Annotated in this window: 52 protein-coding genes and 1 riboswitch (2 of these 53 cut by a window edge); of the genes, 12 read left to right on the forward strand and 40 right to left on the reverse strand. The window is 53.0% G+C overall.

What is annotated here, in order from left to right; translation table 11 throughout:
- A protein-coding gene (locus AC0LWF_RS16780) for a guanylate kinase (RefSeq protein WP_474652690.1) crosses the window boundary here: on the reverse strand, window positions 1-445 show its 5' portion. The gene continues 143 nt to the left of window position 1, outside the view; only the first 445 of its 588 coding nucleotides appear in the window; its start codon is at window positions 443-445; its stop codon lies beyond the left edge, outside the window.
- Between the two features lie 295 nt (window positions 446-740).
- On the opposite strand from AC0LWF_RS16780, the gene AC0LWF_RS16785 reads away from it, so the two are divergent.
- The 4 genes from AC0LWF_RS16785 to AC0LWF_RS16800 all read left to right on the forward strand — a co-directional run bounded on the left by AC0LWF_RS16785 (window position 741) and on the right by AC0LWF_RS16800 (window position 4,792).
- Window positions 741-1,583 (forward strand): hypothetical protein, encoded by an 843-nt coding sequence (locus AC0LWF_RS16785; protein ID WP_474652691.1) that lies wholly within the window; start codon window positions 741-743, stop codon window positions 1,581-1,583.
- A gap of 125 nt (window positions 1,584-1,708) precedes the next feature.
- Window positions 1,709-3,001, forward strand: coding sequence for a LysM peptidoglycan-binding domain-containing protein (locus AC0LWF_RS16790; protein WP_474652692.1), 1,293 nt, complete (start codon window positions 1,709-1,711; stop codon window positions 2,999-3,001).
- 575 nt (window positions 3,002-3,576) lie between these two features.
- The gene (locus tag AC0LWF_RS16795; protein WP_474652693.1) at window positions 3,577-3,810 is read left to right on the forward strand and encodes a PspC domain-containing protein; all 234 of its coding nucleotides are present in this window, start codon (window positions 3,577-3,579) and stop codon (window positions 3,808-3,810) included.
- A gap of 277 nt (window positions 3,811-4,087) precedes the next feature.
- On the forward strand, window positions 4,088-4,792 hold the full coding sequence (locus tag AC0LWF_RS16800) for a PspA/IM30 family protein (RefSeq protein WP_474652694.1): 705 nt from the start codon (window positions 4,088-4,090) through the stop codon (window positions 4,790-4,792).
- Window positions 4,793-4,953: 161 nt separating this feature from the next.
- On the opposite strand, the gene AC0LWF_RS16805 is transcribed toward AC0LWF_RS16800, so the two are convergent.
- The 3 genes from AC0LWF_RS16805 to AC0LWF_RS16815 all read right to left on the reverse strand — a co-directional run bounded on the left by AC0LWF_RS16805 (window position 4,954) and on the right by AC0LWF_RS16815 (window position 6,603).
- Complete coding sequence (locus AC0LWF_RS16805) at window positions 4,954-5,268, reverse strand: RNA polymerase sigma factor (protein ID WP_474652695.1); 315 nt, start codon at window positions 5,266-5,268, stop codon at window positions 4,954-4,956.
- A gap of 91 nt (window positions 5,269-5,359) precedes the next feature.
- Window positions 5,360-6,022: an HAD family hydrolase gene (locus AC0LWF_RS16810; protein WP_474652696.1), complete on the reverse strand. Its 663-nt coding sequence runs from the start codon at window positions 6,020-6,022 to the stop codon at window positions 5,360-5,362.
- 77 nt (window positions 6,023-6,099) lie between these two features.
- A complete protein-coding gene (locus AC0LWF_RS16815; protein ID WP_474652697.1) occupies window positions 6,100-6,603 on the reverse strand; it encodes a hypothetical protein in 504 nt (167 codons plus the stop codon).
- Window positions 6,604-6,853: 250 nt separating this feature from the next.
- On the opposite strand from AC0LWF_RS16815, the gene AC0LWF_RS16820 reads away from it, so the two are divergent.
- Complete coding sequence (locus AC0LWF_RS16820; protein ID WP_474652698.1) at window positions 6,854-7,075, forward strand: hypothetical protein; 222 nt, start codon at window positions 6,854-6,856, stop codon at window positions 7,073-7,075.
- Window positions 7,076-7,160: 85 nt separating this feature from the next.
- Here the strand turns inward: AC0LWF_RS16820 and infC are convergent, their stop codons facing one another.
- The 11 genes from infC to AC0LWF_RS16875 form a co-directional block, all read right to left on the reverse strand.
- A complete protein-coding gene (gene infC / locus AC0LWF_RS16825) occupies window positions 7,161-7,646 on the reverse strand; it encodes a translation initiation factor IF-3 (protein ID WP_474652699.1) in 486 nt (161 codons plus the stop codon).
- Between the two features lie 920 nt (window positions 7,647-8,566).
- Window positions 8,567-9,877 (reverse strand): TolB family protein, encoded by a 1,311-nt coding sequence (locus tag AC0LWF_RS16830; protein WP_474652700.1) that lies wholly within the window; start codon window positions 9,875-9,877, stop codon window positions 8,567-8,569.
- 192 nt (window positions 9,878-10,069) lie between these two features.
- Window positions 10,070-10,945, reverse strand: coding sequence for an NAD-dependent epimerase/dehydratase family protein (locus tag AC0LWF_RS16835; protein WP_474652893.1), 876 nt, complete (start codon window positions 10,943-10,945; stop codon window positions 10,070-10,072).
- A 104-nt stretch (window positions 10,946-11,049) separates the two neighbouring features.
- Window positions 11,050-11,340, reverse strand: coding sequence for a late competence development ComFB family protein (locus AC0LWF_RS16840; protein ID WP_474652701.1), 291 nt, complete (start codon window positions 11,338-11,340; stop codon window positions 11,050-11,052).
- Between the two features lie 106 nt (window positions 11,341-11,446).
- A complete protein-coding gene (locus AC0LWF_RS16845; protein WP_474652702.1) occupies window positions 11,447-12,517 on the reverse strand; it encodes a glycoside hydrolase family 76 protein in 1,071 nt (356 codons plus the stop codon).
- 17 nt (window positions 12,518-12,534) lie between these two features.
- Complete coding sequence (locus AC0LWF_RS16850) at window positions 12,535-13,731, reverse strand: glycoside hydrolase family 76 protein (RefSeq protein ID WP_474652703.1); 1,197 nt, start codon at window positions 13,729-13,731, stop codon at window positions 12,535-12,537.
- Window positions 13,732-13,821: 90 nt separating this feature from the next.
- Complete coding sequence (locus AC0LWF_RS16855) at window positions 13,822-15,351, reverse strand: glycoside hydrolase family 76 protein (RefSeq protein ID WP_474652704.1); 1,530 nt, start codon at window positions 15,349-15,351, stop codon at window positions 13,822-13,824.
- Between the two features lie 430 nt (window positions 15,352-15,781).
- Window positions 15,782-16,954 carry a GntR family transcriptional regulator gene (locus AC0LWF_RS16860; RefSeq protein WP_474652705.1) on the reverse strand — a complete coding sequence of 391 codons (1,173 nt, stop codon included), beginning with the start codon at window positions 16,952-16,954 and terminating at the stop codon, window positions 15,782-15,784.
- A gap of 202 nt (window positions 16,955-17,156) precedes the next feature.
- Window positions 17,157-17,330, reverse strand: a complete 174-nt coding sequence (locus AC0LWF_RS16865; RefSeq protein ID WP_474652706.1) for a hypothetical protein — start codon at window positions 17,328-17,330, stop codon at window positions 17,157-17,159.
- 209 nt (window positions 17,331-17,539) lie between these two features.
- Entirely contained in the window at window positions 17,540-18,286 is a 747-nt protein-coding gene (locus tag AC0LWF_RS16870) for a hypothetical protein (RefSeq protein WP_474652707.1), read from the reverse strand.
- A 192-nt stretch (window positions 18,287-18,478) separates the two neighbouring features.
- Window positions 18,479-19,024, reverse strand: a complete 546-nt coding sequence (locus AC0LWF_RS16875; RefSeq protein WP_474652708.1) for a hypothetical protein — start codon at window positions 19,022-19,024, stop codon at window positions 18,479-18,481.
- A 520-nt stretch (window positions 19,025-19,544) separates the two neighbouring features.
- On the opposite strand from AC0LWF_RS16875, the gene AC0LWF_RS16880 reads away from it, so the two are divergent.
- Window positions 19,545-20,558, forward strand: coding sequence for an LLM class flavin-dependent oxidoreductase (locus AC0LWF_RS16880; protein ID WP_474652709.1), 1,014 nt, complete (start codon window positions 19,545-19,547; stop codon window positions 20,556-20,558).
- A 435-nt stretch (window positions 20,559-20,993) separates the two neighbouring features.
- On the opposite strand, the gene AC0LWF_RS16885 is transcribed toward AC0LWF_RS16880, so the two are convergent.
- The 8 genes from AC0LWF_RS16885 to AC0LWF_RS16920 all read right to left on the reverse strand — a co-directional run bounded on the left by AC0LWF_RS16885 (window position 20,994) and on the right by AC0LWF_RS16920 (window position 29,837).
- Window positions 20,994-21,407, reverse strand: a complete 414-nt coding sequence (locus AC0LWF_RS16885; protein ID WP_474652710.1) for an NUDIX hydrolase — start codon at window positions 21,405-21,407, stop codon at window positions 20,994-20,996.
- A gap of 23 nt (window positions 21,408-21,430) precedes the next feature.
- On the reverse strand, window positions 21,431-22,471 hold the full coding sequence (locus AC0LWF_RS16890; RefSeq protein ID WP_474652711.1) for a S66 family peptidase: 1,041 nt from the start codon (window positions 22,469-22,471) through the stop codon (window positions 21,431-21,433).
- Between the two features lie 19 nt (window positions 22,472-22,490).
- Window positions 22,491-23,360 (reverse strand): SDR family oxidoreductase, encoded by an 870-nt coding sequence (locus AC0LWF_RS16895; RefSeq protein WP_474652712.1) that lies wholly within the window; start codon window positions 23,358-23,360, stop codon window positions 22,491-22,493.
- A 1-nt stretch (window position 23,361) separates the two neighbouring features.
- Complete coding sequence (locus AC0LWF_RS16900) at window positions 23,362-24,345, reverse strand: phosphotransferase family protein (RefSeq protein ID WP_474652713.1); 984 nt, start codon at window positions 24,343-24,345, stop codon at window positions 23,362-23,364.
- A gap of 566 nt (window positions 24,346-24,911) precedes the next feature.
- Window positions 24,912-26,705 carry an ABC transporter ATP-binding protein gene (locus AC0LWF_RS16905; RefSeq protein ID WP_474652714.1) on the reverse strand — a complete coding sequence of 598 codons (1,794 nt, stop codon included), beginning with the start codon at window positions 26,703-26,705 and terminating at the stop codon, window positions 24,912-24,914.
- A gap of 61 nt (window positions 26,706-26,766) precedes the next feature.
- Window positions 26,767-28,509, reverse strand: a complete 1,743-nt coding sequence (locus AC0LWF_RS16910; RefSeq protein WP_474652715.1) for an ABC transporter ATP-binding protein — start codon at window positions 28,507-28,509, stop codon at window positions 26,767-26,769.
- Between the two features lie 53 nt (window positions 28,510-28,562).
- Entirely contained in the window at window positions 28,563-29,477 is a 915-nt protein-coding gene (locus AC0LWF_RS16915) for a DMT family transporter (RefSeq protein WP_474652716.1), read from the reverse strand.
- 48 nt (window positions 29,478-29,525) lie between these two features.
- Window positions 29,526-29,837: an MGMT family protein gene (locus tag AC0LWF_RS16920; RefSeq protein WP_474652717.1), complete on the reverse strand. Its 312-nt coding sequence runs from the start codon at window positions 29,835-29,837 to the stop codon at window positions 29,526-29,528.
- 123 nt (window positions 29,838-29,960) lie between these two features.
- Between AC0LWF_RS16920 and AC0LWF_RS16925 the strand changes: the two genes are divergently transcribed.
- The gene (locus AC0LWF_RS16925) at window positions 29,961-31,193 is read left to right on the forward strand and encodes an aminopeptidase (protein ID WP_474652718.1); all 1,233 of its coding nucleotides are present in this window, start codon (window positions 29,961-29,963) and stop codon (window positions 31,191-31,193) included.
- 310 nt (window positions 31,194-31,503) lie between these two features.
- On the opposite strand, the gene AC0LWF_RS16930 is transcribed toward AC0LWF_RS16925, so the two are convergent.
- Window positions 31,504-32,448 (reverse strand): DMT family transporter, encoded by a 945-nt coding sequence (locus tag AC0LWF_RS16930; protein WP_474652719.1) that lies wholly within the window; start codon window positions 32,446-32,448, stop codon window positions 31,504-31,506.
- 112 nt (window positions 32,449-32,560) lie between these two features.
- Between AC0LWF_RS16930 and AC0LWF_RS16935 the strand changes: the two genes are divergently transcribed.
- Entirely contained in the window at window positions 32,561-34,024 is a 1,464-nt protein-coding gene (locus AC0LWF_RS16935; protein ID WP_474652720.1) for an aminotransferase-like domain-containing protein, read from the forward strand.
- A 343-nt stretch (window positions 34,025-34,367) separates the two neighbouring features.
- On the opposite strand, the gene AC0LWF_RS16940 is transcribed toward AC0LWF_RS16935, so the two are convergent.
- From AC0LWF_RS16940 to AC0LWF_RS16990, 11 genes are all read right to left on the reverse strand, one after another.
- On the reverse strand, window positions 34,368-35,099 hold the full coding sequence (locus AC0LWF_RS16940) for an amino acid ABC transporter ATP-binding protein (protein ID WP_474652721.1): 732 nt from the start codon (window positions 35,097-35,099) through the stop codon (window positions 34,368-34,370).
- The gene (locus tag AC0LWF_RS16945) at window positions 35,096-35,752 is read right to left on the reverse strand and encodes an amino acid ABC transporter permease (protein ID WP_474652722.1); all 657 of its coding nucleotides are present in this window, start codon (window positions 35,750-35,752) and stop codon (window positions 35,096-35,098) included. Before AC0LWF_RS16945 ends, AC0LWF_RS16940 begins: the two co-directional genes overlap by 4 nt.
- Window positions 35,753-35,829: 77 nt before the next feature.
- Window positions 35,830-36,663: a basic amino acid ABC transporter substrate-binding protein gene (locus AC0LWF_RS16950; protein WP_474652723.1), complete on the reverse strand. Its 834-nt coding sequence runs from the start codon at window positions 36,661-36,663 to the stop codon at window positions 35,830-35,832.
- A gap of 166 nt (window positions 36,664-36,829) precedes the next feature.
- Window positions 36,830-39,169, reverse strand: a complete 2,340-nt coding sequence (locus tag AC0LWF_RS16955; RefSeq protein WP_474652724.1) for a histidine kinase — start codon at window positions 39,167-39,169, stop codon at window positions 36,830-36,832.
- 187 nt (window positions 39,170-39,356) lie between these two features.
- A riboswitch (cyclic di-AMP (ydaO/yuaA leader) is annotated at window positions 39,357-39,562 on the reverse strand.
- Between the two features lie 190 nt (window positions 39,563-39,752).
- Window positions 39,753-41,012 (reverse strand): DUF445 domain-containing protein, encoded by a 1,260-nt coding sequence (locus AC0LWF_RS16960; protein WP_474652725.1) that lies wholly within the window; start codon window positions 41,010-41,012, stop codon window positions 39,753-39,755.
- A 134-nt stretch (window positions 41,013-41,146) separates the two neighbouring features.
- The gene (locus AC0LWF_RS16965; protein WP_474652726.1) at window positions 41,147-41,410 is read right to left on the reverse strand and encodes a zinc ribbon domain-containing protein; all 264 of its coding nucleotides are present in this window, start codon (window positions 41,408-41,410) and stop codon (window positions 41,147-41,149) included.
- A 1,076-nt stretch (window positions 41,411-42,486) separates the two neighbouring features.
- Window positions 42,487-43,425, reverse strand: coding sequence for a homocysteine S-methyltransferase (gene mmuM / locus AC0LWF_RS16970; protein WP_474652727.1), 939 nt, complete (start codon window positions 43,423-43,425; stop codon window positions 42,487-42,489).
- Between the two features lie 30 nt (window positions 43,426-43,455).
- Window positions 43,456-44,568, reverse strand: coding sequence for a Nif3-like dinuclear metal center hexameric protein (locus AC0LWF_RS16975; protein WP_474652728.1), 1,113 nt, complete (start codon window positions 44,566-44,568; stop codon window positions 43,456-43,458).
- Between the two features lie 25 nt (window positions 44,569-44,593).
- Window positions 44,594-45,331: an amino acid ABC transporter ATP-binding protein gene (locus AC0LWF_RS16980; RefSeq protein ID WP_474652729.1), complete on the reverse strand. Its 738-nt coding sequence runs from the start codon at window positions 45,329-45,331 to the stop codon at window positions 44,594-44,596.
- Window positions 45,328-46,050 carry an amino acid ABC transporter permease gene (locus AC0LWF_RS16985; protein WP_474652730.1) on the reverse strand — a complete coding sequence of 241 codons (723 nt, stop codon included), beginning with the start codon at window positions 46,048-46,050 and terminating at the stop codon, window positions 45,328-45,330. Before AC0LWF_RS16985 ends, AC0LWF_RS16980 begins: the two co-directional genes overlap by 4 nt.
- Window positions 46,051-46,071: 21 nt before the next feature.
- Window positions 46,072-46,899, reverse strand: coding sequence for a transporter substrate-binding domain-containing protein (locus tag AC0LWF_RS16990; protein ID WP_474652731.1), 828 nt, complete (start codon window positions 46,897-46,899; stop codon window positions 46,072-46,074).
- A 354-nt stretch (window positions 46,900-47,253) separates the two neighbouring features.
- On the opposite strand from AC0LWF_RS16990, the gene AC0LWF_RS16995 reads away from it, so the two are divergent.
- Genes AC0LWF_RS16995 through AC0LWF_RS17005 form a run of 3 tightly spaced genes read left to right on the forward strand, consistent with a single transcriptional unit; the run spans window position 47,254 to window position 50,597 of the window.
- Window positions 47,254-48,279, forward strand: coding sequence for a LacI family DNA-binding transcriptional regulator (locus AC0LWF_RS16995; protein WP_474652732.1), 1,026 nt, complete (start codon window positions 47,254-47,256; stop codon window positions 48,277-48,279).
- A 7-nt stretch (window positions 48,280-48,286) separates the two neighbouring features.
- The gene (locus AC0LWF_RS17000; protein ID WP_474652733.1) at window positions 48,287-49,270 is read left to right on the forward strand and encodes an N-acetylglucosamine kinase; all 984 of its coding nucleotides are present in this window, start codon (window positions 48,287-48,289) and stop codon (window positions 49,268-49,270) included.
- 19 nt (window positions 49,271-49,289) lie between these two features.
- Window positions 49,290-50,597, forward strand: a complete 1,308-nt coding sequence (locus AC0LWF_RS17005; protein WP_474652734.1) for a 6-phospho-beta-glucosidase — start codon at window positions 49,290-49,292, stop codon at window positions 50,595-50,597.
- A gap of 349 nt (window positions 50,598-50,946) precedes the next feature.
- Here AC0LWF_RS17005 and AC0LWF_RS17010 read toward each other — a convergent pair whose 3' ends face one another.
- From AC0LWF_RS17010 to AC0LWF_RS17020, 3 genes are all read right to left on the reverse strand, one after another.
- On the reverse strand, window positions 50,947-51,960 hold the full coding sequence (locus AC0LWF_RS17010; RefSeq protein WP_474652894.1) for a FecCD family ABC transporter permease: 1,014 nt from the start codon (window positions 51,958-51,960) through the stop codon (window positions 50,947-50,949).
- Window positions 51,960-53,003, reverse strand: coding sequence for a FecCD family ABC transporter permease (locus tag AC0LWF_RS17015; RefSeq protein WP_474652735.1), 1,044 nt, complete (start codon window positions 53,001-53,003; stop codon window positions 51,960-51,962). The genes AC0LWF_RS17010 and AC0LWF_RS17015 overlap by 1 nt, the downstream gene beginning before the upstream one ends.
- Window positions 53,004-53,164: 161 nt before the next feature.
- Window positions 53,165-54,181 carry an iron-hydroxamate ABC transporter substrate-binding protein gene (locus tag AC0LWF_RS17020; RefSeq protein WP_474652736.1) on the reverse strand — a complete coding sequence of 339 codons (1,017 nt, stop codon included), beginning with the start codon at window positions 54,179-54,181 and terminating at the stop codon, window positions 53,165-53,167.
- A gap of 186 nt (window positions 54,182-54,367) precedes the next feature.
- On the opposite strand from AC0LWF_RS17020, the gene AC0LWF_RS17025 reads away from it, so the two are divergent.
- Window positions 54,368-55,414: an NAD(P)/FAD-dependent oxidoreductase gene (locus AC0LWF_RS17025; protein WP_474652895.1), complete on the forward strand. Its 1,047-nt coding sequence runs from the start codon at window positions 54,368-54,370 to the stop codon at window positions 55,412-55,414.
- Between the two features lie 39 nt (window positions 55,415-55,453).
- On the opposite strand, the gene AC0LWF_RS17030 is transcribed toward AC0LWF_RS17025, so the two are convergent.
- Window positions 55,454-56,629, reverse strand: coding sequence for a response regulator (locus tag AC0LWF_RS17030; protein ID WP_474652896.1), 1,176 nt, complete (start codon window positions 56,627-56,629; stop codon window positions 55,454-55,456).
- A gap of 42 nt (window positions 56,630-56,671) precedes the next feature.
- On the reverse strand, window positions 56,672-57,671 hold the 3' portion of the coding sequence (locus AC0LWF_RS17035) for a sensor histidine kinase (RefSeq protein WP_474652737.1). Its footprint extends 782 nt past the window's final position; the window shows 1,000 of its 1,782 coding nt (coding positions 783-1,782); its start codon lies beyond the right edge, outside the window; it ends in the stop codon at window positions 56,672-56,674.

The raw sequence follows: 57,671 nt of genomic DNA on the forward strand, positions 1-57,671 counted from the left end.
TGGATGCGATGATTGCAGGATCGATCCCCGCCTCGCTTTGGCGCTGCTGCACCGTCCGCCGGTCAGCGTAGATGAAGATGCGAACGACCCTATCGCCATACGTATCCTTCAGCGCATGGGCTCCTTCAGGGTTAAGAATCAGATAAATGCTTCCGTTCCTCTTCAGGTGGTACGCAATATCCTTCGCCCGCAAGCCGTAACGGTTCTCGTTCACGGTTACGCTTTCAATAAAATCGCCGTCCGAGTCAAATTGCTCATAAAGCTCGGGTGTGATGAAATGATAATCTTGGCCGTTAATCTCTCCGAGCCGAGGCCTGCGCGTTGCAAAAGAAATGACCTTCGCAATGCCGAGCGTTGCGCCTACACTGTCAGCGACCGTCTTGCGTCCGGAGCCGTCAGGTCCCGTAAATACAAAAATCAGCTCGCGTTCTTGCTGTTCACCCATTCGCACAACCTCCTGAACTTACCGATTTTAGGTACGTTTCTTGCAACAAAATGTTACAGAGTCAGGCATGGCAAGGTATAACATTTCTATTATAACTTAAACCAAATTAATCCAGCAATCGTTCTATTCGCGCGATGCTTGACTATTTCTATTAAATCGGATATATTTTACAAAAATCATATAAACCGGATTATCTTACGTCGGAAGCACCCGTAAGCAAAGGCTCTTTATGTAGCCTTTCTTGCGGGTTTTTTGCGTTTTCCGGGCATTTAACACACAAGGAGGAATGAGTCCTATGTTACATGTTATGAAGGGAAAAGCGTTTTCAGCCTTGCTAATTATTCTTATTGCAGTGATTGTGGCCATTGGCGGAGTGTCCGGCGTTGCCGTGGCCTCGTCCGTGAAGCTGACGAACGCAGCACAAGCTTCGCTTGGGAAACTGATATCCGCGGCCAGCCCGCAGATGAGAGACAAGCTGCAGGCACAATCACTGGTCCTGTCGGTCCTGCAGCAATCAGAGGATACGCTTGATAAGCAGATTAAGACGCTGCACGACAACAATGGCAATGCGCTTACTGCCGTTCGCGAGCGGATTAAAGGGATTGATGCGGATAAGCTGAACAAGCTCGCTCAGGATGCCGCTTCCACGCGCGAGAAATATAAGCCATTCCTATCGTTATACACGTCTCTCAATGCACAGATCAAGGATGCCAAATCTTTGAAGCTGAAGACACTCGCTTCCTTGCTGCAGGCGCAAGCTGACGGATTGAAGCCGGCTGTGATGCTTGCCCGCGCCGATATTCGCGCGCGAGATGATGCGCTGAGAGTCGCCAGAGCGGCGGTTGCTAGCAAAGTTAAGCATCTGCGCGCGATGCTGGCAGTTATCACTCCGCTGCGCGATCAAATTAGATCGGTGCAGGCAGTCATTTCCGGCACGAAGAAGAACATCTCGCCTGTCATCACGACACTGAACGCGTCAATGAAGAGCGGTACCTTCGAAGGAACGATGCAATCGCTGACGACGCTCTCCTCGCTGTCTCGTACGATAGTCGAGCAGAAGCAGAGAATTAGTAGCTTCGAGAGCCGCATCAGCAGCATTATAACCGCAACGAATGCGCAAATTGCTGCCAAATCATAATTGGCTGCTAGATTGAGCAGTAACCTCTGACACTCTGACATGTATGGCAATTGTCATGAATAGCATGTAGAAGGCGAACTGCGTACGCACGGCTATTCTTGGTTGTACATAAGGAGGAGATCAACTTGCAGATTCATGTTGTTCAAGTGGGGCAGACACTTTATCGGATCGCCCAAACGTACGGCGTACCGGTAGAGTCCATTACGGAGGCGAATGAGATATCCGCCAGCAATGCACTCGTGATTGGACAGGCATTAGTTATCCCAATCGTCGGGCAGTATTATTGGGTTCAGCAAGGCGACACCCTTACTTCGATCGCTCGCAGATTCGGCACGACTGCGTCAGAGATCGCGACCGCGAACCGCATCTCGCTGACTGCGCCATTGAAGTTGGGGCTTCGGCTATATATTCCGCCAGCTCCTAAGCGTAATGCCGCCGTGAACGCGTACATCGAGCCGCGAGGCGGAAGTGTATCGGCTGCGCTCATTCAGGCTGCCCGCGATGCTGCGCCTCACTTGACCTACCTCGCCCCGGCGAACTTCCGCATTAAGCGCGACGGCACGCTTGCACCGCCACCGCTTGACGATCTGTCGTCTATCGCTCGCAGTCAGCGCGTTGCGATGATGATGACCGTTACGAATACGGAGAATGATCAGTTTAGCGCGGAGCTTGGCGAGCTGATCCTGAACGATACGGCGCTGCAGGATAAGCTGATCGCGAATATTTTGGAGATGGCGAAGAGGCTCGGCTACCGCGATATCCATTTTGACATCGAGCACTTGCGGCCGGAGGATCGGGAAGCCTACAACCGCTTCCTGCGCAAAGCGGTCGTTCCGATTCATGCAGCAGGGCTTTCGATGTCCACCGCACTCGCGCCGAAGACGAGCGCGGCCCAGCAAGGCGCGTGGTACACCGCGCATGACTACAAGGCGCATGGTCAAATCGCCGACTTCGTCATCATTATGACTTACGAGTGGGGCTACAGCGGCGGGCCGCCAATGCCGGTCTCGCCGATCGGACCGGTTCGCACCGTGCTTGAATATGCGCTCACCGAGATTCCGGCGAACAAGATCATGATGGGCCAGAATTTGTACGGCTACGACTGGACACTCCCTTACGTGCCAGGCGGTGCTTATGCCAAAGCGATCAGCCCGCAGGCGGCGATTGCTCTCGCCAGGGAGCGCGGTGCGAACATTCAGTACGATTACACCGCGCAGGCTCCGCACTTTACGTACTGGGACGACAACCGCAAGGAGCATCGGGTCTGGTTCGAGGATGCGCGCTCCATCCAGGCAAAGTTCAATCTGCTGAAAGAACTCAATCTGCGCGGCATCAGCTACTGGAAGCTCGGCCTTAGCTTCCCGCAGAACTGGCTGCTGCTGGAGGATAACTTCAAAGTGACGAAGCTGCTTCCTTAATCCGGTGGCAGCGCTGGAAAAGTGGACCGCCACTTGAGCATTGTGTGCTCAGGTGGCGTTTTTTTGCTTAGCTGCCCCCGCCAAACTGCCGTTCCGGCTATCGAGTGCGGCAAAATCCTCTCGCGGCACGGAACTGCACCGCTATTCGCCACGGGTTGGAGGTGAGAGAGGCTAAATCCTCTCTCACCTCATCAAAACTACCGTTCCGGCTTTCGAGTGCGGCAATATCCTCTCTCAGCTTGAGTCTGCCACTCGACTCGCCGCGGTTTCGGGGTCGAGAGAGCAAATACGCTCTCTCAGCTCCAAAATCGCGCTAAAAATCCGCCGAGAGCACATATATGATCTCTCAGCTGCCAACCCACCGCCAAGGTCTCCCTCCTCGTCACAGCCGCCTTAGGTCGGAGTGGTCCCCCGCCTTAAGGCCAGCTTCAGAAACAGCCGCTGGACGGTTACGAGGAACGCTGCAAATCTTTAAACTAAGGATATCGGTTAGCGCAATACACACCGCACTTTATATCAATCAGCACACTCACTATAGAAGAACACAACGACAACGAATAAGGAGATGCATTCACATGAAGAAGCTTTACCGTTCAACCTTGGATCGCAAAATTACTGGTCTTGCCGGCGGGATTGGAGATTGGCTCGGCGTTGATCCGACAATCGTCCGGCTCGTGCTCATCGTTTCCGGCGTATTCAGCTTTGGCACGACGCTGCTGCTGTACATCATCACCAGCTTACTTGTTCCAAAGGCGCCGTTCGAGGTTATTCCTCTGCCTCCAACCGGTTCGTACCGTTACTTTGGATAATCGAGACAAATGAAGAGCGGTAGGTAGCCCACTTGAAAAAAGATCAGCAAAATGAGCTCATGAAGGATGCGCAACACGCCTCCCGGGCAAAAAAACAAACGAATTCGCTCCATGCAGGGTATCTGCTACTCCTCTTGAGCAAAAGAACAACGAATTCGCTCCATGTAGGGTTCTCACTCCCCTTCTTGAGCATAAAACCAACAAATCCGCTCACTGTAGGGTAGACAATCCCTCCTGAGCAGAACCACCACTACTTTATCAATTAGGAGATGTTCATATGAGTTTGTTAAACCGTTTATTCAATATTACGCAGGCCGCTGCCAATGAGCTGCTCGATAAGTTGGAAAGTCCCGCGATGATGCTGAATCAGTACGTTCGCGGCATGAATGATGATATTGCGAAGACTGAACAGGAATTAATCAAGCAAGAGGCGACTGCGAAGAACATGGCGCAGCAAGCTCAGGAAGCGTCCGTGATGGCGGAGCACTGCGAAGCCAAAGCGATGGATGCGATGAGAGCCGGACTTGAAGGACAGGCGCGCGAATCGCTAGCCGCCAAGCTCCATTATGTGGAGAAGGCGAAGGAGTATACGCAGTGGCACGAGAGTGCAAAACAGCGTGTTGCCGAGCTGTCCCGTCAGCTCGAGCTTGCACACGAGGAGCATGAGAAGCTGCTGAAGAAGCGCGAAGAGCTGCAAGCCCGGATTCAGCAGGCAGCAGCCAAAACACGCTCCGCGATGCCGAATTTCAGCTTCGGCCGCAATGACTTTGAAGGCGGCTTCGCATCGCGCGGCTTCCAGCGCATCGAAGAGAAGATTGCGCAATGGGAAGCGCACCTGGAGCTAAACCGCCGCGGCCCATACGGTTCAAGCGCGAGCGCATATGGCACACCGTCCGGCGCAGCACCTCAAGCTGCCAATCAATCGCTGGTTGATGAGCAAATGGAGTTACTTCGCAAGAAGCTGCCAAACGAAAACGAATAACGATAGCCATCTCTGCAAAAAATAACAACCTGACCTCTCGCTGAAGGTCAGGTTGTTTGCATGTTATACCAGTGTTCCTGTGTTCTTCCCGTGTTCTTCCCGTGTTCCTCCCGTGTTCCTCCTGTGTTACGCCAGTGCACCATTGTTACGCCAGTATTCTTTCAATGCTCTTCCCATACTACGCCATCCACTCCGCCAGCTGAGCCCTGCCGCGCCGACCGGCGATTTCGCTGTAGCTTGATTGCTTGAATATCCGCAAATAGAGCGAGCGCAGCGCGAGTAAGCGGCTTGAGGCGCAGCAGCATGAGGCGAACGAAGCATTCGAAATCGCTATCGAGCATCGCTTGCTCCCGCGTTACCCTACTTAGCATCGAATCGCAGAGCGGCTGCCACGTGATTCTTTTCTTGCGGCGCCACTGGTCAATGTACAGCCGATAGCCCGTTCGGCTCAGCCATCTCTTCGGATAGTTAGGCATACCGCGCCTCCCTGCATTACCAGCCGCCGGAAAGCCTCCTGCACCAAATCAGCCGGGTATGATTGGCATGATCTACTAAGTCTATCAGGCTCTACTTGGCTAGTTTACGAAGCAGCTCCTCCAGTTCAATACCTTCAAAACCATCCAGCATCACATCGGCCTGCGACAGATTCATCTGCGCTGTCACCGGGTTCGGCACCGCAATTGCACGCAATCCCGCCAGCTTAGCTGCTGTAAGCCCGTTCAGCGAGTCTTCGACCGCTACCGCTTCGTCCGCACTCACGCCGAGCCGCTCCAATGCGAGCAAATACAAAGCCGGGTCCGGCTTCGCTCGCAGCACATCGTCTCTCGTACAGATGACTTCGAAATATTCGGCGATTCCCTGCTCCTTCAAATGCCGGTCTATCCACAAGCGATCCGAGCTGGATGCAAGAGCGATGCGCAATCCAAGCCGCTTTGCCTCATCTAAAATCTCTTGCACGCCCGGCCGCAGCACCGCGCTATGCAGCTCCTCGTCATGCAGCTGGTCGAAATGCTTTTTCAACTGAGCCCGGTCGAGCGGTCTGCCTGCCAGCTCCTGCAGGTGATCGTACGGGTCGAATGGGCTGTCCACCGTTCCGATACAGATGGCCCACTTCTCGAGCGCGAGCTCTTGCCCATAATGGTTGTACACTTTGCAGATCGCCTCATAGGCGCATGTTTCCGTATCCATCAGCGTACCGTCAAAATCAAAAATAATCGCTTTAATCGTCATCCTTCTCGTCCCCCTTTATAATGTGAACAAACAAAAGAACCGCCAGAATCGCATATCGCCCTGACGGTCCATATTCATTACAGTAAGAAGAAGCCTTCCTCCTGCAAATATTGCTCTGCCTCTTCGTAGGTTTCAAGCACCATCTCCAGGCTCGCGCCTGCATATACATACCAGAGATCGTCCTCATGACGCAAAATCAGCGATTGTCTATCCGGTCCAAACCATGTCGATGACGACACTTCGCTTCTGCTGCGCGGCACGCTCGCCGCTTCTCTAACTGACCGCTCGTTCCATTCCGGCTTCCGGTAGGAGAGTGATCGGATAGACTCCTCTACCAGCTTGCGGAACGCATCCTCGTCATAGCTGCGAATGTTAACGAACCCCTTGTCATCGGTATCATAACCTTCCAGGTTGCCGGCATAGATGAAGCCGTTTCCGTTCGGGTGCAGGTGAAACGCGACATTTTTCTTGTCATACAGGCTCTCTTCGTACTGATAATTGACGCGGCCTAGTGACACGTCCTTCCGCTTGAGCTCAGGATAGGACTCCAAAATCAATACTTTCTGGTCGAAGCTGAGCATAATCGCCTCCGGATAATGGAAATAGTTGCTGTGATTATAACACAGCGATGCAGCAACTCCAAAGCTCACATAAGCTGGAAGAGTTCTGTTACGATATTTTATGATACGGCGGCTGTTTTCTAGTACTTGTACCCAAAAAAAGTTCACAATATTCCCTGGCATTGATGGGCAGAATAGGAAGGAATGGACACAAAAGAATTGCAAGGTATGGCAAGGCAGCACCCATCCCAAGAGAAGGTGGCAATATGTAATGAAAAACCGAGACACCCACGATGAGTATGATGAGTACTACAACGAAACCTCCAACACAGCGGCAGGCATTAATACGCCGCGCGATCACGAAAGCTCCGGTCCGCTAGACATGCTCAGCGACGCGGTAGAGGAGATTGTCGATAACGTGCAGCATTCGTTCGGCAGCCATGACCCGGATGAGGATGTGTACCGGAATTATTCAGACCGGCATTCGTTCTGAACGAGCAGCGATAGCTAAAAGGTACAGTCGCAGCCGCGCACAAGAAAGGAGCATTTCCCAAGCGGAGGATGCTCCTTTCATCGTTTTACAAGGGCAGCAGCCGGACGGCAGCCTGTTTGCCGCTCAGCTGGATGCCTGTCTCCTTCTTGCCGCTGCCGGCAAGATCCTTCACCAGCTGCTCCAGCAGTTCTTTCGCCTTGGCGCCTTCTTTGCCTTGGATGCGAACGACAAGATCGACCGCATTGCCCGAGGCGAGCAGCTTCTCGCACTGGCGCAGCTTCGTGTCGTAATCGTGGTCTTCGATATGCGGCGTCAGCCGAATCTCCTTCGCCTTCAGCAGCTGATCCTTCTTCTTCTCCTCGCGCTTCTGCGCCGATGCGTCCTGCTTCGCCGATCCTTTGCTGATCAGCTTGCATGGCGGCGGACTGCTCATGAGAGACGTGCAGATCAGATCCACCTTGTACTGCTTCGCGAGCGCCAGCGCCTCTTCCCGCGAGACGATGCCAAGATCCTCGCCGTTTATCCCGGTTAGGAGAACCTCGGATGCTTTGATTTGTTCATTGACGATCATGACTGTAATCGTTCCTCTCTATATAGAGCTTATCGAATAAAGTGAAATCCATGTTTTATTTATGTTTGCGTTTAATCCAAGACCAAAAGAAGGGATATACAGGTAAGCAACATAATTCTTTTCATAACAATCTTCCTTCTATTTCACATCTCAATTGGTACAAATAATTAACTATTTCATGTTCATCATGCCTATCAGTGTACCATATGAAGGAACTGAACCATCAGTCTATTCATGACGATCATTAGTCACCGTGCTCAGACTGCCCTTAATAGTGACGAGGACCATGCGCTATTCCAAATTTTCGGCTAGCACTGGCAAGCCACGCCCTGTAGAACGGTTGCCACGAAGGCTATTTCGTCTCAAAAGAGCGATTAGAATCGCTAACGGTTATCAGCGAGCCTATTTGGCGAGATTAGCATCGAAATCACTCGGTTTGGACGAAGTAACCTCTGCGGCAGCCGTTAAATTTTTAGAAGGGCCGTTTTTGTGCAAATAAGCGCTGCAGCAACCGTTAGAAGTTGGACGCAGTTCCTTACCGACGTTTGGTAAAACAAAATTGCCATCGCGCTTGGCGTACAAATGGAATGCATTTCACCATCAAAAAAAGACACCTTCACAGGTGTCCGGAAATAAGAAAGTCACGGGCGCCATCGAAGCCAACGCAACCGAAAGCAACCGAAAGCTAACGGAAGCTAACGAACTCCAGACGCCTTATTGGGCGCAAATAGCTCGTTGTGAACGAATCTCGGAAACGCTATTTCGATGAAATCAGCCTCTTCCGACCGTAAAAGTGGTGAATAACGCTTTTGTAGTTCGTTATATTTTTTTGAACGTTAGATTGGGACCGATAAGGTGTTTAAGATTCGTTAGCTGGCCGAGCGTCGCGAGCGGCAGTCTGCCCCTCCCCACCAGAATCCTCAATAAAACTTCAGCACCGATCCCCAGCTCCACTGCTCATAGAAATTGTCGCCGATATCAATGTCCTTGATCCATACGCTCGCTTTCTTCCCGATCTTGTCCGGCGGTGCGAGCATCACGTCTGCTGTCGTCTTGTTCGACCGCACCCAAGCGAGGCCGTTAACGCCTAGCGCTACAGGCTGATAGTCGCCTGTTTCGTTGCTGGTTCTTGTGATGCGCTTCTGCTGACCGCCGCTGAGCTTCACGTTCACCAAATTTGGATAAGGCCGCTGCTCCGGATTGCAGATATCTCCGCTTTCTTTGGCCCGCTGCACGATGATGTCGCTCCTAGTGAGCCATGTGAAATTCTGATCTGCATAGCCCGCAGGCGTATATGACGGTCCCTGCCGGAACTCAGGCGCCACGGCGACTTTCAGCTGTTTGTTCGAGATGGCCTCACGCCCGATACCGCTTATAAAGCCAAGTGAATCGCTCTGTGCCGACCATTCGAACCAGTTCGCATTGTTCACCATCATATCGACAGGCTTCAGCTGCTTCCCATCAGAGGACAGCACGCATAACGTGTTGCCGTCTGCGGACAACGAGGCTGTTGGCGTCGCCAGGAACGCGATCCACCTGCCGCTCGCCGACCACTTGAACGTGCTCGTGCCCACGACGACCTGATCGTTCAGCTTAGCTGGCAGTACCGTCAAGAGCTTCGCCCGCGTTCCACCTGCGGCAGGTCCGCTCGGCAGCATGACTTCAACGAGCCGTACCGGTGTCCAAGCACCGCCTTGCAGCAGGTGAGCCGCCGTTGCTACGAGGAAACCATCGCCATCTGGCAGCCAAGCATAATCTCCGATGTCGCCTACAGCTCCTGTCACTTCGACCGGCTGCGAGGTGTCCGCCGTACCGACGACATACAGCCGCTGATTCCGCTCGAAGGCAAGCAGCCCACGGTTCGGGGACCACGCATAACGGCTGGCGTCTGCGCCCGCCGCTACGAGTCGGCTTTTGCCTGATGCGACATGCACCATCCACAGGTCCTGCCCGTTCTCCCCTCTGGTATATGCAAGCCAAGCTCCGTCTGCCGACCATTTCGGCCCGCGCACCCGGTTCGCGTCCGTCAAACGCCTCTCGCCGCTGCCATCTACCTTCACCCACAGCGCACCGTCGCGAACGAAGGCTGCCATGAGCGGCTTCTTCGGCATTGGCTCAGCCGACTTCGCCTGCACAGCCCCACTGAAGAAGACAGCAGCAAGCAACAGCAACAGCGCCGGCAGTAGGCCTTTTCTTAACCACATTCGCAAACTAACTCGATCGTTTCTCATCGATACCCTCCACCCTCAACTAAATCCTCACGTAGTATGGGCGGATTTCCCAATGACTATGAATCAAGTGTAGCCGGCTGTCGACATCCTTACGGCAAAAGCTTACGTTTCGCGGAAGCATTATAGAAATATATAAAAAAAGACAGCCAACCTCAGCAGAGCCAAGGTGACCGTCAACTATCGATATCCTATCTATTCCGCGGCCAATTGCTTAATAAGCGGCGGCAGCCAATCATTCAGTTGTTTAAACGTATAGCCCGCAGCTTCTGCCTTCGCTGTGCTCATGTACCACGGCTCCGGCACGCCGAACGGCGACTCATGCTGCTTGTCCGTCTCGAGTGCGATGTATGCTTTCTTCCCGGTTGCTTCTTCGATGAGCGCCACGATGCCGCCTGGCGAAATCTCGCCTTTGGAGCAGGCATTAAACGAACCTACCGCATCCGAATGACCCAGCCAATCAAGGAAAGCCGCCGCCTCGTCAGCATCGATGAACGACATATGCGCATCCGTATTCGGCATGCCAATCGGCAGCTCCTGCTGCACATGCTCGACGTGGAAATGCAGCCGCCGCGTATAATCATCCGCACCTAGCACGATCGGGAAACGTACCGCCGCTGCGGGGAAGGATGCTTGCTGCAGGAAGATCGCTTCGACCAGACGCTTGCCTTCGCCATAATTGATATCAGGTGGGTACGGATTCGGCACCGTATACTCCAGCGCGTTGAAGTACTCCTCCGTCTTGCGCGGCTCCCCGAATGGATACACGCTCAGCGTAGACGTAACGATATATTTGCCCGCCTTGCCCGCGAACAGCTTCACCGCTTCCTCGGCTTCTGCCGGTTTAAAGCAAATGTTGTCGTACACCACATCATAAGAGGTATCGCCAATAGCTTCCTCAAGCGCCTTCGCATTCGTACGGTCCAGCTGCAAATGCTTCACTTGCCCACCGAATGGATGAGACAATCCGCCTCTTGTCACAATCGTTACCTGATCGCCTGCTTGCAGCAGCCGCTCCACCAGCTTCTTCCCAAAAAATCGTGTACCGCCCAGCACCAGCACATTTCGCATCATCGAACACTCCTTTTTCATAAAATCTATGTACCTATCTTGCCATATTGCGTCGCCACGAAGCAAAAAAAATCACCCATTCCTTAAGAATGGATGATTTCATTTCATACCCGATGATGCGGCTTCTGCTCAATCACCTGAACCGAATTCGTAATTTCCCTCAGCACATCCGACTGCTGCTGCGGGTTCATATAATGAGCCTTGATGTAGGCCTCGCCCTCCTGGCTGGAGGTATAATGCGCCTTGAGATGATTCAATGTCAGCAGCAAAATATCAAGCTTGCAATTGTCACAAGTACAATTGAGCACACCCGGCTTAACAAAATGCTCTTCTAATATATCAACCACAATTGGTTCCATCGCATTCATTACTCTCAAGTGACCCGAATAGTTCATGTGCACACTCCAATGCTTGTCTATAATGCCAATTATACTGGATTTCATTGGAATGTGAAGTGCATTTTTAGCAGATCTTTAGACACCCTTACCCACGCATGAAACCTTACACCACTTCGTCCAGTCTATCTGCTGCTCCAATGCCTTGGCGTTCCAGCGCTGCGAGCTGCTCCAGCAGCATGATGCCACTCAGCTGCGCGCTGAGCGTTACGCGCTCCACCGGCTGCGTTCCCCAGTTGGTATGAAATACGCAGCGCTCCGCATCCCTTCCGAGCGACCAAAGCGTTGCCCCGTTCCACGCGAGCAGCGGCGCTGCCGAGCGATGCTCCGGCTCTTCCTTCGCCAATTCGCCGAGGTAGCGGACAAGGATGCCCTTGAATAACCCGCCATCACCGTCTCCTTCATCCGGCAGTAAGCCGCTTATCGGTTCCGTCAGCTCCTGCTCAGCCGCAGCAGCCGTACGTAGCGCATCCTCCAAATATACACGCTCCCGCGTAATTCGGTACAGCTCTACACCCGCCCCAATGTAGACGCCTTGGCAATACGTGAATTTCCAATCCTTATCGATCTGCCCATCCCCGACACGATTCATGCCGTCCCAGACAAAGCCATTATCCGGGTTCACGAGATGATTCTTCAGCCAGTCGTAGATACGTATCGCCCAATCCAGGTCCTCCTGACGACCAAGCTGCTGGTACAGCTTCGCCGCGAGAATAATAGCCGGCCCGTTCGCAGGCGTATTCTTATAATCAAGCTGCGGCTTCTGCCACGAGATGCCTCCGCCCATAGTGTCGTTCCAGCCGGTCTTGATGTCCTCCCATAGCAGGAGAGCCGCCTCTTTATATCTCTCTACGCCAAGCGCCCGATAAGCTCGAAGCCAAGCGATGGCCATCCATTCCATGTCATCGTACAGCTCATTCGGAAACGCGCCGCCATTGCGCACCAGCAGGCCGTCATAGATTTCTTCCAGCTGCTGAGCATACCTCGCATCCCCTGTCCGGTTATACCCGTCGACGAGTGCATCCACCGCGTGCGCCATCCACCAATAATGAAAGATCGTATTGCACGCCCCATCCGGGCACGGAATTTCAATATCATACAGACGAATGGACGGATTCCAAAATAATGCCGACAACGCTTGCTGCGCCTCTTCCGCGCGATTATTCCATACCATCATGATCTAACACGACCTCCCTATTGCTGTTTCTCTGCTTGTGCCGCCTGTTCGAGCAGCATGACCCCACTAAGCTCCGTGCTCAGTTGAACGACCTCGTCTGGTGTTTGATCCCATGAATTGCTGAATAGCGCCTTATCCTCCGCCTTGCCATCTTCCCATAAGGTTTTCGCGTTGGTAAGCAGCATCTCGCGCAGATCCTTCTGAGTCGGATCGACCTTGATCAACTCGCCGATATAGCGAACCAGCACGCCTTTGAATAAGCCCGCGTCATCTCCACCCTCGAACGGCAGCATATTTGTCGTCGACGAGAGGAAATCGTTCTTCAAATTACCGACCGTCTTCCGCGCATCGTCGAGATACTTCTGCTCCTTTGTGATTTGGTACAGCTCCGCACCCGCGCCGATGAACACGCCTTGGCTGTAGGTGAACAACCAATTCTTGTCGACCGCGCCGTCGCCTTGGCGATTAATGCCGTCCCAGACTAGACCGGTATCCGGGTCCACCAGATTGCTCTTCTCCCAATCGTACAGCTTCTTTGCCCATTCCAAATCAGTGGCAGCCTTCGTATGCTCATATACCCGAGCTGCCAGTATAATCGCAGGCGCATTCGCCGGTGTATTCTTATAATCAGTCTGCGACTTGCGCCAAGCGATTCCGCCGCCCATCACATCGTTCCAGCCGGTCTGAATGTCTTGCCACAATGCCATCGACGCCTGCTGGTACCGTTCATCGCCTGTCGCGTCGTATGCCCGCAACCAAGCGAGCGCCATCCATTCCATATCGTCGTAATAATCGTTGATGAAATCGCCGCCGCCCCGTCCCAGCAAACCTTGATACAGCTTATCTAGCTGCTTCACATACTGCATATCGCCTGTCCGCTCGTAACCGTCTGTGAGCACATCGACAGCGTGCGCAAGCCACCAATAATTGAACGGGTTGTCACACTGTTGATCGATGCACGGTGCCGCATTGTTGAATAAGCCTCGATCCTCATTCCAGAACGAGCTCATCAGCTCCTTCTGCGCAAGATCAGCCCGCTCGCTCCATACGGACGGAGCGGCTTTATTAACGGTTCCTTTGGATGTGGCGGCCTCTCCTGTTATAGCTGTTCCTTCTATTGTTGCTGTACCGCCGGATCCCAATTGCCAAGCAGCCAGTCCGGCAATTACCAATGCCGCCGCTGCAGCCGTAATTATTATGCTTCTACGTTTCACCGAGATGCTCACCAACCTTCTTTACGAGAGAATGCCGCAGCTCCGCTCCAACTCCCGATTACGAGCGAAGCCGCGGCATCCGCCACTAGCTTATAGTCCTGAAATTTTATCGACGTTCAAATAATTGCTGTTGCCCTTGCTGCTGTCAAACCCGATGATCACTTTGTTGTAGCCTGCATTCAAGCTCAAATTGATCGTTACCGTGCTCCACGTGCCCCAGCTGCCTGTGCCCGGGAAGCTCAGGTTGTTCGCAACGACGGTTCCATTCACCGAGACATACCTGCTCGAATTACCCGCTCCGCCTGCATAGCGGATCGTCACCGTCTTCGTGCTCGCCGAGTTCTGATTGACGTTGAACGTGATCGTACCGGCTGTATTCCAGCCTGCCAAATAACCGCGTCCCGTAAAGCCCGCCTGTATGCTCTCCGAAATAATCGAGCCGCTCTTCAGCGCGTTCTCAGCCTCATACGTTCCGTTGCCAGCAATGTTGCCCGTGTAATTGTCCGCAGGTGTAAATTGCAGAATCGACGCGCCTGCCGCAGCGGCAATACTTTGCACGAAGCCCGTTCCTGTCGGCCCAGTCCAGTCGCTGCCGATGACGTTATCGCTAGTTCTGCGGTGATTGAACGCTTGCGTCGCATTTTGCTGCAGGAAGTTAAGGTAGGTCGCGTTGCCTGTTGCGATGCGGAGCTTGTTCAGGTTACGGGCAAAAACCATTTTGAACCCGGCTCCGTCATCCTCACCTTCATACAGCAGCGAGTAAGACAATGTCATGTTGTTAATGACATAATTCGCAGCATTGTTGGCATCGGTCAAATAGCTGCTCGTGCCAGTCGCTTGATATAGCGCCAGCGCTGCGCCTAGGAAGGTGCCATAGTTATACGTGAAATCCCAGTTGATGACCGTGCCCGATCCGCTGCCCTCGACGTGGTCGTTCACCTTGCTGCCACTGACCAGCTTGCTCTTAACCCAGCTATAGATCGTCGTTGCTTTGGTCAGATATGTGCTGTCGCCAGTCGCATTCTTCAGCTTGATTGCAGTCATGACCATCGGCGCGTTCGTCGCTACGTTCTTCTGCGCAGACGTGCCGTCGCGCTTCCACCAGATGCCGCCGCCATACGTGCTGTCGTAGAAGGAATAAATTTGGTCGAAGAGGAACGACGCCCGGTTGCGGTATTCCGCCGTACCCGTGATTTCGTAAGCCCGCATGCAGGCAAGCGCCCACCAGCCCAAATCGTCATTGAACGTATTCGTCATCATGTCGGTATACTTGGCGTTGAAGCCCGTGTAAATATCATTAATCATCGTGAGATACGTGCTGCTTCCAGTCCGTTCATACGCATCCATCACGGTTTCCCACAGCTGCGCTTCCCACCAGAAATCGGTATATAAGCCGCCGTTCGGTCCTGAAGCATGAGTATGTATGGCATGATCGCTATTCGTGTAGAAATATTTGGCCGTAGAGTCATAGAACGTGTTCACGAAGCCATTCATCGCCGTATCCGCATTCGCCGTAGTAAAGGCTTCTGCCTTATTGCCTCCGCCGATCGCTGGAATTAACAGCGCAGCCGCCAGCAGGACAGCTGCTGCCTTCTTGCCAAACCTCCATGCCAATTTCACCCGCATGCACTCCTCTTCCTTGTGGTTTGTGATTCCGACAAGCAATGATGTGATACTGGCGCGCCGTATGCGCGTGCCCGATTCGAACACCTCCTTCGCTTCGTTAACCATGAACGCAGCTGAATGCAGATTCATTAAAAGTTAAACAGGCCTTGCAAGCAGAAGTGAGATAAGAATGCCGAGCATAACCAATTAGGCGCCAGAAGAAGAGGACAGGTGTAAAAATCGAGGGATAGGCGGCGAAAGCTGTAAAGCGCTTACATTCATATTATTGGCACTTACCTAGTATGTCAATATAATTTCACATAACAATTAAGTTTATTTTTATACCATTTATAGGAAGTTGGTATATTAATAGAGACAGCCCTCTGGCGCGCTTGCGCCAAAGGGCTGCCCTAGTCAACCTTCATGCATCGTTTCTTGTAACTTGCTATTTACGCTCCCGCAGCTTCATAGGCCCAGTTGACTTGCCGAGCATCAGCGTCGCATCCAGCAGCGTCTTGTTCGGAAGCGTCTCGCCTGCCCGCAGCTTCAACACGTTCTCGAAGGCGATTCGTCCTATCTCTAACTGGTTCTGCTTCATGTGAGTAAGCGGGAATGCGCCGTTAATTTCCGGACTGTCGAAGCAAATGATCGACAAATCCTCCGGCACTTTCAGTCCGAGCTCGTTCGCCGCGCGCTGTGCTAGCTGCGCAATGTTGTACTCGGTCGCGAAAATCGCCGTAATTTGCGGATACTCCCGCAAGTGCCTGGCAATCTTCTCGATATCGCGCACTCGATTCTCCTCGGCATTTCCTTGCGGCAGGGAAGACGTAATGTCTTCGATCCACAGCTCGCGGTCGACCATAATGCCACTCTCCGCATGCGCTTGGATGAAGCCCTCAATTCGCTCTTCAATCGCCGTTGTATCCATCGGCGGAGGCGTCAGAAATGCGATCGACTTGTGCCCGAGCCTGAACAGATAGTTCGTGCCTTCAATCGCCGCTTTCGCATTGTCCGTGCTGATGGAGCCTGCGGATATCCCTTTAAGATGGCGGTCGATAAGCACGAACGGGAATTTCATAATCGCGAGCTTTAAGATCTCCGCATTGAAGTACTCCCCTTGCGCCGGAAAAATAATCAGGCCGTCGACCCCAAGCTCCAGCAGTCCTTGAATGGCTTGCTCCTCATACGCAGGGATGCCGAAGGAACGGCGCAGCACGAGATAGCTGTCATTGGCGCGTGACGCCTCCTCCATGCCGTAAATGAGCGCGGTGCCGTAGCTGTCGGCGAAATCGGTAATGACGAGGCCAATGAGCAGCTTCCCACCTGTATGGCGCAGCCGCCCAGGCTGCTGCCCAGTGCTGTTCGCTGTTTTGGCAGCCAGTTTCTGCTGTGGCTCTGCCACAAACGACCCACGCCCCGGCTGGCGGACGATATAGCCTTCAGTCGACAGCATTTCCAGCGCTTTCTTGCTCGTAATGCGGCTGACGCCGTGCTCGTCGCCAAGCTCCTTCTCGGATGGAACGCGGTCGCCAACAACGTACTTCCGCTCTATAATCTGATCGCGCAGCTCTTCGAATATTTTCTCATACATCGGTTTGGATCCAGACTCGCCTGACATAAGTGGAGACCTCCATAAACTGACAATGGCGCGCCGCCAGGGCAGCTTCGTTTATAACTCTTGTATACCAATATATCATGATATATCCCTCTTTCCAATTGGAAATGATATATCGGCTTTCCACGTGAAAAAGGCTCCCCCCAAGTAGACGCTCTACTTGAAGAAAGCCTTGGTATATGTGAGCGACGATGACGAGAATTGCTCAAGCTTCTGCAGTTGCCAGGAGTTCCTGCTTCAGGAATGAGATGAACCGAAGGGATTCATCAACTGTAAGCTGCTTGCCATGCTGCGTGAACTGAAACTTCTCCGCGATTTCTTGATCCGATAGATGAAGCTGATTAACAAGCGACTGCACTTCTTTCGTAAGCTCTGCCATTCTAATCCACTCCTCTAGTAATCTTCTTTGCACTCATCATAGCAGGTAAGTTTCAGATAATTATGAGGAGAGTATAAGCAAATGATTAGATTTGATTAGATTGGAAAAGCCTTCGAGATCAACCGGCTAATCAATCAGCGTGTAGCCTGGGATGTCGGTTATGAGGTAGATGTTGTCCATGTTTGGCATAGGTGGAAGGGACCTCCTTTCTATTCCGGTTTTATTTTGCCGATATATCCCACTCCAGGCTCTAGATCGTTGTAATTCATCTGAGGGTCTATGCTCCAGCGTTTCGCAATTGCAAGCACATCCTCTTCACTCGGCAACCACATATCTTCATCCCCTACGGCATTCCGGTCTTTAAACCGGAAACCTAGAGCACGCTCTTCTACCGTAACGGTCCCTTCCTCCCAAAATACATCACCTTCCGAACCGAATGCCCTTGTGATTCTGCCATTGCTGGCTTTTGCCCAAACATAATAATTAACGACCCTGTGCGAGCCGTAATAATGTACTTCGTCGAACACCTTGCTAAGCCTCTCCAAGATTGGCTTAATTTCGTTCACATGGTCAACTCCGCCCGCGCTCGGCATTGCGTTCCCGATTACAAGAACCCCGCCCTTAACCGCAGGTGTGATAAAGATATAATCCCCATAAGCACTCTCGATACCATTTGCCCAATTCGATCGCTGCAAGCCGGTAACAGACAACTGTTCAATAACCTTTTCCACGCTGTCCGTCTGAATTGCGAGCCACTGGATTTTGTAACCGAAAGGGACAGGGTGGTCGGGTTTCGGCTGCCCGGATAATGCTTGAACGTTTGATACTTGCACGTTTGGCGCTTGCACGTTTGGCGGCGATGAAGGAGCGATTATCCGGTTAAGTTCTTGGTTAATTTCCTGACTAGGCTGGGGCTCCTCGTTCGATTTGAAAAGCTTTTTTAGGAATGAGAGCATTAGGTTTCTCTCCTTTGCGGGTGATTTAATTCACTATGAATGTTCACAATTATTGCAGAACGACTCTATATCTACAAGCTCTATCTCTTTATTCAACTCTTTCTGAAGCCAATCTAACACGGACTTTTTAACCATTTTGCGCAAAGATGCAACCATCCGAACATTCCATCACGCTCTACGCTGCCTATTTGCTCAATCCTTCAATCTTTCAAGCATTTCGTTAATGCTATGTAACTCGATCCGGTCGCTCTCTTCCCGCAAATCCAAATACTCATGCTCCGCCGTAATCTTCAGTTGATTATTAGCAAAAAAGCGCAGTAATCTGGCCGCTTCTTGACTAATTAAATCTGATTTCGCTTCAGCAGCTTCGAGAATATAGGATAAAGCTATAAATCTCAGGAATGTGTATCCATCACCATAATAACCGCAATATTCATCGTAGAGTATCTCACATATCGCTAATAACTCACTACTGGGCTGTGTTAGTTCAGATAAATAGGTAATGATCCTTTCTTGCTCATACACACCAATATCGATTAAGCCTCTAATTTGCTTCTCGCATTCTTCATCTGCATATTTATCTTTGTAATTACGCGAAACAAACGCCATATACAATTGTTTACTTAGAATGTCTTCCAGCTCATCATGCTCATATAACCACTGTTCAAACTGAAGTAAACTGACTTTGCCTTTGAGAAAATCATACATATATTTGTGAGCCGAATATTTATCGAGCATATCAATCCCCCTCTGCGATTCTTCAGGGTACAAACTTCCTTAGTTTATCATTTCCAGCAGTTCTCCGTATATGAATGATGTGCTAACGGATCACAGAGCGCTTATTCGGCGAAAATTAGCTTTAAAATAGAACTAACGGAACCCAGAAACATTATTGGGACCTGAAGTTGGTTTTTGCGTGCATTTCAAGGCAAATAAGGTGTCTGTGGTCAATTAGCTACTGAAAAGCAGTGTTTTTGGCAAAATAAGCGCTGTGGGTTACGTTAGACGTGGATTCATGCGGCATAGCTCTGCGAGAGCTCGAATAATGTGTGCGTACCGCGCAACTCGCCAGTGCGTCATCATACTAAGCAAATCGAACCGACCGCCTTTGGGCCGCTCGATCACTTTCCGCTTGGCTGCGGCGTATATCTGTTATATGTATATTTACTTGTAAAAAGTTAGCTGCTTGCTATTCATTTGTCACTGTTCCATAATGAAATGGATCCAATCATTCATCGTTTATAGGAGGTCAGTTACTATGACTGATACCATACAAGTTCCACTATCCGTCTTGGACCTTGCGCCCGTTATTGAAGGCGCAACACCAGCGGATGCATTCCGCAATACGCTTGAGCTTGCCCAGCATGCCGAGCGGTTAGGCTACAACCGCTACTGGCTGGCGGAGCATCACAATATGGCGGGCATCGCCAGCTCCGCCACCTCCGTTGTCATCGGCTATGTCGCTGGCGGCACGGAGCATATTCGCGTCGGCTCCGGGGGCATTATGCTGCCCAACCATGCGCCGCTTGTCATCGCCGAGCAGTTCGGCACTTTGGAGTCGATGTACCCGGGCCGCATCGACCTCGGCCTTGGCCGCGCGCCGGGCTCCGACCAGACGACAGCGCGCGCGCTGCGGCGTGATCTCGCGACGCACGGGCAGGAATTCCCCGAGCTGCTCGCTGAGCTGCGCGCCTACTTCCATCCGCCGGCGGATGACTATCGCCCTGTGCGCGCGACGCCGGGTGAAGGCAGCGACGTGCCGATTTGGCTGCTCGGCTCCAGCGGCTTCAGTGCGAAGCTGGCCGGCGAACTTGGGCTGCCCTTCTCGTTCGCGAGCCATTTTGCGCCGGAGTACTTGATGCCGGCGATCCATCTGTACCGCAGCTCCTTCCGTCCATCGGAGGCGCTGGCGAAGCCGTATATTATGATCGGCGTGAACATCGTCGCCGCCGACACCGATGCGGCGGCACGTTACCTTGCGACATCGCAGCAGCAGCAGTTCCTTAGCCTCATCCGCGGTCGCCCCGACAAGCTGAAGCCGCCGATCGACAACATGGATGAGCTCTGGCTCCCGCATGAACGGGACGCGCTGCAGTCCAAGTTCAAGTACGCAATCGCCGGCAGCAAGAGCACCGTAGAAGCTCGGCTGCAGGAAATTCTGCGCGAGACGATGGCAGATGAGCTCATCGTCACTTCGCAGATTTACGACCACAAGACGCGTCTGCGGTCGTATGAGATTGTCGCGGAAGCGGCTGGGTTGACGCGCAGCTAATAGAAAAGCCCTTTGCTCACGGCCAGAGTACTCTCGGCTAAGCAAAGGGCTTTTTTCATTAGATCAATATTCTTACTTTTTTACAATTCCAATACACCGCTTACAATACAACCTTCTTCGTCCTGTCTATAATCAACTCATAACTTGTACACGAGGAGTGAACAAACATGTTGTTGAAGTGGACAGAGCAGAATCAAGTAAAAGAAGTATCGGAGCAGGACAAGAAGGAGATTGTCATCGAGCAGCCACGTTCATGCTTTGCATCGTCTATGAGACCATGTGCCAAGTGTGCAAGCTGTAAGCTAGTGCGTAAGCCGTAGCTTTGGAGCTCTTTATCTTACTAATTTACAATATTATTTCATAGCACTTGTCTTCTCTTATAATGCGGAGCTCTAAGCGCTTGCAACCCCAATCGACTAGTCACTATTCTCCAAGTTATTGTTGAAATAATCCCATACTCATATTTACCTGCTCCATCATGTGCCCAATATTCCCTTCCCCCGCATAGAGGGACATGTCGAAGAAATCATGGTCCAGATCAGACCAATACAGTTCGTTCTCATCGCCCACTACGGTGACGGCGCGCTTCAATCTGCCTGCGTAAACCTCCACGTAGCAATCCTGCAAGTAATACTTGAAATCCATAATATGATGCAGCACGACGTCTGCCGCACGAATGCTCGTCTCTTCTTCAAGCTCGCGATATGCTGCATCTATTCCCGCTTCTCCAGGCTCGATTTTGCCGCCGACGAGGTTGCTCAATCCTTTGTACGGCTCCTTCAGCCTCTTGCACATGAGCAGCCTGTCCATCTCCGGATTGTATATCATCAAACAGTTATAGCCTTGCACCAGCTTCCCTCCTCGAATCCTCTTTATCTAAAATATTGCTTAACCGTTCCGCTACCCGCTTCCACGTCTACTTCCACTTCAGCCAGAGCGCCATTGATTAACGTAAGCTGCGGCGGCACATGCCCGCAATCGATATCGTAGATAATCGGCAAGCCGAGCTCGTCTGCCAGATCGGCATAGACATCCTCAATCGTGTAATCCTCTACTGGGCGATTCGCTGGGCTGCGTCCGAACATAATGCCGGAGCAATGATCGAACCAACCTGCCAGCTTCATCTGAATGAGCGACCTGCGCACATCCGTCGTGACCAGCTCGCAATTCTCGAGATACCACAGCAGCTTCTCCCCCGGGATGTAAGCTTCCCTGAAGGCAGCTACATCGCCATACGGCGTACCGATTAAATGCCGGATCACATCGATGCAGCCACCAAGGAGCCGACCCTGCAGTTGAAGCTTGCTCTCGACTTGTTGACCGCTTGGCAATAGCGTTCTCCACTGCGTAGGCTCGGACAATTTAAACACATTCGGACCTTTATCCATCGGCCATTCTTTCTGATAGTAGCTTGAAGAATGCTGGACAACGGACTCGCCTGATCCTGTCGATAGAACCGACCACCACATCTCAGTCGTCTCATCCGTCGTCTCGCCGCGCAGATCAACGATGTTCGTTCCATGCGCTGTCGCAATGCCCGTCTTCAGCGTAATGGCAAGCAGCAGCACGCTGAGGTCCGAGTAGCCCATCACCCATTTGCATGGCAGCTTGTCATACTCCACTTGGTCTATTAGTTCAATGAGCAGCTCGCCGCCCCACGGCGGAATGATCAGATCAATATCAGCTGCCTGGATCATCGCATTAAACTGTTGTGCTCGCTCGGCGGCTGGCGCGGATTTCGCTTTATTTTGCGTCCAAACCGTGTCTCCGAATTGAACCTGCAATCCCCGTAAGCCTAACCGCTCACGAGCCTGCTCCAGCCAGTGATGCCTGCTCGCGTCCACCCCGGAGGAAGGCGCGGTTACGCCGATTGTCGCATTGGCTAGCAGCCGCGGATATTGAATCTTGCTCATCGCACATCGCTCCTCGTCTTTAAATATCGTATCGGAATCCCACTGTTCCCTCGCTCCAGCTCCAGAATCGCCCCGCCGCTTCAGCGGAATTAGCGAGCTCCGTCACTGCAATCGGTTGTTTCTTGTAGAAATATTCACCGGTCTTCCCGCTGACTTGCGCCGAACTTGCTAGATACACCGCCGTCGCAGAACCCTCTTCTGCCGTCTGAAAGAACGGACGCATGAGCTTATGGACAAGCCTGCCAAAGCCGGTCGTCCGATTTACGCCGATATCGGTGGAGACGACGCCGGGGTGGAGCGCATAGACCGGAATTCCTGTTCCTTGCAGACGTCGTGCGAGCTCCTTGGTGAACCAGATGTTCGCCAGCTTCGACCTGCTGTAAGCCCGCCACACCGCAAAATCCTTCTTCATCCCCGGGTCCTCATAATTCATCTTCCCAATCTTATGCGCACCGGACGACACGTTGATAATTCGCGCCGCATCGCTTTGCCGCAGCAGCGGGAGCAGAAGCCCTGTCAGCAAAAAATGACCCAGATGGTTCACGCCAAGCTGCCGCTCGAAGCCATCTGTCGTCTCTTCCCTCTTCAGCGTAATGACGCCTGCATTGTTGACGAGCACATCGAGACGGCTTGTTCGACCAGCAAGCTCCGCAGCCGCAGCTCGGATGCTTGCAAGAGAAGCGAGATCACACAGCAGCAGCTCGGCATCCTGCCGCCCCGACTTGCGGTTGACTTCATCAACTGCGGCCTGCCCCTTCTCCTTGTTTCGAACCAGCAGGTAGACCTTCATGCCATGATCTGCGGCAAGGAGCGCAGCGGTCGCGCGCCCCATCCCTCCACTCGCTCCTGTTACTAGCGCAACTCGCTGTGTATGGCTGTTACTCAACATTTTAAGGGTCACTCCTGTCACTTCGTAATAATTGAACACACTGCGATAAGCTGTCTAGCGTTTCCTCCAGCTGCGCCTCAAGCTGCCGGATCGTCCATTTGCCATCAACACCTGCTAGCTGCTTCAGGTCGCCGGCGATCAGCAGCAGCATCCATAGCGAGAATAGTGCAGTGAATAGATAGTAGCCTTGCTTGAATGGTTGTGCGTTCAGCTGTGCGCCTTGCTCAGCAGCTTGCTCGAGGTAGCGGTCCAGCAAACGTTCGCGTGCGGGGATGCTCATCGTTTTGGGAAAATCAGGATGCGAAAAATCAATCACGTGGTATAAGTCCCAATAACGGCAGTTCAGATGGGCATGCTCCCAATCAAGCACGCGGACGAAGCCCTGTACACGCGAATAGTTGCCGAGGTGCAGATCACCGTGAGACAGTACGTCTCGGGCCCGGTAGGTTGTCAGCGAGCTTCGCCCCGTAAGTGCGTTCAGCTGTTCAATCATGGATTGCGGCGCTGTGAATCTGGCTGCTAATGATTCCGTTAGTTCATTGCGCCTGTTCAGCACCTGATCAGAGATGTCCTCAATATGCGGCTTCGGGCCAAGCAGCGGCTGCCCACTTAGGTGTTGGACGGGGAGCGAATGCCACCAAGCGATATGGTCGATCAGCTCCAGTGCCGCAGCCTCCTCGAAAATATGCGTAAGCGCGCCTAAGTCCTCGAACAGCTGCCAGCTTTTCTCGCCTGCTGCTGCCCCTGAAGCAGCAAGCAGCTGCGGATAGATCGGAGGAAAAGACATTTTACGCAAAATATGCTCATACACCCAGCCCTCCTGCCCGAGCTGCTTCTCATTCGTGAGCGGTTTATAGATTACGGTGTGTTCCGGCGTAAGGTAGACCCTCTCCACGCTTTTGCCGTTCATCCCCGTGTATAGTGTTTCTCTGCGCCATATGCGGCTCGCATCCAGCGTGCCATCCGGTAAAATTAGATCCTTCACAACGAGTAACCTCCTTTTCAGGAAACTTTACCCAATAAGACCATTCTACATGATTTGGCTTCGGTTTTGGGTGCCGAATAGCCGCGGATCGGGATGACTTCGCTACGTCCCGTCCGTTTCGACGATCGTTCCCGTGGTACTTCGTACCAAAGTCACTCTCGTTCGAAACGGTCGGCGCTACGCTACGCATCCCTTTACCCCCGCGGTCGGCAAAACCTCCGCTTGCAGAGAACAGCTGTCAATTACTGCGGCAGCTGGAGTGCAGGACCTAAACCAGCTTAGCTTATTGGACGCTAGTCCTCCTTGCTGGCCACTCTCTCCCGCCAAAGTGTAGCCCTGGGGGATACTCTTGCTCCGTTTCCGTCTCATTTCTGCCAATCTGAGGTATCTTCTACTTCTCTTGGTTACTTTGCTAGCCTCTTCCCTCATGTGAGGTATTGCGTGCCCCTTCTGCCACTCTTGTCCACCAAACCAGCTTCTTTCACAACTACCCGACCGCCGCCCCTATCCCGGAGGCGAACAAAAAAAGAGCAACGGATTTCCCGTTGCTCTCACTATCAAACCCGCTACACCGTCGGACCCGCCGACGCTGTGACCGCGCCGCCGCTGCCCGGCGCAGCAGCTGCATGACCTTCGCCGGTCTGCAGCTGGTACATCTTATAGTACCTGCCCTGCAGCGCCATGAGCTCGCGGTGGTTGCCGCGTTCGACGATCTCGCCGCGGTGCAGGACGAGAATTTGATCGGCCTCGCGGATCGTCGAGAGCCGGTGCGCGATGACGAGCGTCGTCCGGCCTTCGCTGACGACCTTCAGCGCCTGCTGGATGAGGCCCTCCGTCTCGCTGTCGATGCTCGCCGTCGCCTCATCGAGGATGAGAATGCTCGGGTCGAACGCCAGCGCCCTCGCAAAAGAAATCAGCTGCCGCTGCCCGCTCGACAGCGTGTTGCCGCGCTCTACCACCGGCTCGTCGTAGCCGCCAGGCAGCTGCTCGACGAAAGAAGCCGCGCCGACATCACGCAGCGCGTCCTTCACGCGCTCGAGCGTAATGTCCTTGTTGTACAGGCTGACATTGAACTTAATGTCGCCTGCGAACAAGAACGGATCCTGCAGAACAATGCCCATGTGCTTGCGCAAAGCCTGCTTCGACAAGCCGCGAATATCGCGGCCGTCAATCGAAATCTCCCCTTGCTGCGGTTCATAGAAGCCGAGCAGCAGGTTCATGATGGAGCTTTTGCCAGAGCCGGTATGGCCGACCAGCGCTACCGTTTCCCCTTTGCGTGCCTCGAACGAAATGTTCTTCAGCACGTTCTCGCCTTCCTTATACGCGAACGTAACGCCGTCGAACTTCACGACGCCCTCCGGACGTCCTTCGCCTGCAGCATCATCCACTTCCGAGCCTTCCAAATCCATAATAGCGAACACCTTCTCCGCTGAGACAAAAGCTCGCTGCGCATTCGTCAGCTGATCGAAGATGCCGATAATCGGCATGAATATCCGCCCCAAATAATCAATAAAGGCATAGAATACGCCGAATTCAATCCCCGTCTTGAGCGACTGACCGCCAAAATACCACACAACGCCGGCAGTGACCAAGCTGCCGATCGTGCCGACGATATTCCGCGAAGACAACGAGAACACGCGGAACTGCTTCACTTGATTCACGTAACGGTCCTCGTTCAGCACCTCGAACTCATCCAGCGTAATCTTTTCGCGCCGGAACGCTTGAATGATCGGCATAACGACGATGGACTCATTGATCATGGCATTCATGTCACTTAGACGAGCGCGCATGATCGTGATGAAGATTTTCGAATACTTCAGGTGAATGTACATGATGACTGCAAACAGCGGCGGCAGCAAGAGAGCGAACATCGCCAGCCGCGCGTCGAGGATGAACAGCGCAGTGAAAATCCCCGTTAGCTGCACGAGGCTCACCACGAACGTTGCCATGAAGCTCATGAACAGATCGCGCACCGCCTCCGTATCGTTCGCAATCCGCGATACGACCTGCCCAATCGGCGTATTGTCAAAATACCGCAAAGGGATCCGCCCGATATGGCGCATCAAATCCATCCGCATGTTCTTAATAATCCGCAACGCCGTTACTTGCAGCAGATAGGATTGCGTAAAGTTGCAAATACCTGCCGTAACCAGCAGCCCGAGGTAAAGACCGAGCAACCGCAGTACAGCCGGCAAATCGTTCTCCTTGAGCGAGAGATGCTTATCGATTATCGTCTTCGTTATAAAAGGACCGCCAAGCTCCGCGCCAACCGCACAGCATAGGATGAGCAGCGCTGCGATAATCCGGTACTTGTAGACGAGCGCGTAGCCAAGCAGCCGTCTCGTCGTCGATTGGTTCATAGCTACCTCCTGGATTTCATTTTCCCTGCATTCACGCATTCCTGCATTCCTGCATTCCTGCTTACTCTTCCAAGCTCGCTTCCATCTGCTGCCGATCCCACTGCTGCTTATACCATCCGCCGAAGAACATAAGCTCTTCGTGCGTACCTTCTTCAATAATACGCCCTTCATCGAGCACGAGAATCCAGTCCGCATGGCTGACCGCAGACAGTCGGTGCGTCGAGATTAACGTCGTCTTACCTGCCCGATTCTGTCTGATGTGATGCAATATCGCACTCTCCGTTCGCGCATCCACCGCTGACAACGAATCATCGAGCATCAATATCTCCGAATCGATCAAGAGCGCCCGCGCAATCGCAAGCCTCTGCTTCTGACCGCCTGAGAGCATAACCCCGTTCTCTCCGACGATCGTTCCGAGCCCTTCCGGCATACCCGCGATATCCGAGGTGAACGAGGCCATCTCAACCGCCTTCCGAATCTCTTCGTCCGAGGCATCCGGCTTGCCAAGCGCGATGTTATCGCTGATCGACTTCGACAGCAGGAGATGCTCCTGCGGCACGTAACCGATCCAGCTTTTTACAAGATCAATCGCGATCTGTTCAATAGGGACGCCCGAAATATACAGCCGATTCGGCTCTAGCTGATACTGCCTGAGCAGCTGCTTCAGCAGCGTGCTCTTTCCGCTTCCGGTACGGCCAACAATGCCAAGCGTCTGCCCGCGTTCGAGCTGGAACGAGACATCCCTGAGGCTCGGCTGATTAGCCGTCGGATAGGTGAACGTCAGTCCCTTCATCTCAATCCGTTCTGGCCGCGCCACGGCAACAGGCTTCGCTGAATCAGCAAGATCCGGTTTCTCATCGAACGCGACTTGCAGCCGATCCGCGGAAGCGCTGCCACGTTGAAGCACGTTAATGAACTCGCCGAAGGAGATCATCGGCCATATTAACATCCCTAAATAAATATTAAACGAGATTAACTGTCCGAGCGTAATCTCATCATGAAACACCATGTACGAGCCGTAACCGATACCGATTGAATAACTGATACCGACAATAATAGAGATAAGCGGCTGGAACAAAGCATTCAGACTCGACACTTCCCGGTTCCGCTCCAGTACGTCGGTCGTCACGCTATCGAACGCGGATAAGTCATGACTCTCCTGCACATAGGAGCGAATGACGCGAATGCCGGAGATGGACTCCAGCGCGTGATTGTTCATCGTACCGAACGCATCCTGCGCGGCAAGGAAGCGTGTTCGAACACGCTTGCCAAGCTTGCTGATCACAACGGCGAGGAGCGGCAGCGGAATGAGAGCTGCAAGCATCAGCTTATAATCAATCAAGGAAACCATCGTAATGATAACGACAGAAGCGCCGACAAGCGTGTTCACGAGTGTCATAACCCCGTAACCGGCGGTGTTGCCGATCGCGAGAATATCATTGGTCGCAAGCGCCATCAGCTGTCCCGTATTGTTGCGCTGGAAGAACGATGGCGTCATCCGTGTGAGATGCGCCAGAAATCGCCCCCGAAGCAGCTTCTCGATGAGCACGGAATTGCCGTACAGCGTGGTTATCCAGATATAGACGAGTACATATAATAACAAGGATAAGCCTAGCAACAGCAGCACTGTGCTGCTTAATTGCGATGCCGTCAGATTCCCGCCGCGAATGCGGTCAATGGTGTTCCCGATCATTTTGGGCGGGACGGTCTGCAGCAGGCTCACGATTGTCATTAGACTTATCGCCACCGTATAGTACAGCCATCTCTCTTTGAAAAACCATTTAAGCCGTGATACGAAAGACAACACATTCCCTCCTCGATCTTGTGTCTTGCTTTCAAATCTTGACTACATCATATTTAGCTTGACCGCGCTTCCCGTGGCTTAAACACATCGCCTGATCTCGGTTTGCGGCTTGCGATAAAGACGCCTCCTAGTATGATGACGAGCCCAACGAGCATATTCCATTTGACCGGCTCGCCAAGCAGCGTAGAGCCCCAGATTAATGCGGTGCATGGCACCAAGTACGTCACCATCGACGCAAACTCGGCGCTTCCTTTCTCCACCATATAGTAGAACAGAATGTAGGCAAAGCCCGAGCCGAGCATACCGAGGCTAAGGAACATCGGGACATTATCCACCGAAGTTAGATGCTCCCATGTTATAGATTCGGTAGAAAATGCAAAAATCCCGCTTACCGCCGTACTGCTCAGCAGCGTGCCGTATGTAATTTGGTACATGGACAGTCCGCGGAGCGACAGTCGTTTGGAGAGCTGCGAGCCAACCGCGTAGGCGAACGTAGCGCTAAGCATACCAATTAGACCAAATCCATCGAAAGAGAGGAGCGTACCTGGACGAATGCCGAGCAGGATGATCACGCCAATTGTAGCTATCGCAAGGCCAGTCCACTGCATACGATTCGACTTGTTGCCGAAGAACGCAATGCCGACCACAATCGTCCATACCGGCGTCGTTGCATTCAGGATGGAAGCTAGGCTGCTCGTCAGCCGCTGCTCGCTGAAGCCGATTAACGTCCACGGCACAGCGGTATTAATAAGCGCCATGATGAACATCGCCGGCCACGGGATCGCGCGAAATCCGAAAGGCTTCTTGAACACAGTCATAATGACCACGACAACGAGAAGACCGAAGCCCGAACGCAGAAATGCGATAGACCACGGACCGAAGTCATGCAGCAGCATTTTGATAAAATAAAACGAACCGCCCCAAATGAGACTGAGTCCCAGAAGCGCGGCATAGATGAGTCTAGGCAAGCTAATCCTTCTTTCTTGAATCCTTAATCATTCGGACATTGCTAACAGTCATGCATGCCGGAATTGCTCTAAATCAATGAAGCCTGCGGGATTGACGTACACGCCCTCCTCTTCGAGCAAATAACGCTGCATGAACCGGCCTTCGTCGCTCCCTATTGCGATCTCGCCTTTGGCGTTAATCACTCGGTGCCAGGGTAGATTATGCTTCTCGCTGAGCGAGTGCAGAATGCGTACGACCTGCCTAGCGGCTCTAGGACTGCCTGCTTGTTCGGCAATTTGGCCATACGTCATAACACTGCCAGCCGGGATGCTTCGGATGACGGCAATGACTCGCTCGGTAAACGGTTGAAGCGCTGGCAAAATGGTGTCACCTCTTCTTCATATTTCGCTGAGCATCAATTATACACCTTGGCTCCCACTTTAGGGAATTGCACCGATAGTATGGTAAAATAAATCTATTCTGCCCTATAGGAGTGAAACAATTTGGCAACTTTCGAAGAAAAACTCGAGCGCTATGCCGCTCTCGCCGTACAGGTTGGCGTTAACGTACAGCCTGGTCAAACGCTTGTTATCTCCACATCGCTCACGAGCGCGCCGTTCGTGCGTCTTGTCGTGAAGAAAGCTTATGAAGCTGGAGCGAAGAACGTCCATGTAGAGTGGAACGACGATACCGTTACTCGCACGAAATACGAGCTTGCACCAGATGAAGCTTTTACAGAATATCCACTGTGGCGTGCTAAGGGCTGGGAAGACATGGCTGCTGACAATGCGGCATTCCTCAGCATCATTGCTCCTAACCCCGATCTGCTCAAAGGCATTAGGCCTGAGCGCATTGCGAACGCGAACAAGGCAGCCGGCATCGCGCTGAAAACATGGAGAAGCTACACGATGTCCGACAAAGTAAGCTGGTCGATCGTTGCTGTTCCTTCACCGGATTGGGGCGTGAAAGTATTCCCCGATGTTGCGCCCGAGAAGCGTGAAGACGCGCTGTGGGATGCCATCTTCGCAGCTACGCGCATGAACGAAGAGGACCCTGTTGCAGCATGGAAGCAGCATATCGAGGTGCTGGATACGAAAGCTTCGCATTTGAACGAGAAGAAGTTCCGCAAACTGCGCTATACAGGCCCGGGCACCGATCTTACGATTGAGCTCGCACCAGGCCATATCTGGATCAGCGCAGGCAGCGAGAACGCGAAAGGCGACATCTTCGTAGCGAATATGCCGACTGAAGAAGTGTTCACCGCTCCGCTTAAAGGCGGCGTGAACGGTACAGTCGCTAGCACGAAGCCGCTCAGCTACGGCGGCAATCTGATCAAGGACTTCTCCCTCACGTTCAAAGACGGCAAGATCATTGACGTTCAAGCGGAAGAAGGGCTTGAAGTGCTGAAGAACCTCGTCGATACGGACGAAGGCGCTGCATACTTGGGCGAGGTTGCGCTTGTGCCGCACCGTTCCCCGATTTCGGATACGAACCTCATCTTCTACAACACGCTGTTCGACGAGAATGCATCGTGCCACCTTGCAATCGGCAAAGCCTATGCTTTCTGCATCGAAGGCGGCAAAGCGATGAACGAAGAAGAGCAAATGGCGAACGGCTTGAACAACAGCCTCGTTCACGTTGACTTCATGATCGGCTCCGCTGAGCTGAACATCGACGGCGAGCGCGAAGACGGTACATACGAGCCAGTCTTCCGTGACGGCAACTGGGCGTTCTAATAACAAGGGACATACGGGCAACTTCGGTTGCTCGCATGTCCCTTTTTTATTCCACTTGATCGCGCCGAAAGCGCTAAGGAACCGTACACACCTTATTTCCTCGGAAATCGCAGATTGAATTATCTAAGGAACTCCTTCCACGCTATTGGATGGTTTTACGATTGAATCGAGCACTTTTGCATCAAATAGAGTTGCTGGGATTCCTTAGAACATAGAAACCGGCGAGAATGGGAGAATAGAGTGTCTACGATTCCTTAGCTTGGCGGTATCTTCAGTCTACTCGACGTAACACGATAGTCCGAAGCGATGTTCAATGATGCTCTAAGGCAAGCCTCTTTCTCTTGTTCTTCCCTTTTTTCTTCTCCCTGCGGTCCAGCTGCATCAAGCTTTCCCAATTAACAATGACAGTGCCCGCAATAATCGTCACGACGCCAAGTCCCATCACCCAAGTGAACGTCTCCTGATAGAACAGCACACCAACGAGAAGGGCAATCGGAGGAGATACGTACAGCCATGTAGACGGGAATATCGGGTTTGTTCGGGCGACGAGCCAGTAGAACAAGCTGTGTCCGATCATGGAGCCGACGATGGTAAGGTAGAGAAGTGAACCGATAGCCTCCCTCGTGAATGCCACATCCACATGAACATCCTCCGTAAACCCAGATAGCACGAGCAGCAGCAATCCCCCGTATATCATTTGCACCGCATTTAATGCGATTGGCGAACTGTCCCGAAGACGCTGAATGACATTTTGCGCGTAGAGTGCCCCTGAGGAATACGACAATTCCCCTACTAGAATTGCAATACAGCCAATAATCGCAAGCGAGCTCGCCGAGATGCTTGCATTCGGAAGCACGAGCATGATAACGCCAGTGAATCCGATTAGACATCCCCATACGGAACTTCGTGAGCTTCGCTGCTTCATAAAGGTAACCTGCAGCAGCAGAATCATAATCGGTCCTGTCGCTGACAATATAGCCGCAATACCTGACGGCACGTATTGTTCTGCCCAATACAGAGTCGAGAAAGTGCCGAATGTAAGCAGCGCCCCGTTCATTAGCATTTCCTTGCGCATGAGCAGCTTGAAGCTCGCTTTTCCTCTCCATACACTCCACAGGAACAGAATCAGACCCGCGATGAAGAAGCGCATTCCCGCTGAGAAGAACGGAGGCGCGGCGGCATCCATCCCTACCTTTATCGCTAGGAAGGTCGTACCGAAGATCAGGCAAACAAGCAAGTAACCGACGACAATCATATTCATCCCCCTTTTCCTAGCTAGCATATATCATCCCGAACAGAACAGTTGGATCAGAGCAGAACAGTTCTGCTTAACATTGGGCTATAATAGGAAAAAAGGAGGGGGAACGATGAAGAGAGCCACACCGCCGCGAAAAGATGGACATTTACTGTTTCAGCAAGTGTACGAGCATCTCATAGGCCGGATTGAGCGCGGTGAATGGCAGGCGCATGAGAAACTGCCCTCTATCCGATCACTCGCCCTGGATCTACAGGTCCACCGACTAACCGCGTTTCGCGCTTACCAGATGCTCAAGCAGAATGGGAAAGTATATGTGAAGGACAAGTCGGGGTACTTTGTATCTCCTATATCTCCTATATCTCCGGTATCTCCCGCATCTCCTGCTCTACCGCCCGATGCCAACCATGAACGGCCGGAATTGCCGGCTAACCAGCCCGTCCCGGCTTACGCTCATTTGCGAAACGACTTATTCCATGTTCAGCAAATTCCTGTTACTTATCAGCTTTCGCAGGCGTTAATTGATCCGAATTTGCTGCCGAACTTATTCCTGTCCGAGCATGTGAAGCAAGTGTTCGATAAATATCCGAAAGTGATGGACACCTACGGTCCTGTTCCAGGGGACGAGGAATTGCGGCAGTTTCTCTGCGATTACATGGCGAGGTCGCTCAACATCCCGCTCGCTGCAAGCGAAATCGTCATCACATCCGGAGCCCAGCAAGCCATTGATCTCCTTGCCCGTGTATTCATCAGGCCAATGGATCCCATTCTGGTTGAACGGCCGACCTACAGCGCCGCGCTGGAAATCTTCCGCAATCAAGGGGCGCGGATATTCGCCGTCGATATTGGACCGAATGGCTATGACCTCGATCAGGTGGAGACGATGCTGAGGCGGCATAAACCACGCTTCTTCTATACGAATCCTACCTTCCATAATCCGACCGGCTATACCGTTCCAGCGAGTCAGCGGAAGAAGCTTGTGGAATTGGCAGCGGAATATCGGTGCCTCATTATTGAGGACGATGCATTTTGCGAGATGTACTTTAACGAGCCGCCTCCGCGGCCGATGTTTGCTTACGATACGGATGGCTGGGTGGTCTACTTACGCAGCTTTAGCAAATATATCGCTCCAGGCTTGCGTATTTGCGCGGTCATCGGACGCAAATCTGTTATAGAGCCGTTGTTAATCGCCAAATCGCTAGCGGATAACGGAACATCGCTGCTCACTCAGAAAATATTTCTGCATTACTTTCAATCCGAGCGCATGCAGCAGCATATCGCCAAACTGCGAACCGCTCTGCAAATGCGCAGAGATGTCGTGGAACAGGAGCTGTCCGCTTCCGACTGGGAATGGGTTCAGCCAGCGGGCGGGCTGAACTTGTGGATCAAGCTTCCCCCGTCGCTGCCCGTGCAACCGCTGCTCACAGAGAGCATGCGGCAATCTGTATCTTTTGTCCCCGGCAACATCTGTGATCCTCTTGCGGAAATGCACGACTTCATCCGTATCAGCTACTGCTTCATCAACGAAGCGCAGCTTAGGGAAGGCATTCAGCGGCTCGTTCACATTCGGGTATAATCCAGATGGCTCGCATGCGCTAACGGTTGCCACACACGCTATTTGGCCTCACAAAGCTCTTTTCAAATTCTAACGGTTCTCAGCAACGCTAATTAGCGATTTCAGTAGCAAATTGTTCCGATTGGGCCAAATAAGTCCTCTACCAACCGTTAGATCTTAAAAAGGGTTATATTGGCACAAATAAGAGGCTCGTTTTAGCAAAATAACGTTACCTGAAATCGTTAGCACTCAGAAACTCGCCATTTCGCCCCTAATAGCGATCACAGAGTTCGTTAGAGCAGCAGAAATTAGCAAAGCCCCAATCCTCTCTCGGATTGGGGCTTTGTTATACTCTGTTTCACGCTTACAGAATCTTCGACAAGAACGACTTCGTGCGCTCCTGCTGCGGATGCTCGAAGATTTGCTCCGGCGGTCCTTGCTCCACGATGTTGCCCTGTTCCATAAAGATGACGCGGTCGCCAACCTCGCGGGCAAAGCCCATTTCGTGCGTGACGACAACCATCGTCATGCCTTCCTTCGCCAGCTGCTTCATAACTGCGAGCACCTCGCCTACCATCTCCGGGTCAAGCGCCGATGTCGGTTCATCGAACAACATAATCTTCGGCTCCATCGCAAGTGCGCGGGCAATCGCGACACGCTGCTGCTGGCCGCCGGAGAGCGACGGCGGATACATGCTTGCTTTTTCGGACAAGCCGACCTTCTTCAACAGCTCCAATGCTTTCTCGCGCGCCTTTGCTGCCGGCAATTTGCGGATTTGAATCGGCGCTAGCGTAATGTTATCGAGCACCGTCAAGTGAGGGAACAAATTGAACTGCTGGAACACCATGCCAACGTCAGCGCGGACGCCCGTAATACTCGTTTTCTTATCCATCAGCGACTGGCCTTCGATAATAATCTCACCGCCAGTTGGCGTTTCGAGCAAGTTGATGCAGCGCAAGAACGTCGATTTACCCGATCCGGAAGGACCGATGACGACGACAACCTCTTGGCTGTTAATAGTCACGTCGATATTTTTCAATACGACATTGCTGCCATACGCTTTCGACAAGTCTTTAATTTCGATAATCGAACTCATTGGGGACTAGCCTTCCTTTCTATCCAGTTAAGCAGCTTGCTTAAGGAATACGTAAGGATGAAATAGATGAACGCAGCCGTTAAATACGGCTCCCAGATCCGAATATATTGGCCTTTCATAACGCCGGCCCAGTACATAATTTCAGGTGCTGTAATCAGTGCAGTCAAGGACGAATCCTTCACAAGCACGATGAATTCGTTGCCGAATGCCGGAATCATCCGTCTAATCGCTTGCGGCAGGATGATAAAACGCATCGTTTGGAAGTGCGTCATCCCAAGCGAGTGAGCCGCTTCGGTCTGACCCTTATCAATCGACTGAATGCCGGCGCGGTAAATCTCTGCCGTATAGGCAGCCGCATTCAAGGTCAGCGCGGTAATCGCCGCAGCTATCGAATTCGTCTTCCCGATCAGGAGAGGCATCAGACCGAAATGCACAATGAAGATTTGCACAAGCAGCGGCGTGCCGCGGAAGAAGTTAATATACGACTGCATCGGCCAGCGGAGATACCAGCGGCGCGACATTTTGCCAAAGCCGACGAACAGACCCAAGATCGAGCCTAGCACGACGCCTGACAGTGAAATGAGGATCGTGTATAACGTCCCTCTCCAAAACAGCGGCAAATAATCCACGATAATATCAAACTTAAAATCCATCCCTGCCCGTCCTTTCAATCAATATGGAATGGTCAACCAAAAAGGCATGCGTTTTACGCATGCCTCCCGCAAATCGATTACTTCAGGTTATCTGTATTCGGCTCTTCGCCGAACCATTTCTTATAAATCTCTGCATAGGTGCCGTTATCAATGACGGCTTTGATTGCAGGATCAACCTTCGCCGGCAGGTCGCTGCCTTTCGGGAACAGAAGACCATAGTATTCAGGAGCAAAGTTCGTGTTGTCTTCAATGCTGATATACTTCTTGCTTGTGTTTGTCTGAATGTAGTATCTAACAATTGCAATGTCCGCAACGACTGCGTCCGCGCCGCCTTGATCAAGCTCCATCAGCGCTACAGCGTTGCTATCGAACTTCTTCAAATCCGTGTTGCCGTTACCCATAATCTTCGTCATGAGAATATCAGCTGTCGTACCCGTTTGAACGGCAACCTTCTTGCCCTTCAAGTCCGTTGCACTCTTGATTTCGCTGCCTTCTTTAACCATGATCACGTTGCGCGACTCGAAGTAAGGCATCGAGTAGTCATACGTTTGTTTGCGGTCGTCCGTAATGGATACGCTGGATACGCCGCCTTGGTACTCTGTACCTTGCTTAACGCTCTCAAGCATTGCATCCCAGCCTGTGTTTGCAACTTCATACTTCAGACCAGCTTGTTTCATAACCGCGTCCAGGAACTCGATGTCGAAACCTTTCAGCTCATCCTTGTCCATAAACTCCATCGGTGCATAGCTTGCATCTGTCGCAAACTTGTATGTTTTAGTATCGCCTGCGTTGCTGCTGCTGTTATTACCGCTTGCTTCACTGCCTGCGTTTTCATTATTCTTTGCACCGCAGCCTGTTACGATTACTACAGCCATTAATGTAATGATTGCTGACGCTAACCACTTCTTCATATAGATGTCCCCCTATGCTGATTACTAAACTAATGAAGATTTTATCAAGAAACACGTACTGTTTCAATTTAATTTTTTAAACAAGTGAAGTAATCTCACATTTTGCCAAGCAGCAAGCAGAATCCTTACACGCACTTGGTGAGATCATTTCCTCTTCTCGGTATTTCTATTCTTCACCAAGCGCGATATTCGGGTTAAAATCTGCCACGACGAGAACATCCATATGACGTCCTTCACGCAGCACCGTCTCCACAACAGGGCGGTGCGTCAGCTTGCTCCAGACGCTTCTTCGCGATTGACCAAGAACGATCTGGGTGCTCTTCAGCTCGTTCGCTTTAGCCAGCAGCGCATTAGGCACAGCGTTCTTGGAAGCCGCTTGCTCAACCTCGAACGTACCGCCGAGTCGTGCTGTCAGCTCCCGCAGTGCCTCGATCCGCTTATCAATTGCAGGACCTCGCTCGCCGTTCGTCTGCACGTAATGGACATGCCATGCCGCTTTCAAGCGATGTGCAATCCGGAATCCGCGGCGGATCAGCCGTTCTGCTGTTTCGCCTACAGTCACCGCAATAAAGATCGATTCTTGACGACGCCAAGGTCCGCGCATCGAGCCGCCCCGTTCCCACGATTCCAGCCGCTCATCGACGTCATCAGCAATTTCACGCAGCGCAAGCTCACGCAATGCGATTAGATTACCTGTCTTGAACAAGCCAGTCATCGCCTGCTCCACGTCATCTTTCTTATAAATAAGGCCATCTCGCATCCGCTGCTGCAGAGTAATCGGCGTAACGTCGATTAGCTCGACCTCATCGGCAAGCCGCAGGATGCTGTCCGGTACCGTCTCCGCGATTCTCGTTCCGGTAATTTGCTCCACCGCATCCTTTAAGCTTTCGAGATGCTGCACATTAAGCGTTGCGATAACGGAAATGCCCGCTTCGAGAATTTGCTGCACATCTTCATAGCGTTTCGCATTGCGGCTGCCAGGCGCATTCGTATGCGGCAGCTCGTCGATCAGCACAACTTCCGGATTGCGCGCAATAATGGCATCGACATCCATCTCTGTGATGTCTTTCTCCGCATCAATCACTCTGCGCGGTACGATCTCGAGCTTGCCTGCCTGCTGCAGCGTCTCTGCGCGGTCATGTGCCTCCATGAGGCCGATGACAACGTCAATATCTTTGCGCAACAGATCATTGCCTTCGCGCAGCATCATATACGACTTGCCCGCGCCAGGCGCTGCACCGATATACACCTTGAATGTACCGCGGCGAATGCGCTCGATCTTCTTCTCGACCTCTTGCGCGCTAAGTCTGCGGTAAGGCTCCGAATGCGAAGCCTGCTGCGACACCGAACGCTTCGCCGGTAATACGCGCTCGCCCTCGTGTTCAGCGCGGTCCGCCATAAAGAACAGGTCAATGTTGCGCACCTGTTTCAGTACGGAGCCTGCGATCGAGCCTTGCCAGAACTCCTGCGATCTCGTTTGCTTCGAATGCCCCATAACGATGCGAGTCGCGTTGATGAGCATCGCATATTTAATGAGCGCAGGCGGAACTTGCCTGCGATTGCCGACCGATATTTCGCGGAAGCCCGCGTCCAGCTTTTCTGTCAGCTTCAAGATGGAGCGCTTGAACGCATCGCGTTCCTTCGTAGGCTCTTGGCTCGAATCGGTGAAGACGACGACCTGCAAGTCACCGCCAAGCCGCTTCGCAATTTGCTGTCCACGGCGAATATAGATCGAGCCGTTCCAGTGATACTGCGCGGCGACAAGAATGCGCTCTGCTGCGCCGGACGGACCGATGAAGCCCTGCTCCTCGCGGTATTTCTCCAGCGATTCGTTAACGCCTTCTGCCATTAACCGCAGTGACAGCTCTCTCAGCTTGCCGAGGTTGCCGCGTTTCAGCAGGCCTGGGTCTTTAATATTACGTAAACGCCCTTCACTCAGGCGGTTTAATATGGTCTCCGGCGAAACGTCAATGAGCCGCACTTCGTCCGCAAGCTCAAGCGCATCGGCCGTGACGGTACATTCCGCCTCAATGCCGGTCAGCTTCTGAGCAAGCTCCGTGACGCCGTCCAGTTCGTACACATTGACAGTCGTTATGATGCTGATGCCATGGCTGAGCAGAAAAGTAATATCCTCAAGACGAGTCGGAAACTTTGCATCCGGACGATTCTTATGCGCCAGCCCGTCAACAAGCAGCACCTCCGGATTACGTTCCAGTATCGCATCAAGATTAAGATCCTTCTTCTCTTCATCGCCTTTATACCAGTGAATGCTTGGAATCCGTTCCAAATCTGCGAGCTGCTCTACCGTTTCCGGACGGCGCATCGTTGACACCGCACAGACGGCAACCTCAATTCCCTGCTGCTTCAGCGATTGGCCCTCGCGCAGCATGTGATAGGTTTTGCCAGAACCGCTAACAGCACCAATGTACACTTTCAGACGTCCGCGATGGATTTTGGAGATGGATAATAGCAATTCTTCAGGGGTTTTACGGCGGTAACCAGCCATAACAAACTTCGCCTTCCTTCCTACACCTATAAACTAACTTTCCCAAACCTTGTGAAACTAATAAATTCTATAATGCGCACAAAAAAGAAGCCTGTACGGGGGGAACTGCCTCTTAAAGAAGAGGAACGCCTCTCGCGGCTTCTAGGCACAAATTTATAATAAAAAGTGTCTATATGCACGATAATTCGTCGCCTCTCGGTTACGCTTACGAGGTTAGCTGCCGGATTCGGGCGTGAGAGTCGCCCTACTTGAAGAGCTGCAAGGCCGAAGCGGCCGGACTCCTTCAAGATTCACCCCAATGGCTGCAACCGGCGAAAAATGCTTCACCGTGCGCTTGCCATTACTAGTGGTTCCCCCGATTTCTTAAGACAAGAAATTCAGCGTTTCATTTAGCTTGCTTCATGTTACGCTCCCAACCTCTCTTTGTAAAGGAATGCCGCAGAGGGTGCACTCTCGTTTCCTGCCAAGTTAGGTGGATATAACGCTTACAACAAAGCACTGCTCCAGCATCCTCTGCCTACCTCACTATATCGCGGTTTCTCGCAATTAGCTGGCATTTGACAGAGGACTAGAGCATTTTAGATCAAAATGCGCCTACTACGAGCTCAATCGACTTCAGCGCAAGACCGATCAGAAAACCGCAAACCGCGCCATTGACGCGAATCCATTGCAAATCCTGGCCGACTTTATCTTCAATTAACTCAACAAGCTGATCGTTGTCGAGGCGGTCGAGATTCTCTTGCACGAAAGAACCGATTCTCGTGTGGTTGCGTTCAATTAGCTGCACGATCTGGCCCTTCAACCAATTCTCGGCATCTGCCACAAGCTCGCGGTTCGCTTCGAAGCGGTCCGCCAGCTGCGAGAGCAGCGGCCATACGCGTTCTGCGAACGACTCATCGTGCACGAACGCAATTCCTTTCTCACGAAGCGATTCGAACAGTCGCGTCAGCTCGCCTTCCAAGTCAAAAGCATTCAGCAGCTCATCGCGCAGCTGATCCAGCTGACCGGTCTCGGACAAACGCGTGATAATCATCTCGAGGCCGCTATGCAGATGCTGCATAATTGTGGCACGACGCTGCGTATCCGGCACCTTCAGCTCGTTAATCTTATTCAGGATGAACGACTGCAGCATCGTGCCGAGCCTGTCTTCATCCAGGTAGCCGATAAAGGCGTTGACGGCAAACTGCATAAGGCCGCCGAGATTCAGCCCTTTCACTAGCTGCATGGCGGAATTGCCCAGCTCGCGGCGCATGCCCTCCGTGCCAGCCCACGCTTCGGCGCGTTCGAGCAGCAGGTCGAGCAGCCGCTCGTCGGTGCCGTTCCGGGCGGCACGGTGCAGGAAGCCGCGCAGCAGCGCTTCAAGGTCGATGCGAGCAGCTGCGGCGCGGATCTCGCCCGAGAGCAGCGGCACGACCTTGTCTGCCGGGATGCTGCGCAGCGCGCTCTCGAGCAGCTGCGGCAGCCGCTCGCTGTACACCGCCGATTGCAGCGCATGGCGCAGCGGCGGGAGCAGCTGCTCGGCGAGATCGAGCTGGTTCAGCTTCTCGATCATGCTCTCTTTGGCGAGCAGCCGATCCTCCAGGACGCGGACGATGCCGTCCGACATCTTCTTCCGGTTGTGCGGCAGCAGCGCCGTGTGCGGGATTGGAATGCCGAGCGGGTGGCGGAACAGCGCCGTTACGGCGAACCAGTCCGCTAAGCCGCCGATGACGCCCGCTTCGAAGCCGACGTGAAGCAGCCCGAGCGCGCCGTCCTTGAACGGAATCGTCGCTGCGAAGCCAGCCGCCATGATGCCGAGCGATATATTCGCAAGTTGTTTGTTTTTTCTCGATTCGTTGGCCATAATCGTTAAGGCTCCTTCTATGAATGCTATTTACACCATACCACTACATGTGATTCAGTTCAAAATAACAGCTAATCAAGCGAAAAGAGAGACAGGCCGTGCGAGCCTGTCCCTTCCTTGTGCCGCAGTATGCATCAATTGCTCTTCCAACGCTCCAGCTTCGGAATTCCGCGGGTGAAGAAGCCTGTCAGAAACTTCGGAAAGCCCATGCTGACCATCTTCCCCTTGACGAACTCCTGCATTTGCACTGCCGTCATGTCAGGCATCGTGAACCGGCCGTCCACGTAGCAATGGATGCAATACTTGGGGCTCTTGGCACCGCTTGCTTCTGTCCCATTCTTATCGCCCTTCGCGATCGGCATGCCGCAGCTCTGGCAGTTTTTGTAGCTTACGCTCACTGCTCACGCACGCCCCTTCTGGATAATGATGGGTTAATTATATGCAATAATGCGGAGCATGTACATGGGAGCTCCACCAACTTACCGACCTACGACCGCTGCCGCACTCTGAAAGAGGATATTTCCTCTCTTAGCACGCGATAACCACGTTTCAGGCTCCCTAGAGCGGCTTTTTCCTCTCTCCGCCGGCTAAACGGCCACCGCGTTCGCTTTTGCACTCTGAGAGAGGCTATTTCCTCTCTCAACATGCGGTTACCACTTTTCAGGCTTCCGAGAGCGACTTTTTCCTCTCTCAAACTGCCAGCACCTGTGCTTCCCGAGAGAACCTATATGATCTCTCGGCGGCTGTATCAGCGCTTTTTCGCACTGAGAGCACATATACGCTCTCTCAGCTTCGCCAAGCTGCCGATTTCGGCTGTTTCCTTATCTGAGAGTGCTGAATTTGAACTCTCAGAGCTTCAATCCGCCGATTTTCATACTGAGTGTACGTATTACACTCTCTCAGCTTCGCCAAGCTGCTGATTTCGGCTGTTTCCCTACTGAGAGTGCTGAATTTGAACTCTCAGAGCTTCAATCGGCCGATTTTCATACTGAGAGTACGTATTACACTCTCTCAGCTTCGCCAAGCTGCCGATTTCGGCTGTTTCCCTATCTGAGAGTGCTGAATTTGAACTCTCAGAGCTTCAATCCGTCGATTTTCATACTATGAGAACCCATGCGTCCTCTCAGCTGCTAAATCAGCGCTTTTTCGCGCTGAGAGCACATATGTGTTCTCTCAGCTCTTCGCACCGCCGATTTTCAGCGCTTTCTCTTCCCGAGAGAACGTATGCGTCCTCTCAGCTGCTAAATCAGCGCTTTTTTGCGCTGAGAGCACATATGTGTTCTCTCAGCTCTTCGCACCGCCGATTTCCAGCGCTTTCTCTTCCCGAGAGCACATATCCGCTCTCTCAGCTTCGCCAAGCCGCCGATTTCCAGCGCCCTCGCATCATCTCCACTCCCCCCACACCACACGAACAACAAAAAGCCGCCCTGCAAGCCACAAGATGTGACTTGCAGAACGGCCTCAGCCTTCTCCATTACGCACGCGCCCAAGCGGCAATCGACTGGATGTCCGCCGGTGTCGTCCGGCAGCAGCCGCCAATTAGGCGAGCGCCTGCTTCATGCCAACCTTTGGCACTGCAGCCGTAGCTCTCAATTGTGCCGCTGGCATGCCAGGTTTTATCGGACGGATCATACATTTCGCCCGAATTCGGATATACCAGCACCGGCTTCGCCGCAAACTTGCCGAGCTCGCTAACGAGCGAACGGATATACTGCGGCGGCGTGCAGTTGACGCCGATCGCGGCGACCTGCTCATGCGCATCCAGCCACTGCGCGCATGAGGCAATGCTCTCGCCGCTGCTGATATGCAGCCCATCCTTGGCGCTGAAGCTGATCCATGCGTACACGCCGGGAAACTCCGCCTCGAGCAGCTTCACGATGGCCTGCGCCTCCAGCAGGCACGGAATCGTCTCGCAAGCGAGCAGCTCCGCTCCAGCTTCAATTAACGTACGCATCCGCTCCCGGTGAAAGTTCATGAGCTCCGCTTCCGTCAGCGCATAGTCGCCCCGATATTCCGAGCCGTCGGCGAGGAAAGCGCCATACGGCCCTACCGAAGCAGCGACAAGCGGCTTCGGCCGCCCTTCGCGATTCGTCGGCTCGGACCAGTACGCGTCCCGCGCCTCAATCGCCACTCGCACGGAGCGCCGAATGAGCGCATCCGCTTCTGTCTGACTCAACCCGCGGCTGCGGAAGCCCTCCACGGTCGCCTGATAGCTTGCCGTTATCGCTACATCCGCTCCAGCGGCAAAATAATCGCGATGTACCCGGCCAATCAACTCCGGATTGTCCATCAGCACCTTCGCCGACCAGAGACTGTCATTCAAGTCGCACCCATGGCTTTCCAGCTCGGTCGCCATCGCGCCGTCAAGGATGAGCACCGGGTACTGCACTAATATCGCTTCAATCGGATTCATCTGCCCCGATCTCTCCCTTCGTCTAACGCTCTACACGGAGCGGAACGGATCTGTCGATGCCTCAGAAGCGACGATCTCTGTCGTTGTTCCCGCAAGTGCCTCGATCAAATAAGCCGCAACGCCCTGCTTCATGATTTGCTCGATATAATGACCCGCATCGATGAGCGCAATGCCTGCCGCTTTCGCATCCTGTGCGGTATGGTAATCAATATCGCCGGTAATCAACACATCGGCTCCAGCCCTTATCGCATCGCCAATAAACTTACCGCCCGAGCCGCCAAGCACCGCCGCCTTGCGAACCGTCGCGCCCAAGTCGCCGACAACGCGCACCGCATCCAGTCCAAAAGCGCTTTTCACATGCTCCGCCAGCTCCCCCAGTTGAATCTGCGCAGGAAGCGAGCCGACTCGACCGATACCATATCTTTTCGCCTCATGTTCAATCGGGTAGATGTCGTAGGCGACCTCTTCATAAGGATGCGCCTTAATGACAGCTTGAATGGCTTGCTGCAGCAGACTTTCGGGCACAACCGACTCAATGCGCACTTCCGCCACCCGTTCGAGCACGCCTGCCTCGCCGATGAACGGCTGCGCGCTGTCCGACGGCATGAACGTCGCCTCTCCCGACAGGTTGAACGAACAGTTGCTGTAATCGCCAATTCGTCCGACACCTGCTGCAAACATCGCTTCCAGCACCTGCCGATGATGCGGCTGCGGCACGAATACGGCAAGCTTTTTCAGCTTCTCCGTATGCACGACCGCAAGCAGATCCAAACCACCGAGTCCCAGCGCTTCCGCGAGGAGATCATTCACGCCTCCTTCAGCAGCATCCAAATTCGTATGTGCGATATAGACCGCGATGTCATGCTTAATCAGCTTCGCATACAGCTGCCCCGCAGGGCTGTCAGTCTGCAAATGCTCGAGCGGCCGATATATAATGGCATGATGGGCGATGATGAGATCGGCTCCCACGCGAATCGCTTCATCTGCCACCTCTTCTGTCACATCCAGCGCGACTAATACCTTACGTATGTCTTTCTTCAAAGAGCCCAGTTGAAGCCCGATACGATCATTCGGCATCGCGATATGTTTCGGAGCAAGCTGCTCGAGCCGCTCAATCACAGTTAATCCGGTTGCATAGCTCATAACTCCAGCCCCTCTCTGCCCGCCTTTACACTCTTAGCGCTTTGCCAAGAAACTGTCTCGTCCGCTCTTTCACCGGATTCGAGAACATCTGCTCGGCAGTTCCTTCTTCAACGATAACGCCATCCTCCATGAACACAACACGGTCTGCCACCTCACGGGCAAAACCAAGCTCATGCGTCACGACAATCATCGTGTTCCCTTCGCTTGCGACTTGCTTGATAACCGACAGCACTTCGTCGACAAGCTCCGGGTCAAGCGAGGATGTCGGCTCATCGAACAGCAGTACCTCTGGGTTGAGCGCAAGCGCCCGCGCAATGCCGACGCGCTGCTGCTGGCCCCCTGACAGCTGAGATGGGTAGTGATTCATACGATCCTTCAGCCCAACCTTCTCGAGCAGCGCGCTACTGAGCTCTTTCGCCTTCGCAGGCGATAGCTTCTTGACGTTAGTTAAGCCGAGCATCACATTTTGCAGCACCTTGAGATTCTTGAACAGATGGTACTGCTGAAACACCATTCCCGTAGACAAGCGAAGCGCCAAAACATCCGTTTTGCTAGCGGATGCGGCGTCCACAGTGAGACCGTTAATCGTAATGGTGCCGCTTGTGGCGCGCTCCAGAAAGTTGATGCTGCGCAGCAGTGTGGATTTGCCGGAGCCGCTTGGCCCGAGTATCGCGACAACCTCACCTTTGCCGACCGTAAGATCGATGCCCTTCAGCACATGCTGAGAGCCGTAATATTTATGAATTTGCTGCAATTGGATCATGAGATTGCACTTCTTTCATATTTTCGGATTCGTTTCTCAACAATGGCGAGAACGCGTTCAATGATGATACACACCGGCCAATAAATAAGCGATACCGCGATGAACACCTCGAAGTAAGCGAGTCCGCGCGCTCCGATGATCTTCGCTTCACCCATAATATCGATAACGCCGATGACGAAGACGAGCGAGGTATCCTTCACTGTGCTAATGAACGTATTCCCTAGGTTCGGCAACGCTACCGTGAGCGCCTGCGGCAAAATAATCTTCAGCATCGTCTGCGTTCGCGTAAGTCCAATCGCATCAGCCGCTTCGAACTGCCCGCGATCTACGGACTCAATCGCCGAGCGAATCGTCTCGGACAAGTACGCGCCCAGATTGAGCGAGAACGACAGCAGCGCATAGAACTCTGGCGAGACGTAGTTGACGTCCAGCCCTGTCAGCCAGCCGTGCTCTGTTTGGAAATAGTAGATAAACTTCGGAATTCCATAGAATACGAGATAAATCTGAACGAGCAGCGGCGTGCCCCGCACAAAAGACACATATAACGCAGAAAGGGGCCCGAGAACGGGCACCTTATAAAGCCGGATCAGCGCAGTCGCGAGTCCGATTGTAATGCCGAGCACCATGGATGCAATGGAGATCCAGATGGTGACCGGCAAATATTTGAGAATATGGGGGAATGATTGGATCAAATAGTCGATATCAAGCAGCTTTTCCATCGTACGATACCTTCTTCGCTATTATTCAGGGATGTACTCGCCTTCGGTCCATTGTTTCGACAGCTTCGCGAGCGTACCGTCTTCCTTCATCGCTTTCAGAATCGGATCAATCTTCGCCTTCAGCTCTTCGCCTTGCTTGTCCTTCGCGAACACGACGCCGATGTTGTCGGATGTGATCGGCTCGCCAACGATATCGAGATCGAAGCTTTGCTTCTTAATAATCGCGTTTGTCATAACCGGATCGTTCACATAAGCATCGATACGGCCTGTTTGCACATCCTGCAAAATATCAGCAGGGCTTGTGCTCTCGCTATACTTGAGGTTGATCTTGTTGCCGTTCTTCTTATTGTAATCCTCAAGCAGCACAGTGTAGGAATCGCCTGCAACCGCACCAACATTTTTGCCTTCAAGGTCCTTCAGCGATTGGATATCCGTTCTGCCCTTCTTCACGATGATAACCGTCTGTGCCGCAAAATAGGACGTGTCCGAGAACAGATACTTCTCTTCGCGCTCTGGGCTCTTCGCCACTTCGTCCGCAATCAGCTGGATTTTGTTCGATTCAAGCGATAGGAAGATGCTGTCCCACGTTGTCGGCGCGAAATCGAATTTGTAGCCGTCAAGACGCTTGTCGACCTCCTTAAGCACTTCCACGTCATAGCCTGTCAGGACGTTCTTGTCGTCTACATAAGCGAATGGCGGATAGTCGTTCTGCGTGCCGACGATCAATGTTTTGTCATCGGAAGAACCGCCGGAACTGCTGTTGTCATTCGATCCGCAACCGCTCAAAATGCCTGCCAAAAGTGTTAAAGCAATGCCAACTCCCGCTACTGTTTTCGTTGTTCTCATCATTCGTTTCTCCCCCAAAGTCTAGTTGTCGACCAAAATCCAATCGTTTTAGTCGGATTTATAACTATTATAGTCAATCTCTCACATTTTACAAGATGAATTTATAAGATGATAGCTTTATTTCGACAAAATATGACGATTCTTCCACAAATGAGTGATGTTCCACAGCAGCATAAGTTAAAGAGAGCGAAAGAAGCGATTGCGAAATTGCCATCCGTCATCTACAATAATGGTTAGATGCACGAAAGTTAAAGCGGTTTAACTTTCGAGGTGATAGGTTTATGAGGTTAATCACTAGTCTGTTTATAACGTTAAAGTTTAACCGCTTTAATTTTGATCTTGGGAGTTTGGTCCGATATGAAAGTAAGTATATTTGATGTCGCTAAGAAATCCGGTCTCTCCGTCGTAACCGTCTCCCGTGTCTTGAACGGCGCAGGAACGGTACGCGAGAAGAACCGGCAGCGGGTGCTTGATGCGATGAAGGAGCTTGATTACCGTCCAAGCGCGGCCGCACGCAGCCTCGCCCGCGGCAAAACCGGCATTATCGGCCTCGTGATGACGACGCTGCAGGACTCGTTCTTTGATGCGATCGTTAGCGAGCTGAATGAAATTCTTGCCCAGCATGGTTATTTCCTTGCTGTTGCTGTCACGAAAGGACGGCTCGCGGAGGATGAGAGCCATTATCTCATTCAGGAGGACCGTGTCGACGGGCTCATTCTTCTCTCTCCTGTAGAGGAAGACCGTTATATCGTCGAGCTCAAGCGGCGCAACATTCCGTATGTGCTTATTGATAACCAGAATGCGGAGAATGACGTTCATTCCGTGACGATCGACAATATAAAGGGCGGCTATATCGCCGGGCAGCTGCTCGCCCAGCTAGGAGCGCGCTCGATCGCTCATCTGAGCGGAAGCGAGCTGTTCCGCAGCACGAAGGAACGACGCCGCGGCTTCCTGCAGGCGCTAGATGAGGCCGGGCTTGCGCCGTTCGAGATCGTTAACGGCGATTACGAGACGGAGTTCGGCTATCGCACTGCCCGGCGCTGGATTGAAACGAAACAGCTGCCTGACGCTGTGTTCGCCGGGGACGATACGATTGCCGTAGGCGTGACCAATGCGTTTCTGGAGGCGGGCATTCGCGTGCCAGATGAGGTGGCGATTGTCGGCTACGACGATCAGGTTATCGCTTCACGGCTGCGCCCGTTTCTGACGACGGTACGCCAGCCTGCCGATCTTATCGCCATCGCAGCTGTTGATATGCTGCTCATGCGAATTGACGGTTCAGTGGATAGCGCTGCCAGCGCCCGAATCGAACCGGAACTCATCATACGGCAATCTACGAAAGCAATTGCAGAAGCGTTGCTAGAACCTAAAGAGAAGGAGTGACCTTACGATGGCTTATTATGTTGGCATTGACGCCGGCGGGAGCAAGACGCATGCGCTAGTCACTGACGAGCACGGCCATGTGCTCGGCAAGGGAGCCAGCGGCAACGGCAATCATCAGATTGATGCCGCCCAGGCGGCACGCCACTTGGCGGAAGCGGCTGCCGCTGCCCTGCAGCAAGCGGGCATACAGCATGCGGATGTGGCGCATGCTTACTTCGGCCTTGCCGGCGCTGACCGCGAGACGGACTTCCGCATTCTGCGCCCGATTGTGAGCGCGATCGGATTCCCGCGCTTCTCGATCGCGTGCGATACAATCATTGGCCTGCGCGCCGGAACGGATCGCGCTTATGGCATCTCGGTTATATGCGGCACTGGCACGAACTGTGCCGGCCGAAACAAGGCTGGCGAGCAGCTGCAGGTCGGCGGCTTCAGCTATATGTATGGCGATTTTGGCGGAGGCGGCGCTTTGAATGTAGAGGTGTTCCGCTCGGTCATACGCGCTTGGGACGGCCGTGAGCAACCAACGCTGCTGACGGAGCTGCTGCTGTCTAGTCTCGGTTATTCGAGCGTGGAGGACATGTACAACGATTTTCTCGATCATGATAAGAGCGTACCGGTAGATGTCGCGAAGCTGCTGTTCGAGGCGGCGGCGGCGGGCGATGCAGTTGCGATTGCGATTTTGCAGCGTCAAGGCGAAGAGCTTGGGAAAGCCGCAGCGGCTGCAGCACGCAGGCTTGGGATGAGCGGCGAAGAATTCGATGTTGTGCTTACCGGCAGTCTTGTAACACGCGGCGACCGCGGCGGTTGGATTCGCGGTACGCTGGAGCAGATCGTCCATGAGGCTGCTCCCGAGGCTCGCATCGTAACGCTAACTGTCGACCCGGTCTTCGGGGCTGTGTGGGCCGCAATGGAGGAAGACGGATTGACGATTACCGAAGACGTGTACGAGCGTATGCGTGCTTTGGGCGATTTTGATCATATTCATATCTAAGAAAAGGACGTGAGCGGTTGTGGCAGAAGGATTGAAAGTAGTCGTAATCGGTGGAGGCTCCTCGTATACGCCGGAGCTGGTTGAAGGGTTTATCCAATATCATCACGAGCTGCCTGTTCGTGAGCTCTGGCTAGTAGACATAGAAGCAGGTCTTCACAAGTTGGAGATTGTCGGCAATCTAGCGCGAAGAATGGTCGAACGTTCAGGGCTTCCGATAGAGGTGCATCTGACGACGGACCGCCGCTTGGCGATTCGCGGCGCTGATTTCGTGAGCACGCAAATGCGCGTCGGCATGCTGGAAGCACGTGGCCGGGATGAGTCCATTCCGCTGAAATACGGCGTCATCGGACAGGAGACGACCGGTCCCGGCGGCATGATGAAGGCGCTGCGAACGATTCCGGTGCTGATCGATATTTGCCGTGATATCGAGGAGCTAGCACCGAATGCGTGGCTGCTGAACTTCACGAATCCGGCGGGTATCGTGACGGAGGCGATTCATAAGCATTCGAACGTGCGCAGCGTAGGGCTGTGCAACTCGCCGATTGGATTGCAGAAGTGGCTGAAGAACGCTTATGAAGTTGCTCCAGAGCGCATCTATACGGAGTTCGTCGGACTTAACCATTTGCATTGGGTAACCCGAGTTGATATTGATGGAGAGTCGAAGCTGCCGGAGCTGCTTGGCAATACGGAAGGCTTCAGCGGCAAGAATGTGCCTTCGCAGGGCTGGGATGCTGCCTTCCTCCGCTCGCTCGGCGCGCTGCCTTCTTATTATTTGAAATATTTCTATATGACGAATGAAATGCTCGCCGAGCAGCAGGAGTCCTTCGCGCGAGAAGGCAACCGCGCTGCGGTCGTGAAACGCGTCGAAGATGAGCTGTTCCAGCTGTACAGAGATCCAGAGCTAAACGAGAAGCCGAAGCAGCTCGAGCAGCGCGGCGGCGCATTCTACTCAGAGGCCGCGGTTAACCTGATGCGTTCACTGTACAATGGTACGAACGACATTCAGACGCTTAACGTCGCGAATAACGGCACGCTCGACTTCCTGCCGAAGGACGCATCCATCGAAGTGAACTGCGTCGTCACGAAGAACGGCCCGTTACCGCTGCCTCTTACGAACGTACCGTCTCACGTGAAGGGGCTCATTCACGCGGTGAAAACGTATGAGCAGCTGACAATCGAAGCTGCCGTCACCGGCGACCGCGGCATTGCGCTGCAAGCGATGGTCCACCACCCGCTAGTACCGAACGTCGACACCGCCATCAAGCTGCTTGATGAGATGCTCGAGGCAAACCGCGACTATTTGCCGCAGTTCTTCCCGAAAGGATAAGGGAGCCTCGTAGAGTGTAAACTCCTGGTGAGACACTAATTGGAAATCGCTGAGAGTTGGTTATTCCGACTCTCACTATTGGCGCATTACACCGCAAGAAAGCCGAGAGGACGTATGTGTTCTCTCGGCTTTCTTTTATTGCATTTCGCAGGCTGAGAGCACATATGTGTTCTCTCGGCATCCATTCCGCTGCATCTAGCCTCTGATAGGACATATAGGTTCTCTCAGCTCGGCCAACACCAAGAATGGCCGGCATTTCGCCGGGTTCAGAGCCCCATTCCGCGCTTCGAGAGTGGCTTCCCTCTCTCTCAACTCGCCAACCGGCCATTTCATGCCCACGCCTCGCATCTCACTTCCGAAGCAGCAAATACAAGAAATAAGGCCCGCCGATGAACGCGATCATGATCCCGGCGGGGACGCCGGAAGGATCGGCGATGTTGCGGCCGATCGTGTCGGCGAGCAGCAGGAGCCAGCCGCCCATCAGGATGGAAACCGGCACGAACATCTGGTGCCGCGTGCCCACCAGCGCCCTCGCGATATGCGGCGCCATCAGGCCGACGAACGCGATGCCGCCTGTCACCGAGACGGATGCCGCAGCGAGCGCGACTGCTACAAGCAAGAGCATGATTCGCTCCCGATTGACCGCGAGCCCCGAGCCGATCGCAGAGGATTCGTTCAGCGCCAGCAAATTCATGGCGCTCGCCTTGTACATCGCGTAAGGGATCAGCACCGCGGGCCACGGAAGCAGCGCCCAGAAGAATGGCCAGTCGGTGCCCCAAATATTGCCCGCAAGCCACTTGGCAATGAAGTCCACCTTCATCCGGTCGGCCGACGAGATGATAACGACCATTGCGCCGGAAAGCGCGAGCGAGAAGCCGACGCCGACGAGCACCAGCTTGACCGGATGCAGCCCTTCCCGCCGGCTGTAAGAGAACAAATAGATGACGCCTGCCGTCAAGAAGGCGCCGGCAAATCCAATCAAAGGCAGCAAATAGGCGAACGCTCCCGTATCAATCGGTACGTATAAGAAGAACACCGAAATAGCGAAGCCCGCGCCTGAATTGATGCCTACGACACCAGGATCGGCCAAATCATTGCGCGTAATCCCTTGCAGAACGGCACCGGACAACGCAAGCGCCATACCAGAGAGCAGCGTTACCAGAATACGAGGCAACCGCAGCGAGTACAGCACAAATTCTTCTTTGAAATCGCCATTCCCAAGCAGCGTCTGGAGCAGCCGGTTATACGACAGCGAAGAGGCACCTAGCCCTAAGCTGATTACAATCGTGAGTAGAATAAGCAGCAGCAATGCAGTCACGACCATGCGCTGTTTGCGGGCGAGAATCGAAATCGAACCCGTCATCATGACGTGAGCTTCACTCCTTTACGTACGATGAACAGGAAGAATGGCAAGCCGATCGTCGCAATAATCGCCACCGCCGGCGTCTCATACGGCGCATTCATCGTACGCGCCAGCGTATCCGCCAGCAGCATGAAGACCGCGCCCCAGATCGCGGACATCGGAATAACCGTGCGATAGTCGATACCGAACATCGCGCGTACGATATGAGGTATCATCAGCCCGATGAACGCCATATTCCCGACGAGAGCAACCGCCGCGCCAGCCAGCAATGTGATAACCGTATACAAAACAAGCTTTACATACACCGTTCGCAGTCCCAGCCCAACGGCAACCTCTTCATTCAAGCTTAAGATCGTCACTTGTCTCGACAGCAGCACCGCGATTAAGATGCCGACAATAATGAACGGCGAGATGGCTTGTACCTGCCCCCATGTCGTCCCGATTAATCCCCCGGCAGTCCACATCGTAACGTCTTTGGATACTTTAAAAATCAGTCCCGCGCCGTCCGACACCGCATACAGAAACGCCGAAATCGCCGAGCCAGCGAGCACGAGCCGAAGTGGAGAAAGGCCGTCCTTCTTAACGGCGCCGATCCCTAGCACGATAACCGTCCCTGCCGCCGCACCGATGAAGCAAGCCGCCATGATGCCAAAATACCCCGTTCCCGGCAGCATCGTAACCGTTAGCGCAAGCGCGCAATTCGCGCCGGCCGTTAAGCCGAGCAAGCCGGGATCCGCCAGCGGATTGCGAGTCAGCCCCTGCATCAGCGTGCCCGATACCGCAAGCGCCGAGCCAACGAGAATGCCCGCCACCTCGCGCGGCAGGCGGATTTCGCGGAGCATCGCAACCGTATCGCCCTCCTCCTGCGAGAAGAACACATGCAATAAATCGCGTAAGCTTGTATTCGCAGCGCCGAACAGCATAGCCGCTGCAAACATGACGACTAGCGCGGCAACGCCAAGTATGAGCTTAGCGGTTGTATTCGCCAGACCCGGACGTTTAATTTCCACTTCCACATCCACATTCACACCAACATTCATCATGAGTCTCACACCTTTTCAAACAAGGTGAAACGGCTGTCGCCGCCTTTTATCGGCGCGGTGCGTTTCATTCCGGAGAAATATAAGAATTTATATAAAACTTATAAATTCTTATATTTAAGGAAGAGGAATTACTCCCGAAAGAGAATTCCTTTACCCTCCTATTATTGACCTAGCAAGCCTTTAGTCAGAATATGGAGCTGGTAGTCCAGCGTAAATGCATCGTTGAAGTAGAAGCCTTTCGAATCCACCTCAATAACATGGTTGTTCTTCGCTGCAGTTGTGTTCTTGTACGTATCGGTCTGCTGGAACGAGTTATCCGCACCGGAGTCCTTGCTGAATATGACATAGTCACCCATAAAGTCAGGCAGCACTTCCGTGGACAGTGCGTAGTAGCCATCCTTGGACGTCATCTCTTTGACCTTCTTCGGCATCGCGAGTCCCATCGCTTGGTATATAATTTCTGTTCCGCGGCCCCATGCATCGCCATAAACATACAGCTGCTTCTCGTAAGATTCGATAACGGAAACCGTCGTATCTGCGCCAATCTTCGCTTTAATCTCTTCGCCCGCTTTGCTAGCGCGCGCTTTGAAATCGTCAATCCACGCCTGCGCTTCCTTCTCCTTGTTCACCAGCTTGCCGATCTCAAGGTGCTGCGTGAGATAGTCGACTTTGTTGTACGTGTACACAACGGTCGGAGCGATCTGCTTCAGCTTGTCGAGGTTCTTCACGCTGTCCATACCGATGATCAGGTCCGGCTTCAGCTCAAGGATCTTCTCCACGTTCTCATCCGAAATTTCCGCCGCATCCTTCAGTTTATCTTTGAAGTTCGGGTTCGTCAGCGACCAAGAGTCCGCACCGACAACCGGTACGCCAAGCTGGATCAAATCACCGACATAACCGGCCAGTACAATAACGCGCTGCGGATTCGCAGGCACTTCCACTGGTCCAGCTTCGGATTGATAAGTAATCGTGCCGGATTCCGCTGGCGCATTGGCTGCAGCAGCATCGTTCGTCGTATTCGCTGAATTATTCGCCGTCTCATTTCCGCTAGCATTCGCAGTCGTATTCGCCGTTGCATTCGTATTCGCATTGCTGACATTATTCTTATCACCGTTGCTGCCGCAAGCGCTAAGTGCCAGGACAAACAGGATAACGATCGGAATTAACAATTTGTTCATTTCTAAATCTCTCGCTTTCGTTGTATGATATTGTTATTGATAATGATTATCAGTATCAGGACATTTCAAACTTTAACCCGCGTTTCAACCTTTGTCAACAATTTTATGAGAATGACTCTCAGTTAACATAACGCGGACATCTGATAAATCAATTGGGAAGCAGGTTACAAGAACATGATTACGAATGTGGGCGAGCAACTAGAATTATTCGATGTCACCATTATCGGAGGCGGCCCGGCTGGGCTCTACACGACTTTCTATAGCGGCATGCGGGAGCTGAAGACGAAGATCATCGAGGCGCGTGAAGAGCTTGGAGGCCGGATTCTGATTTACCCGGAGAAAATGATTTGGGACGTCGGCGGGCTGACTCCTACACTAGGCGAGAAGCTCATCGAACAGCTCATTACCCAAGCAATGACGTTCGAACCAACCGTTGTGCTCGGCCAGCAGATTATCGGATTGGAGCGACAAGCGGATGATACGCTGCTTCTTACCTCTTCAACAGGCGAGAAGCACTTGACGCGTTCCGTCGTTCTCGCCATCGGCTACGGCATCTTGGAGCTTGCGAAGCTCGATATTGAAGGTGCGGACCGGTTCGAAGTGACGAACCTGCACTATACCGTGCAGGCGCTGGAAGAGTTCAGAGACAAGCATGTCCTTATATCCGGAGGGGGCGATTCTGCGGTTGACTGGGCGAACATGATCGAGCCGATTGCAGCCAGCTTGACCGTCGTTCACAGACGAGACCAGTTCGGCGGACACGAGCGTAATGTGACGCGGATGAAGGAATCGACGGCGAGCGTTCGGACGCCTTATGCCGTGCAAGCGCTGCATAGCAGCAACGGGACGGCGATTGACCGTGTGACCATTTCACATATGGAGACTGGGGAGACGGAGCAAGTCCCTGTCGATGCCGTAATCGTGAACCACGGGCTGCGCTATAACTTCGGCCCCGTAAGGGATTGGGGTCTTGCAATGGACGAATGGAATATACCTGTCAGCTCCAAAATGGAGACGAATCTGCCCGGCGTCTTCGCCGCAGGCGATTTCGTTATGCATGACAGCAAGGTGCATCTGATCGCAGGCACGTTCACCGATGCCGTGAACGCGACGAACAGCGTTAAAGTGTATCTCGATCCGAAGGCGGACAAAACCGCCTATGTCTCCTCTCACAACTCGAGATTCAAGGAGAAGAACCGCCAGCTCGGCGTTGCGGTAGACGAAGAAGAGTGATAGGAGGTGGACTTAAGTCCACCTCCTATCACTCTTCGATTAGCGTTCAGCCGCAATCTGCTGACGGTATTCAGTTGGCGTTACATTCATTTTGCGACGGAACACTTGCGTGAAGTGGCGCACATCGGTGTAACCGATTCGCTCGGCAATTTCTACGAGCTTCATGCCCGACTGCTGCAGCAGCTCCTTCGCTTGCTCAATGCGCAGGCTAATGACATAATCCTTGTAGCCTTGACCCGTCTTCTGCTTGAACAGCTGGCTGAAGTAGATCGGATTAAGGAACACAACAGATGCAACCTTCTCCAGCGACAGCTCCTCGTTGTAGTGCGCCTTCAAGTATTGCAAGGCAACCTCAATCGCTTTGTCTCCGCTGCCCTCTGGCCGGTCGCTCGCTGTTGGAGCTTGCGCTTGGCGCAGACGACGTACTTCTTCGGGAATACGGCTGAACTCCTTGATGGCTTCTGAGAATGTAATGTGGAAGGGCAATTTCAAATAATGGCTGAGATGCTTCTTCAGATCCTGCGCCAGCCCTTCCTCCGTCTTGTTGTTCTTCAGCTGGACCAGGCCAAGCAAGCTCTGCCGGTCGAAGCTGACGACGAAGCCCTGCCCATGCAGCTCAATCAGTTCAGAAAGCACATTCTCGATAATAAAATGCTCCAGCTGAACGTTCTTCACCGCTTCTTCGATTCGCACCATAACAAGGCGAAACTCTGGATAGCGCTCAATGAGCGGGGCAATGTCGAGATTGCCAAGCGCCAGACCCGTCGCCAGACGCTGGAACACCGCTTCGCGCAAGTACTTCAGGTTCGTCTTCAGCAGCTCGCCTTCCTTGGTGGAAGCGCTCTCTTCCTTCGCCTCTTCGGCAAGCTGTTCGATCAATTCCTCCAAGCGCTGCTTGCCGATCGGCTTCAGCAAATAATCCCGGGCGCCAAGCCGCACCGCTTTCTGCGCATAGGAGAACTCCGAATGTGCCGAGATGACGACCCACTTCACGTGAGGGTACTTCCGCCGGGACATCTTCATAAACTCAAGACCGTCGATGCCTGGCATTAATATATCTGTTAGCACGATATCAATCGGCTGACTCTCCAATATTTGCACCGCATCCTCCGCAGAGGCTGCCAAATGCACGTCATAATCGGGGAACGTCCGCTTAATGGTCCGTTTCACGCCTTCACGAATGACGCCCTCGTCATCCGTAATGAGGATATTCACTGCCATCTGCAGCTCCTCCTTCCTGCCTCTAGCGCTTTGCATCTACTGATAAGGAACGGTAATAATGACCGTGGTGCCTTCGTTCGGCTCGCTTCGCAGTTCAAGCCCGTACGCTTCGCCGTACATATGGCGAATACGCCGCTGCAAATTGACAAGTCCAATGCCGCCTTCCTGCCTAATCCCTACTAGTCCTTCCTCATCCTTCGCTGCTTCCTCAGGCTTATCCAGTAATGTATTAATCCGCTCTAATTTGGCGGCATCCATGCCAATCCCGTTATCCTGCACCATAATGTGCAGCTTGCGATCATCCGCTTCAATATAAACCCGCAGCTTCCCTTCCCAGTCGAGAAGCGGCTCAAGGCCGTACTTCACGGCATTCTCGATAACAGGCTGCAGCGTCATCTTCGGCAATGGCACATTCATCCACGTCTCGTCGACGTCAACATCGACCGTGAGCCTACCTTCAAGGCGCGTCACAATAATGGTTAAATAATGCTGCGTCTGCTCAATCTCCTCGCGAAGGCTGACTGCCACGCCTTGATCCCAGTGGCTGCTGTAACGGAACAGCCGGGACAGCGACAGCACGACTTCCCCGAGACGGTCATGTCCCTTTTCGTCGAGCATCCAATAAATCATATCAAGCGTATTGTAGAGAAAATGAGGATTCACCTGCGATTGCAGCGCTTGCAGCTCCGCATTCTTCTCACTAACGGACGAGATCTTCACCCGCTCGATCAGCTCTGATATCTGATTTACCATCTGATTAAACGATGCGACGAGTATATTAATTTCCTGATATGACGTTACATTCAGCGAGCCGCGGAAGTTCCCGATCTCGACCTGCTTCATCTCGGAGATGAGACGCTTGAGCGGCGAAGAGATCGTCCGCGAGAAAATCGTCGCAATGAGAATCGCAACAAGCACGAGCGCAGCACCTACATAAATGAGGAATCGCTTCGTCTCTGCCAGCTCGACGTTCAAGTCTCGTTCCGGCGTTACGCTGAGCACCGTCCAATCTGCAAAAGGCAGCTGCGACGCCACA

Source organism: Paenibacillus sp. sgz302114, assembly GCF_056120345.1.

Excerpts from the sequence above, each read along its gene's own strand:
- AC0LWF_RS16785 (WP_474652691.1), top strand. The coding sequence starts at position 741 with ATGTTACATGTTATGAAGGGAAAAGCGTTTTCAGCCTTGCTAATTATT.
- AC0LWF_RS16795 (WP_474652693.1), top strand. The coding sequence starts at position 3,577 with ATGAAGAAGCTTTACCGTTCAACCTTGGATCGCAAAATTACTGGTCTT.
- AC0LWF_RS16800 (WP_474652694.1), top strand. The coding sequence starts at position 4,088 with ATGAGTTTGTTAAACCGTTTATTCAATATTACGCAGGCCGCTGCCAAT.
- AC0LWF_RS16805 (WP_474652695.1), bottom strand. The coding sequence starts at position 5,268 with ATGCCTAACTATCCGAAGAGATGGCTGAGCCGAACGGGCTATCGGCTG.
- AC0LWF_RS16810 (WP_474652696.1), bottom strand. The coding sequence starts at position 6,022 with ATGACGATTAAAGCGATTATTTTTGATTTTGACGGTACGCTGATGGAT.
- AC0LWF_RS16815 (WP_474652697.1), bottom strand. The coding sequence starts at position 6,603 with ATGCTCAGCTTCGACCAGAAAGTATTGATTTTGGAGTCCTATCCTGAG.
- AC0LWF_RS16820 (WP_474652698.1), top strand. The coding sequence starts at position 6,854 with ATGAAAAACCGAGACACCCACGATGAGTATGATGAGTACTACAACGAA.
- infC (WP_474652699.1), bottom strand. The coding sequence starts at position 7,646 with ATGATCGTCAATGAACAAATCAAAGCATCCGAGGTTCTCCTAACCGGG.
- AC0LWF_RS16830 (WP_474652700.1), bottom strand. The coding sequence starts at position 9,877 with ATGAGAAACGATCGAGTTAGTTTGCGAATGTGGTTAAGAAAAGGCCTA.
- AC0LWF_RS16835 (WP_474652893.1), bottom strand. The coding sequence starts at position 10,945 with ATGCGAAATGTGCTGGTGCTGGGCGGTACACGATTTTTTGGGAAGAAG.
- AC0LWF_RS16840 (WP_474652701.1), bottom strand. The coding sequence starts at position 11,340 with ATGAACTATTCGGGTCACTTGAGAGTAATGAATGCGATGGAACCAATT.
- AC0LWF_RS16845 (WP_474652702.1), bottom strand. The coding sequence starts at position 12,517 with ATGATGGTATGGAATAATCGCGCGGAAGAGGCGCAGCAAGCGTTGTCG.
- AC0LWF_RS16860 (WP_474652705.1), bottom strand. The coding sequence starts at position 16,954 with ATGTCAGGCGAGTCTGGATCCAAACCGATGTATGAGAAAATATTCGAA.
- AC0LWF_RS16865 (WP_474652706.1), bottom strand. The coding sequence starts at position 17,330 with ATGGCAGAGCTTACGAAAGAAGTGCAGTCGCTTGTTAATCAGCTTCAT.
- AC0LWF_RS16870 (WP_474652707.1), bottom strand. The coding sequence starts at position 18,286 with ATGCTCTCATTCCTAAAAAAGCTTTTCAAATCGAACGAGGAGCCCCAG.
- AC0LWF_RS16875 (WP_474652708.1), bottom strand. The coding sequence starts at position 19,024 with ATGCTCGATAAATATTCGGCTCACAAATATATGTATGATTTTCTCAAA.
- AC0LWF_RS16880 (WP_474652709.1), top strand. The coding sequence starts at position 19,545 with ATGACTGATACCATACAAGTTCCACTATCCGTCTTGGACCTTGCGCCC.
- AC0LWF_RS16890 (WP_474652711.1), bottom strand. The coding sequence starts at position 22,471 with ATGAGCAAGATTCAATATCCGCGGCTGCTAGCCAATGCGACAATCGGC.
- AC0LWF_RS16895 (WP_474652712.1), bottom strand. The coding sequence starts at position 23,360 with ATGTTGAGTAACAGCCATACACAGCGAGTTGCGCTAGTAACAGGAGCG.
- AC0LWF_RS16905 (WP_474652714.1), bottom strand. The coding sequence starts at position 26,705 with ATGAACCAATCGACGACGAGACGGCTGCTTGGCTACGCGCTCGTCTAC.
- AC0LWF_RS16930 (WP_474652719.1), bottom strand. The coding sequence starts at position 32,448 with ATGATTGTCGTCGGTTACTTGCTTGTTTGCCTGATCTTCGGTACGACC.
- AC0LWF_RS16935 (WP_474652720.1), top strand. The coding sequence starts at position 32,561 with ATGAAGAGAGCCACACCGCCGCGAAAAGATGGACATTTACTGTTTCAG.
- AC0LWF_RS16940 (WP_474652721.1), bottom strand. The coding sequence starts at position 35,099 with ATGAGTTCGATTATCGAAATTAAAGACTTGTCGAAAGCGTATGGCAGC.
- AC0LWF_RS16945 (WP_474652722.1), bottom strand. The coding sequence starts at position 35,752 with ATGGATTTTAAGTTTGATATTATCGTGGATTATTTGCCGCTGTTTTGG.
- AC0LWF_RS16950 (WP_474652723.1), bottom strand. The coding sequence starts at position 36,663 with ATGAAGAAGTGGTTAGCGTCAGCAATCATTACATTAATGGCTGTAGTA.
- AC0LWF_RS16955 (WP_474652724.1), bottom strand. The coding sequence starts at position 39,169 with ATGGCTGGTTACCGCCGTAAAACCCCTGAAGAATTGCTATTATCCATC.
- AC0LWF_RS16960 (WP_474652725.1), bottom strand. The coding sequence starts at position 41,012 with ATGGCCAACGAATCGAGAAAAAACAAACAACTTGCGAATATATCGCTC.
- mmuM (WP_474652727.1), bottom strand. The coding sequence starts at position 43,425 with ATGAATCCGATTGAAGCGATATTAGTGCAGTACCCGGTGCTCATCCTT.
- AC0LWF_RS16975 (WP_474652728.1), bottom strand. The coding sequence starts at position 44,568 with ATGAGCTATGCAACCGGATTAACTGTGATTGAGCGGCTCGAGCAGCTT.
- AC0LWF_RS16980 (WP_474652729.1), bottom strand. The coding sequence starts at position 45,331 with ATGATCCAATTGCAGCAAATTCATAAATATTACGGCTCTCAGCATGTG.
- AC0LWF_RS16985 (WP_474652730.1), bottom strand. The coding sequence starts at position 46,050 with ATGGAAAAGCTGCTTGATATCGACTATTTGATCCAATCATTCCCCCAT.
- AC0LWF_RS16990 (WP_474652731.1), bottom strand. The coding sequence starts at position 46,899 with ATGATGAGAACAACGAAAACAGTAGCGGGAGTTGGCATTGCTTTAACA.
- AC0LWF_RS16995 (WP_474652732.1), top strand. The coding sequence starts at position 47,254 with ATGAAAGTAAGTATATTTGATGTCGCTAAGAAATCCGGTCTCTCCGTC.
- AC0LWF_RS17000 (WP_474652733.1), top strand. The coding sequence starts at position 48,287 with ATGGCTTATTATGTTGGCATTGACGCCGGCGGGAGCAAGACGCATGCG.
- AC0LWF_RS17010 (WP_474652894.1), bottom strand. The coding sequence starts at position 51,960 with ATGACGGGTTCGATTTCGATTCTCGCCCGCAAACAGCGCATGGTCGTG.
- AC0LWF_RS17015 (WP_474652735.1), bottom strand. The coding sequence starts at position 53,003 with ATGATGAATGTTGGTGTGAATGTGGATGTGGAAGTGGAAATTAAACGT.
- AC0LWF_RS17020 (WP_474652736.1), bottom strand. The coding sequence starts at position 54,181 with ATGAACAAATTGTTAATTCCGATCGTTATCCTGTTTGTCCTGGCACTT.